Here is a 57,671-nt window from a genome sequence, read left to right on the forward strand (position 1 = left end):
CCGACGACAGGCACCAGCCACAGATAGCGGTTGGCCCCGATCTTCTTCGCCGGTGCCGAGCGCGACACCGCAACCTTGCCGGCCACACGCATCATATAGGCGATGATGACGACCGACACGCCGTTGAGCAAAAGGCCGGCACGCGAACCGGTCAGCGCGATCAGCAACGTCACCATGGCGATGCACCCGGTCAGCATCATCAGCCGCACCGGCGGCAGCGAGCCGCGCTGGCGCTCGCCATTGAACAGCAGGATGGCGGCGCTGACCAGCCCGGCAAAGGCCAGCAGAAACGCCTGATGGTTGCGATTGGCAAACACCCCGACCAGCGACGTGCCGTTGGTGATGCGATAGAAATAGAGCGGCCCACCGGCAGAGCCGAGCAGCTGCGCGACGCCGAGCACCGCCGAGAAGACGCACAGGCCTGCGATCAGCCACAGGCTGCGCTGGCGCGCACGAAAATCAAGCAGCCCGAACAGCAGCAGCGCCGCCATGGGCACGGACAGGGACATCAGCGCGTTGAGCGTCTTGGCGGGCGAAAGGCTCATCGGGTGCCAGGCATCGCCCAGCCCTGCTGCCAGAAGCGCCTGCGCATGCAGCTCGCGCCCCGGAAGGCTGGTCCAGACGCCGGGCGGCAACGGGATCAGTTGCAACGTCAGCACGGCGGCAATGGCGATCAGCAGCCAGGCAGGCACGGCGATCGCGCGCCACTGGTCGGCGGTGATGCGGGTCGCGGCATAGGCGCCCAGCAGCAGGGCCACCGGCCGCAGGACGATCAGCGACTGGATGTCATCGCGCGAACCGCCACCGGTCAGGAAGACAAGCACCAGAAGGGCCGCGAAACACCCGAAGGCAGCGGACATGCCGCTGCGCTGGATCGGGGCCAGCGACAGCCAACTGGATTTCTTGCGCTTGGGGCTGCTCCTCTTCAGGAGGCGGCCCGAGGGAGGATTGCTGAACTTTTTCAACGACTGCGACACGGGTCGCGAGGGTTGCTCCATAAGAAAATCCACACTCTGATCGGGCCGCGGACCATTGGCCCCCTGGGGCCAGACCTGGCTGTCGATGTCAAGAAGACCCAGAGGTCGTCCGTTTCGAGGGCGTTAGCACCGGCCCTTGGGGCTGGCAATGTCCTGAAAGCCGCGCTTGCGCTAAGCTGAAGCCTCGCCGCCGACCAGCAGCTGGCGCCAGCGGTCAATGGACCCATGCTGAGTGTAATTTTGCACAATCAAGGCCCGGCTGCCCTGCCCCATCGCCACCAGCGCGGCGGGATCATCGGCCCAGGCACGCAGCAATTGCGCCAGTGCAGCGCCCTCGCCAATCGCGACCGAGGCACCGCATTGCGCCGCGGCGATCATCCGCGCCAGCTGGCCATCGGGCGAGCCGACAAACACGATAGGGCGACCGCTGGCGGCGGCGCTGTAGAATTTGCTGGGCACGATCAGCCCCTCAAGCTCGGGCCGCAGCGACATCCAGTGCACATCGGGAACCGCCATGGAATGGGGCAGCAGTTCGCGCGGCTGATAGGGTTGGCGATGGATATTGGTGAGGCCGCGCTCGCCAATCACCTGGTCCAGGCTGGCGCGCAGATGGCCGCCGCCAATGAACAGGAAACGGATGCGGCTGTCGCCTTCGGCCTGCAGCAATGCCGCCGCCTCGACAAGGGTATCGAGATCATGCGCCCGGCCGAGATTGCCCGAATAGCCGACGACCAGATCATCCTCGGCAAAGCCCCAGCTGCGGCGCAGATCGGCACCAAGTCCTTCGCCGGGCGCGATCGATCGGTCGTCAGTCCAGTTGTGGATCACGGTGATGCGGCTGGAGGGGATGCCCTGACGCTCCAGCAATTCGGCCATGGTCTCGCCGATCACGACATTGGTGTGCGACCGGGCCAGCGATGCATTGCGCAAACGCGTAAGAATCTTGCCGATGGGCCCCTTGGCCAGCTTCACGCCAAGCAGCACGGCGAGTTCGGGATAGACATCCTGCAACCAGTTGACCTGGCGCGCACCGGTCAACCGGGCAGCGAGCCGCATCGGGATGGACAGCAGCGGCGGATCGGTCTTGATCACCAGCCAACCGCCCCTGGCCAGCCGGATCGCCGCCAGCACCGCCATGACATAGAAGCTGATATAGTCGATCGCCCGGCCCAGCAGCCGGTCGCGGCCGAACCCGCTGGTCCACACCCGATGGATGGTGACACCGCGATGCTCCGCCAGCGATGGCAGGCGATCGCCATCGCCTTCATAGGTCAGGCGGCTGGTGATGACATGGACATCAAGCCCATGATCGGCCAGCGCAAAGGCAAGGTCGCTCAGGATCTGCGAAGTGGCCGACAGATCCGGCCAGAAGAAGCGGTTGACGAACACGCACCGCACCGGCTGATTCTGGCTCATGCCCCCCCCCGCGTCTGGCCGGGCAGCGCGGTGGCCGCCACGCTGATTCCCAGCCGCTGCTGGATGGCAGCATCAAGCGAAAGACCGTTGTGGCGCATCGCCTGCTTCACGTCGGTGATCTTGGCATCCACCAGCGTCCGGTACCAGAAGCCCTGGAGGAAGTGGAAATAGAAGCCTTCCCGGCCATCGAGAAACCCGAGCAGCAGCACATAGCGCAGGAACACATAGGCCATGCTGCGCAGCGCCAGCGGCAGGCGGTTGTAGACATGGGTCTTGATCGCGCGCTTGACCGAAGGCACGAACGCAAGCCGCGCGCTGTCTTCGCCGGTCACCGCCTGCCCGGCCTCGGCCAGCAGCACCTGCACCGCCTCGCGGCTGGCATAGCCGTTATGTTTGGTGGTCCACCAGGTGACCGAGTTGAGATTTTCGTCGGTCATGTCGACCGTGGTCGCGGCGACCTTGCCATTGACCACGATATGCTCGTCCATCCAGCGCTGTTCGGAACGGCCAAGCCCGCCGCGCCACACGCGCAGCTGCGGATTGGGCTCGATCCCGCCCCAGCGGATCTTGCGGCCCAGAAAGCAGATATGCCGCCGCACGGTGAGGCCCGCACAGTCCGCCGGCGCATGGGCAATCGCAGCCAGCATCCGCTCGCCCGAGCCAGGCTCAAGATATTCATCCGCATCGATCCGCAGCCGCCAACCGGGACGGTCTGCCAGCATGTCGATCGCGGCATTGACCTGCGCGGCATGGGTGGTGAACGGGTGAACCACCGTCTCTGCGCCCATGTCCCGCGCAATCTCCAGCGTCCGGTCACGCGACCCGGAATCGATCACCAAGATACTGGTGCAATGGGCACGGATCGATTCGATGCAGCGGGCGATATGCTGCTCTTCGTCCAGCGTCAGGATGATGGCGTGCAGTTCCAAGGCGTTCTATCCCGGGTATCTGGTCATCGGGCCGCAGCGGCGGCGGGTGCAAGATCGGGCCGGGTGCCAATGCGCTCGGCCGGATTGCCGGCGACGATCGCATTGGGCTCGACCGACCGGCTGACGACGGCGCATGCCGCGACAACCGCGCCTGCGCCGATGGTGACGCCTGGCCCGATAAACGCGGCCGCTGCCACCCAGGCACCCTCGCCCACGCTGATCGGTGCTCCCGTCAGCGGAAAACCCGGATCGCGAATGTCATGGCTCGCCGTGCAGAGATAGGCCTTCTGGCTGACCACGCAGTTGCGCCCCAGCGTGACATGCGCGACATTGTAGCAGTCGCTCTGCGCCCCGAGACAGCTGCCGTCCTCCATGGTCAGGTTCCACGGTGCCCATATCCGCGCGCTGGGATAGGGGTGGACGCCCGATCCGATGCGCGCGCCCCAGAGCCTGAGAATGAAGCAACGCCATGCATGCAGCGGAACCGGGGATGCGCGGAAAAACAGCAGCCAGAACATCTGCCAGCTGATGCGCCGCAACCGGTCGGTCAGATCGGGAGGGGCAATTCGCTCAAGCGCCACCGTCCACACCCCTTGTCTTGCAGCAGGAATGGCGGTTTCGGCACGGCATGGCGACGCTCCCTATACAAAATCACAGCAATGGCAACAGCGGCGCGGGCGCAAGGAAATGTTGCTGTGGCACCCAGCCGATCGCAGCCTCCAGCCGTGCGACATCGGCCTCCAGCACATCCTGATCGTGCGGCGAGCGCTGGATCGATCCGAAGTTGAGCAGATCCTGCGGAGCGCCAAGTTCGCTGGCGATGCGTTCGACGGCAACGCGCAGCAGGACACCCTTGCCCGTGCCGATATTGATGACAGGGTCCCGGGGCGCATGGCCCCCGGCGAGGTCGAGCAGCGCGGCGGCCACATCATCGACATGCACGAAGTCGCGCAACTGCGTGCCGTCGCTCAAGGGCACGCTCTGGCTGCGGCCAAGGCAGGCAATGACCATCGGCATCAGGCGGCGCGGTGCCTCGCCAGGGCCATAAGCGCCGAAAATTCGCGCGTGGCACCCGGTGACGGCCCCGGTCCGAAGGCAATCGACGAGCAGGCGGCCAGCCTCGAACTTGGCGCGCGCATAGGCATTGTGCGGCGCGCACTCCATATCCTCGCGCAACCGGCCCGAGCGGCCATATTCCGCCATGCTGCCGCCGCCGATGATGCGGCACCCCGCGGGCGCTGCGGCAAGCAGGTTCTGCATCATCGCGCATTCCTGGTCGATCAGCACAGGATCATTGGGGTCCGGGGCAAATACCCCGGGCGATGCCAGATGGATGACAGCCCCAGGCTGCATCGCGCCCATGAAGCCCCGCACCGCCGCCGCATCGGTCCAGTCGAGCTCGCTGCGGCGCGGCGCCAGCACATTCGCGCCGCGCGCGTGCGCTAGGGCAACGACGCGGCGTCCGATGAAACCGGATGCCCCGGTTACGACCAGGGTGCCTGCCAATGGTCCCGACTTATTTTCCACGCACGTTCTTTTTCATCTGATGACCTGATGGCAATTTCAGCTGGCCTTGAGGAAATGCGACAGCCTGTCGGCATATGTCCTCTCGACCGCAACACAATCCTGAATACCTTGCTCGACCACATAGCCCGCCTGGCAGAGGCGCGCCGCGATCGTCCGCACCACATCCTGCGACAGGTTGATCGATTCAAACTTGATCACCTTGGGCCTGATATGCACGAGATCGACCATCTGCATGATCTCTCCGTCAAATCCCTCGGTGTCGCACATGAGGATATCGATCGACGCATTTTCGGGCACATGATGTGCAACGATGTCGGCCAGAGACAGGCACTCGACCTGCTCTTCGATGATATGCTCGGCCGGAACGCCGTTTTTCAGGATGTGCGCGCGCGAGAATGATCCGATGCCATGTTGCCAGCTGATCGAGACCTTGGCCGGGTCGACCCGGTAGAGAATGGCCGATGTTTCCACCGGGTGAATGGCGACATTCAGCGTCCTGATGTCGCGGTGCCGCTTGTAGACCTCTTCCAGCGTCTGGAAATAATAGGCGATGGGCTCGACCGCGATTCCCGGCAGCTCGTGCGCGCCCACGATGGCAAAAAAATCGTCGAAATCGATGCCGTTGTTCGCCCCGACCTGGAGAAAGAACGGCTTCCTGCCGCGTTCGGCCTCCAGCGCGACCAGCAAATCTATGGATCGCTTGAAAAGGCTGTACCGCGTCACCTCGACGCCGAACGATTTCAGAAGTTTCAGAACCACGCGGCGCATCGGCTAGACCTGGCCATCCGTGCAATGGCCAGCAACGCTGGGTAGTGCGTGCGCTAGGGACCATGACGACAGGTGGAACAAACGCGCTGCGGCGCGGATGTTTCGCACCGCCATCATTTTTGCGCCGCTTGCAGATACAGCGTTTCCAGACGCGCAGCTATCATCGCCCAGTCATAGCAATCCACGGCGACCTTGCGGCCGTTGCGCCCCATTAGCGCAAGCGCATCGTCGTCCAGGCCGATCACCTGCTCAAGGCCCTGGGCGATTCCCGGCGCGGTATCGGGCACGACCACCCCCGCCTGCCAGTCTGCGACCTCGGCCATATGGCACTTGTCGGTGATCAGCAGCGGCTTGCCCGCAGCCATGGCTTCGACGATCGCCATCGAAAAGCCTTCCTGGTGCGACGGGAGCGCAAAGACATCGGCCACGGCAAAGGCGATCTTGGCATCGGGACCGGTCAGATCGGTGGTGATGGCAATGTGCCCGGACAGATCGTTCTGCGCGATCGTGCGCTCGATCGCGGCGAGATAGTCGGCATCCTGCGGGATACCCACGACCAGCAGGCCAACACCGTCCAGCCGGTCCTTGTGCAGGGCAAAGGCATCGACCAGCAGGTCCAGGCCCTTTTTGGGATGGATTCGGCTGAAATACAGGATCGTGCGCCGCCACGTCGCGACGACGGGCAGCCGCGCCAGCAATGCCGATGGATCGAGGCTGTCGGTGATCCGGGCGATCGTCGCGCTGTCAATGCCGTTGGGCACGATGACGTGGCGCGCATTCGGGACGACCTTGCGCCCCTCGTTGCTCTCTTCCTCGGTGCCGAAGACCACGGCATCGGCCTTGGAAAGCATGGTTCCGGTGCCGCCCAAAGCCAGCACCAGCTGCTTCTTCCAGGCCGACTGGCGCATCGACCAGCTGTCGAGCATGCCATGGCTGGAGACGACAACCGGCTTGCCCGCCGCGCGCATCACCTGCGCCAGCTGGGCGAGGTGCCCTTCCCAGATGCCATGCGCATGCAGCACGTCGATAGAGCCGCACTGCGTCGCAAATGCCTGTTTCATCGCGCTGCTGCGGGCCAGCGCTGCGGGCGCATCGACCGGAAAGCGCAGCAGCTCGACCGAGAGCCCGTCAAACTGCTCGTCAAACGCCCTGGAAACCGATGGCGTTTCGCGGGTGAACACCGACACCCGGTGCCCGCGCCGCGCCAGCGCGGCGGCACTGCCCGCGACAACCTGCGGCGGCCCGCCGGTATGCGGGTCCATGTCGCCAATGGTCATCGCGATGTGCATGGGTCGGCCTGCGGTCAGCCGGGCAGCGCCCAGGCTATCGCAGCCTGTCGTGCTGCGGATTCATAGGCGGCAATCTGGCCCAAAGTCAGCGCGCGGATATCGTCTGCGCCATCGGCCCATTGCCGGTACCAGGCGATGGTTTCACCCACCGAAGCCTCGAAATCCCAGGCCGGACGCCATTTGAGATGCTGGTGCGCCTTGTCGCAGTTGAGCGCCAGGGCAAAGGCCTCGTGCGGCTGGTCGGCATCCTTGGTCATCTGCCAGCTGCCGCCACCCCAGCACTTCAGCGCGAAATCGACCAGATCGCGCACCGGGCGGACGCCATCGATATAGGGGCCGAAGTTCCAGCCCTGGGCATAGGCCTGCGGATCCTCGCTGGTGGCAAGCCGCGCCGCCAGCCACAGATAACCGGACAACGGCTCGAGCACATGCTGCCAGGGGCGGGTCGCCAGCGGATTGCGGATCTCGATCGGCGCCTGACGGGTCAGCGCGGCGATGCAATCGGTGATCAGGCGATCCTTGGCCCAGTCACCTCCGCCGATGACATTGCCGGCGCGCACCGATGCCAGCCGGATCGGGCTGTCGGAGGCGGCGAAATAGCTGTTGCGCCAGCTGTCCACCACCAGTTCGGCTGCACCCTTGGACATGCTGTAGGGATCGTGACCGCCCATCGGGTCGATCTCGCGATAGCCCCAGATCTGGCCGTTATTGGCATAGCATTTGTCAGAGGTGATCACGATGACGCTGCACGGCTTGCCGCGGCGACGGACCGCCTCGAGCACCTGCGCGGTGCCGATGACATTGACGCTCAGCGTATCGACCGGCTCTTCATAGGACAGGCGGACGAGCGGCTGGGCGGCGAGGTGAAACACGATTTCGGCATCGCTGGCTTCCAGCGCGGCATCGACCGCTTGGGAATCGCGGATATCGCCCACCCGGTGCGCGACCAGGCTTTCGACGTCCGCCAGATCGAACAGCGCCGGAACCGTCGGCACGTCGATCGAAAGCCCGGTCACCTTGGCACCCAGCTTGTCGAGCCACAGGCTCAGCCAGCTTCCCTTGAACCCGGTATGCCCGGTAACCAGGACGCGCCGACCCTGAAAATAGTCCAGAAACATGCAGCCTTAGCCTTCTGCCCAGGGGGCGTTGCCGCTTTCCCACAATTCGTTCAGCAATGCCCAGTCGCGCGCGGTGTCCATGCATTGCCAGAATCCGCCATGGCGGAACAGCATCAGCTCGCCTGCCGTGGTCGCCTCTGCCAGCGGCTCACGCTCCAGCATCACGTCATCGTCCTTGTCGACGACGAACCGGTCGATGAACTCGCGCTGCATCACCATGAAGCCGCCATTGATATAGCGGTCGGTCACGGTGGGCTTTTCCGCCCAGTCGGTGACGGTGTCGCCGTCCAGCACCAGCTCGCCAAAGCGTCCCGGCGGCACGACGCCCGTCATCGTCACCAGCTTGCCATGCGCCTGGTGAAACGCCTCGAGCCCCGCAAGATCGACGTCGCTCACGCCATCGCCATAGGTGAGCATGAAGGATTCGCCCGGCTCGATATATTTGGCAACCTTGCGCAAACGGCCGGCCGTTCCGCTGTCGGGGCCGGTTTCCGCAATCGTCACCTTCCAGTCGTCGAGCTCGTGCGCGTCATGAAAGGTCACATCGCCACGCTTGCCGGTATGGATCGTCACATCGGCCTGGCGGGCATGATAATCGAGGAAATAGCTCTTGATCGCCCAGCTGAGATGGCCTGCGCACAGGATGAACTCGCGGTGCCCGCGGCGCGCATAGCTGCGCATGATGTGCACCAGGATCGGTTCGTTGCCGACCATCGCCATCGGCTTGGGTATCAGGTTGCCGGTGACTTCGCCCAGCCGGGTGCCTTTGCCACCGCACAAGATAACCACCTTCATCGATCAATCCTTCTACGCAATCTGTGGAACGTTACGCGCCAGGGGCCTGGGCGACGATGATCATGGACTTGGCCAGCGGCTTGATGCGGCCGACGCGGTCGAACGACATCACCCGGAAACCCTGTTCTTCCAGCAACGTGGTCAGGGATTCGCGCGACCAGAACTTGATATGGCCGTGATCCCGAAGCGCGGTGTAATGCTGGTCCATCTTGCCGGTGACGGCCAGCGCCAGGTTCTTGATATAGCTGTGATAGGGCGCACTGATGATCAGCGTGCCGCCGGGCTGCACCAGATGCCGGATCTGCTCCATGTACACGCGCGGTGCATAGAGATGCTCGACCACTTCCAGGCTGACGACCAGCGGGAAGGTGCCAAGCTTTTCCGCCAGCGGCTCATAGACCGAGCCATGGTGGAAGGCGATGCCGGGATAGCCCTTGGTGGCGTGCGCAATGCCCTGATCCGACGCGTCGATGCCGACGACGTCATAGCCCTTCTTGCTGATCCAGTTGGTGACGAACCCATTGCCGCACCCCAGATCGAGGATGCGCGTGCCCTTGGGCGCATGCTGCAGCAGCAGCTGGTCGAGCGCGGGCAGCAGGCATTCATGCGCAAGCGTGCCTTGCGCATCCTTGTAAACGTATCCGCCTTCAAGGGCCTTCAGTTGTGTCACGCTGATACGCCTCTTCTCGTCAACGTCGGACGCGCTAGCATCGCCGCGCGATCATGCCAACCGACTTATCGCCATTTTGAGGCACTGCCGGTCGATCAGATTGGGCCGCACCTGCGGCTGACGCATCGCATAGGCTGCTGCATCGCGCATCCCGGTGCCGAAACGATCGGGGCCCCAGTCGGCCACGTGCCGGGCTGCCTGGCCCGCCAGCCGCTCGCGCACATCCGGATCGGCCATGCGGGCAAGTGCATCGGTAATGCCGGCACCGTCATAGGGATCGATCAACAGGCCGTTCACATCATCGGCGATCAGCACCTCGGCACAGCCGCAGCGCCGCGAGACGATGGCCGGAAGCCCGCTCGCCAGCGCCTCGTTGATCACCAGCCCCCATTGCTCGGTGGTGCTGACATGCACGAACGCCCCTGCCGTCGCATAATAAGTCGGCAATTCGTCGATCTGGCGGAAGCCGGGATAATGGACATGCGCGCCGAGCCCCAGCTCGGCGGTCAGGGCTTCAAGCTCTGCGCGCATCTCGCCATCGCCCAGCATGACCAGCGGCCAGTCCGCCGGATCGGCGGCGCGCCCCTGGCGAAAGGCCGCATAGCTGCGCAACAGGGTCGGCAGGTTCTTCTTCTCGATAAAGCGGTTGGATGCCAGGAAATAGCGGTTACGCCATTCCTGAGGCATGGCCGTGCCGCCCAGCGACGGCATGGCGCCGCTGGCGCGCACCGCCTCGGCCGCAGAGGCGAAAAAGGCGTTGTCCACGGCATTATAGCCCCGGAAGATCGCCCCGGGCGCCAGGCCAAGTTCGTGCATGTACTGCGCCTGGGAATCGCTGGTCACCAGCGCGGCGGCATAATGGCTGACCACGCCCTTTTTGGCGAACTCGGTCGGCCAGGAACGCTCGAAATCCCAGCCATTGGTTTCAGACATGCAGATCACGGGAATGCCGCGTTCGGCGCACCAGCGGGTGAGGGCCAGCGCTGCGAGCGACGACCAGCCCGGCACCGCGATGCAGTCCAGCCCCAGCGGCACGAGCTTCTCGTTGAAGATCTGGACGAACTGCGCGGCATCGCAGCCATTGGCCGTGCCGTTGGAAAAGGTGATGTGGGTCAGGTTTTCCGGGAGGTCAGGATTGACCCAGGCATATTCCGAATTGCTCGGCGACACCTCGATAGCCACGACGTCACAATATTTCGCCGCGCCAGCCATGCGCGCCACGTGATACGGGCCAAAATTGTCAAAGACGATCCCGATTTTCATTGGCTTTCACATTCCTTGCATTTCTAAGCCCGCGCTGCGGATGACCTGGCGGATCCTAGCGGACGACGCCGGCCGCTTGCGGCTGCAACCGTTCGAAGAATCGACCGGCAGAGGCCAATACATGCCAGCGCTCTGCCGCACGATTGCGCAAATCGCGAACATCGTCATCCGACAAATCATGGTGCCATTGCGATGCCTTGCCGATCGCCGCAACCCATTCTGCAGGATCGAGCGTTTCGCAGACAAAGACCTGCTCGACATCCTCGAAAATCGAGGAGGTGCGGCCCCGGGAGACCACGATCGGGGTGCCGCAGCCCAGGGCCTCCAGCGTCGTCGTCTGGCCAGCAGCATGCACGTCGCGCGACAGCGGGTTCACCACACAGCGCGCGTGCTGGTACAGGGTCCTCAGCTGTTCGAAGCTGGGGAAGGAGACGATCTCGAGATTGTCGTGAAGAGGGGCATATTTCTCCTTCGCCCCATCCTGGTTGTTCAGCCAGACCACCTTGTGTCCAGCAGCGCACAGGCCAAGCAGCACGGTGGGATCGCGGTCATTGGACCCCGGGCAGAAGATATAATCCTCGCGGGGGGCGTCGGAGATAACGAAAAACTCGGCATCAAAGCCATAATCGACGATCTCGGCGTCGCGACCTGCGAGCAGCTGGACGTCGCGCCCAGCCGCCGGATCGTTGACGAAAACGATCCGTGACCGCTTGAGAATCATGCTGGTCAGCAGCCGCTTCAGGCCCGTCCTCGGGCCGCTGCCCCAGTAGAGATAGGCCATGCGCTGGCCCAGAAGCGCCTTCGCGATACACACATTGGTCGGATGGACTGCCACATAATAGGTGTCAGCGCCGCCCGTGCGAACATGCGCAAGGCGATAGGACCAGCCCGACACCATCGCGAGAGCACCGAACCAGGTCAGCGGGCGATCGACGGGCGCACCCTCGGCCAGGGCACGCATCCGTTCGTGCGCCCGTGTCACTTCATCAAACAGGGTCTGGTCAAATTCGAGCAGCATTCGACGGACCCTTGTTGCCGATTGCCGGACGATCAGTACGCATGATCTTCCCGATCCAAAGTATGAGCAGCGTCGCCGCCACGGGGGCGTAGATCAGCAGTGAGAGATTCTGCACCGATCTGAACAGCGAATAGACCCACAGGGCCCAGAACAGATAGCCCACCAACCCGAACGGACGGCCGAGCAAGGGCGCAAACGAAAGCCATAATCGGTAGACCAGAATGCAATACAGAAAGCCCGCAAACGTCCCGCCGACCACCCCGAACATCGCGACGAATTCTCCGAGGAACAGGATCGTCACATAGTCAAGTTTAAAGGGACCAAAATAGGCCTGCGACAGGAACGGCTTGTCCGGCCAGATTGCACGCGGCACGGGCGTGGCCGCGACCGTGAAGGCAAAATATCCCGGGTCCCATCGATAGTCGGTCTTGCTGGCCCGGTCATAGGCGTACCAGGCACGATAGATGGAATCGTCCTGGTGATAGGTCACGCCATAGTCGCGGCGCGATTGCAGCAGCTCCGAATAGCCTTCGGAGCGGAAAAGGATCATGACCGATGTCGCGATCACGATCAGCCCAACCCCCAGGCCTGCAATCGCCACCCGCGCACCGATCGACTGAAATTTCAACAGCGCAAAGATCGTTAGGCTGGCAATGGCCAGAACGATCGGCGTGCGTGTCCCGTCGGTCAGAAGTATAAATACGGCGAACAAATAGACTATGAACGACACAACCCTGACGGCGGTGCTCGAATAGATCATACTGAATGCCGTGATAATTGCGGCAATTGGAAATAGAGCGGAGATCAACTGGAAAAACGGATTGCTGACGATCTGTTCGGATTCAAGGTCTCGGGCCAGCAGCGATGGCACCCATTGGCGCTCGTTGCGCGGGCCGAGCATCTGTTCAAACACCCAGGACGGTGACCAGTCGCTGAGATAGAGACGCTTCAGCATTTCGATGAGAATGAAAAGAACAGCAATAAGCAGGGCGTAACCACCGGCACCGCGCCCGATCTGCCCGAAATCCCTGACCGAATTGAGGGAGGCAGTCATGTCCTTGTGCTGCCACAAGCCCGTGATGAAAATGGGCAAGGCAAAGCAGGCGAGCGTCAGCATCTGATAGACAATGAGGTTCGCCGGATCGATCAGTTCCAAACTGAGGTCATCATATCCGCGGACGAAAAAGTCCGAATAGTGCACGAACATAACAACAGAAAAAATGAAATGCGGGTGCAGCACGTGCCGGAAGCGCAGCCAGCTGAATGCGACCGCTGCCGTCATCACCCCGATCTGAACGAAATAGAAAAATATCATCTCAGCCTCGCGGTTGCTTCTCGGGGGCGCGCCTGCCCCGGAGTGCGATGGTGCGGATCGCCACGAACAGCATGCGGATGTCCTCGGGCTTGCATAGGAAAAAATGATGGATGCCCAGCCCGCTCATGCGCCGCAGGGCAACCGCATAAGCACATAGGCCAACCATATAAGACATCAAAACAAACCAGCAGAACTGGGCAAGGTTGCTGCTGTCGCCCAGCACGCCGAAGATGACAGCCAGGAAAATGACCGGAAGGAGCGAGAGATTCAGCGTCAGCACCGTGCCGCCCAGCCCCTTGATCAGCTCCTCGCAATTCCGGTTGAGGCTGAACGCCAGGGCCGCGGGCACCAGCGCGATCATCAGCCATGCCCCTGCGCGATAGCTTTCGCCATAGACCAGCGGCAGGATCATGGCGAGCACGGCAATCGAGGGCAGCGCAATGCTGATATAGACCAATGTCGTCAGCCTGAGCCGCTCGGCAATGCTCTGCCAATCCTGGCCCGTGCCTGCCTGGCTGCCGACCGCGCGGATATACATGGACTGAGTGAAGGCATCACCGGCGATGTGAATGACCTGCGCGAGCCCGGCGGCCACGAAATAGATGCCGACATGGAAGGGAGAGAAGAACAGCCCGACCAGGATCTTGTCGGCATTTTGAAGCAAACTCGACGAGACGACGGCCAGCCCGTATTTGCCGGAGTGGCGCAACGTCTCCCAGGCACGCAGCGGCTCAGGCGGCGCCTCGCCGACGGGCGCACCATGGCGGATAAGCGCCGCGCCGAGCGCGCAGCTGGTGAACACCGCGACGCAGAAGATGCCCAGCACCAATTGCGGGGAAGCACGGTCGAGCAGGAAGATCGCGGCCAGCAGCACGATCTGGACCACCGAGGTGATCAGGCGCAGCATGCCAAAGCCGGTTATATTGGCACGGCCAAGCTCGATCTGCGTCTGATAGGCGTTGGTGACCGACAAGGGCACGATCAGCGCAGCGATGATGGTCAGCGATGCGCTGGATTGCAGCGATCCCCATATCTGGAAGGCCGACACGGCGAGCCACGCAGCACCAAAGCCGATCAAGGCAATCACCGCGATATAGCGATAAACGAACGCGTAGATGACCTTCGCCGGATAGGTCGGCGTCGCTGCGAGCCGGGACAGATAGATATGCGTTCCCCAGGGAACGACATTGGCCGTGAAAAGCGCGATCGTCTGGCACAGCGCGACGGTTCCCCGGTCGCTGGGCGGCAGAGCGCGGGCAGTGAGGATGCCGACGATGAAACTGAGCGCAACCAGCAGTATGTTCTGCCCGAGCAGGCGTACCAACTGCCGCATAATCCGAAAGGCCTTCCACTGTTTGCACGCCCGAAAGCCGCTCGCCGCCGCTCGAGAATCAGCTTGATGTTACGCAGATTCGAGGCCATTAGGCGGCCAAATCAGGCGCCCGCTGTCGCCAAAAAGGTTAGGGATTGCAATGGGGTTTTTTAGGTCACTGGGATACCTTGCGGTGGAATGCGGGATCGATCCGCGGCGCTTCGGAAACCTCCTGTATCTGCCGAAACTCTGGAAGGACGCCAACACCTTCCGCGCGCAAGGCGGCAGCATTGACAATTACTGGCCCTTTCTTGACGATTACAAGCAGTCGGCGGGCAGCGACCGGGGCCATTATTTCCATCAGGACCTGCTGGTGGCCTCTTTGATCCACGAAAACAACCCCAAAAGGCATGTCGACATCGGTTCGCGCGTCGACGGCTTCATCGCGCATGTCGCATCGTACCGCACCATCGAGATGCTCGATATCCGTCCGATGCCGCCCTCGGTTCACAAGAACATCGTCTACGTCCAGGCCGATCTCATGGAACCGGGCGTCGTGAACGCGGTGCGCGCGGACTCCGTCTCGTGCCTGCACGCCATCGAGCATTTCGGCCTGGGTCGCTATGGGGACGTGATCGACCCCAAGGGCCATATCACCGGCTTCCGCAACATCTGGTCGATGGTGGAGCCCGGCGGCCGGCTGTACATTGCCTTCCCGATCGGCATCGAAACCATCGTCCGTTTCAATGCGCAGCGGACCTTTGGCCGGAGTGAGGTCTTCAACTGGTTCGACAAGAAGGATTACGAACTGGAGCGTTTCGACTTTGTCGACGATGCCGGCGACCTTCACACCCAGAAGGACGTTGACGCGGCCATCTCGGTCCAGAACGGCTGCGGGATCTATACCTTCCGCAAGCTGGAAGGCTGAGCAGGCAGCGGGCGCAGCAGTTCCCGTTGCCCCGCGCTGCCTGCCGCGTGACGTAACGCTACCCCCGATATGTGTCCGCTTGGTCGGGCACCGCTCGGCCTGTTGAGCAGCGGCCCCGAATTCCTGCCATGCGCGCAAATGGCTCAGGTGCCCTGATGGTGCCATTGGCGAACCGTCGAGCTTGAACGGGCCGGGCTGCAGATGCCCTAGGCCTCAGATATCAGGCTGCCCGATCAGGCTCCAGGTTTCTGGACGAAGACAAAGACATTGCCGAACAGGGCATTGGGCAGCACGTGCGAGGCGATTTCGGAAATCCGGAAGACCGCCTTGCTGCCAAAATAATAGGCCGGGTCGCATTTGAAGACGAAGGACTGGTTCCTGTAGCCGGCAAATGCCCTTCCGATATCGCCCAGGGTATTCATCTTGTAGGTCGTCGGAAAGACATCCCGCTCCTGCCGGTCAGGCTGGACGAATTTCAGCGCCGCGCTGTGCTTCCTGTTCGGGACCATCTGCGCGACCAGACTGGCCATATGGAACTTGTGCGGCGTCCGGGCACACATCCAGCCACCGGGCTTGAGCACGCGGTTGATTTCCCGGACAAAGGAGTCAGGGTTCGCCACATGCTCCAGAACATAATCCGAAATGATCAGGTCAACCGAGCTGTCCTCGACCGGAATGCGCTCCATGGTCATGATAAGGCACTCGTCAGCTGCCTTGTTTTCCATCACCGCAGGATCGACATCGGCGGCGATGACCTTGGCAACCTTGCCCTTCATCAACCGCAGGTCGCGGCGGAATGCCAGTGGATCGTCCTCGAACCAGCCTGCGCGTCCAGCCCCGAGGTCCAGCACGGTCATGTCTGGACGGATCAGGCTGTTGACCCGAGCATAGAAATCGATCGTGCTGTCACTGGCACTGAAACCACCAGGCAAATCGATATGCGGATCAAATACCACTAGGGCCTCCTGCCGGATGAAATCGGGATCAAGGTCTCTCCATTACCCCACTTGGCCGACCGACTGGGGTATAATCAACCTGCCATCCCCTTGCCCCGGCTCATGGCGGAGGCGCGGGGGCGAGCCAGGTCACGTCGATCAGTCAAAGAACCTGCGGAAATAGGCGATGGTCTCCAGCAGTCCTTCGCGCAGCTGCACCTTCGGTTCCCAACCCAGCAATTCGCGCGCCTTGGTAATGTCAGGCTTGCGCTGCGTCGGATCGTCCTGCGGCAGCGGCTTGAACAGCAGCTTGGACTTGGCCCCGGTCAGTTCCAGAACCAGCTCTGCCAGTTCGCGGATGGTGAATTCGACCGGGTTACCGATGTTGATCGGGCCCGTCACTTCGGGCGGCGAATCCATCAGCTTGAGGAAACCGTCGATCAGGTCCGAATAGAAGCAGAACGAGCGCGACTGCGAGCCGTCACCGTACATGGTGATATCCTCGCCGGCGAGCGCCTGCATGATGAAGTTGGACACGACCCGGCCATCGGCAGGATGCATCCGCGGGCCATAGGTGTTGAAGATGCGCACCACCTTGATCTCGAGATCGTGCTGGCGATGATAATCGAAGAACAGCGTTTCAGCGCAGCGCTTGCCTTCGTCATAACAGGACCGGATGCCGATCGGGTTCACGTTGCCCCAATATTCTTCCGGCTGGGGGTGCACCGACGGGTCGCCATAGACCTCGCTGGTGGAGGCCTGGAAGATCCGGCAGTTCAAGCGCTTGGCAAGGCCGAGCATGTTGATGGCACCATGCACGCTGGTCTTGGTGGTCTGCACCGGGTCGTGCTGATAATGAACGGGCGATGCCGGACAGGCCAGATTGAAGATCTGATCCACCTCGACATAGAGGGGGAAGCAGATGTCATGCCGCATGAATTCGAAACGCGGATGCCCGCTCAGGTGATCGATATTGCTCTTGTCGCCGGTGAAAAGGTTGTCGACACACAGGACCTCGTCGCCACGATCAAGCAGACGATCGATCAAGTGCGACCCCAGAAAACCCGCACCGCCGGTAACAAGAATCCGCTTACGTCCAAAATACTGGCGGGTCATGCGCCATTTCCTTTATTGATGCTCATAAAACGTAATGAAGAACCTGGATCGACATGGTCCAGACACTCCCATGGGCTCATCAGGCTGTCGCGCCGCTTTGCACGCGGTTCTGGAGGAACCACTCGTAAGTGCTGGCAATACCATCCGCGAGCTCGATCCGCGGTGCCCAGCCCATGCCGCGCAGCTTGTCGGCGCTCATCAGCTTGCGCGGCGTGCCGTCGGGCTTGGTTTCATCCTTCACGATCGGCCCGGCAAAGCCCACCGTGTCGCACACCATGCGCGCCAGGTCATAGATCGTGATATCCTCGCCCGACCCGACATTGACGTGCACCGCGTCCGAATAGTTCTGCAGCAGATACACGCACGCACTGGCGCAATCATCGGCGTGGAGGAATTCGCGGCGCGGGGTGCCGGTGCCCCAGATGGTGATATCCTCGGCGCCGGAGAGCTTGGCTTCATGCGCCTTGCGGATGAGCGCAGGCAGCACATGGCTGCTGTTGAGATCGAAATTGTCGCCGGGGCCGTACAGGTTGGTCGGCATGGCCGAGATATAGTCGCGGCCATGCTGGCGGCGATAGGCCTGGCACAGCTTGATGCCCGCGATCTTGGCGACCGCATACCATTCGTTGGTCGGCTCCAGCGGCCCGGTCAGCAGCGCCTCTTCGACGATCGGCTGATCGGCCAGCTTGGGATAGATGCAGCTCGAGCCCAGGAACAGCAGGCGGTTCACATCGGCCCGGTGCGCTGCTTCGATAACGTTCGACGCAATCGCCAGATTGTCGAACAGGAAATCAGCAGGATAGGTGTCATTGGCCAGGATGCCGCCGACCTTGGCCGCTGCCACCACGATCGCATCGGGGCGTTGCTGCGCGATCCACTGCCGGGTTGCGGCCTGGTCGATCAGGTCCAGTTCGGCGCGCGATGCCGTCAGGACTTCGCAGTCGATCTGCTCAAGCTGGCGCACGATGGCGCCGCCGACCATCCCGCGATGGCCGGCAACGAATACGCGCTTTCCCGACAGGTCGAAATGCATCAAGCGCCCTTCATCACCGGGGCTTCTGCCATGACCTTGAGATCGGCCTGCACCATCTCGCGCGCCAGATCACGCACCGAGGTATCGTGCTTCCAGCCGAGCTTGGCATGGGCCTTGGCCGGGTCGCCGATCAGCAGCTCGACTTCGGTCGGGCGGAAATAGCGCGGGTCGACTTCGACCAGGCATTCGCCGGTTTCCTTGCAATAGCCCTTTTCGTCGACACCGGTTCCGCGCCATTCCAGATTGATGCCGACATCCTCGAACGCCCATTCGACGAACTTGCGCACTTCGGTGGTCTCGCCGGTCGCCAGCACATAATCGTCGGGCGTTTCCTGCTGCAGCATCAGCCACATGCCGCGCACATATTCGCGCGCATGGCCCCAGTCGCGCTTGGCGTCCAGATTGCCGAGATACAGCTTCTTCTGCTTGCCCAGCTTGATCGCGGCCGCGGCCCGCGTGATCTTGCGCGTGACGAAGGTTTCGCCGCGCAGCGGGCTTTCATGGTTGAACAGGATGCCGTTGGAAGCGTGCATGCCATAAGCTTCGCGATAGTTCACCACGATCCAGTAGGAATAGAGCTTGGCAGCCGCATAAGGCGAGCGCGGATAGAACGGGGTCGTTTCGCGCTGCGGCACTTCCTGCACCAGGCCATAAAGCTCGGACGTCGATGCCTGATAGAAGCGGCAAGTTTTTTCCATGCCCAGGATGCGGATTGCCTCAAGGATGCGGAGCGTGCCGATGCCATCGGCATTGGCGGTATATTCCGGCGTTTCGAAGCTCACCTGCACATGGCTCTGTGCGGCGAGGTTGTAGATTTCGTCGGGCCGGGTTTCCTGGACGATGCGGATCAGGTTGGTGCTGTCCGTCATGTCGCCATAATGCAGGTGGAAACGCGAATTCTCGAGATGGGGATCCTCGTAGATATCCTCGATGCGACCCGTGTTGAACGAGGACGACCGGCGCTTCAGACCGTGGACGATATAGCCTTTTTCGAGAAGCAGCTGAGCGAGATAGGCGCCATCCTGGCCGGTAACGCCGGTAATAAGAGCTGTTTTTGTCATTGATATCCCACGATTGGCCTGAAGGTTGGCCAAGCCCCAATTTTTTCGGCACGAGCGACCGCGGCAAAGCCCTTAGCGGCTGGCATTCCCGGTTTCAAGCACTTGTGCTGTACCGACAGCAGCCCCCCGCCCATTGCGTTTGCCCCGTCAAACCGGACGACCGCCGACCCCCTTATTTTGCACCAAACCCATTGAGCATGACCATGATGGTCCGAAACACGATGAGCACATCAAGCCAGTACGAGAAGTTCTTGATATAATAAAAGTCGAACTGAAGCTTGGCGCTGATGTCGTCAAGATTGGTCACATGGCCCTGATTGACCTGTGCCCAGCCGGTAATGCCCGGGCGGACGATATGCCGGTAGGAATAGAAAGGCAGCTCGCCTTCATACCATTCCGACAGCGCAATCGCCTCGGGCCGCGGACCGATCCAGCTCATTTCGCCCCGCAGGACGTTGAACAGCTGCGGCAGCTCGTCGATGCGCGTACGACGCAGGAAGCGGCCGAGCCGGGTAATGCGGTCATCGTCCTTCTTGGTCATCGCCGCATCGCGGGCATCGGCCTTCTTGGCAGGGTCCTCGCAGCGCATCGTACGGAACTTGATCACCTTGAAGGGCGTGCCGCGATAGCCCATGCGCGATTGCAGGAACAGCGCCGGGCCGGGCGATTCGAGCCGGATGGCAATCGCCACCAGCGCCATCGGCAGCGCCAGGAACGGCAGCAGCAGCAAGGTCACGATCACATCGACCGCGCGCTTGGTCCGCGCATAGTTCAGGCTGGGCAGCAGCGAGCCGAACATGTTCTCCGACATGTGCTCGATTCGCACCTTGCCGGTCAGGCTCTCCAGAACCTGCTTGTAGTGATAGACCGGAATGCCGCGCAGCGTCGCCTCGGCAATGGCCCGCTCCCAATCGTCGCAATGGTCATGATGCAGGTCGGCCACCAGAATGGCACGCTTGGCGCGCGGGACCGAGGGTGCGCTGAGCAGCGCGGTATCCAGCCCGTCGACGCCATTGAGCTGCGCGACGCGTCCGCCCGGCACGACGAAAAGTTCAAAGCCGATCTGCCGCTCGGCGAGCACCGAAACCAGAATCTGCACGCCGGTGGTGGCGGCAAAATTGATCAGCAGGATGGTCGCGCTATACGGAAAACGGCCCATCAGGATGACAGCCGCCACCGCGCCATAGCTGATGGCATAGGTGGGCAGGATGTAGCTGAGCTGGCTGGTACCGGGAAAAGCGGTCACCCGATGCGCCATGAAATAGGCGGCAAAGGTCGCGATGCTCGCCCCGACCAGCGTGTTGAAGCCGGTATGGCTTCGCATGATCAGCAGCGGGTTTTCGTTGAAATAGATCAGGACCGGCAAAAAGACGGCCAGAGCCAGCGCGATGATTGTCTGCAACCGCAGCGAACGGACAGCCGCAAAGCCGACGGTGGAGCGCTGAGCCTGCCTGGTGGCCATCAACATGTCCCGAGCTCTCGATGCATTGGGTTAACCTCCGGCGGATGGCCGGAAGCGTTGCGATGCGATGCGACCCGCGTGCAAAACGAAGGTCGCCGTTTGCCACTTAATTTGGTGCAATGCAACAAACCAGTGCAACAATTTTGGCGCAGGTCAGACCGTATCGCCTGCCATCACCGTATTTGCGCCGCTATCAGCGTCCGACGCTGGCATATTCGAAGCCGGCGGCCTTCATCTGCTCGGGCTTGTAGATGTTGCGCAGGTCGACCAGCGTGTTGCCGCGCATGGTCTTGAGGACGCGGGGCAGGTCGAGCGCGCGGAACACGTCCCATTCGGTGACGATCACCGCGCAATCGGCGTCCTGCAACGCTTCATAGCTGCCTTGCGCCATCTCGACATCGGGCATCAGCGCGGCGGCGGCCTCCATGCCCTCGGGGTCGAACGCGGTCACGTGCGCCCCTGCATCGACCAGCCCCTGCGCGATCACGATCGCGGGCGCATCGCGCATGTCATCGGTATTGGGCTTGAACGTCAGGCCCAGCAGCGCGATGCGCTTGCCCTCGACGCTGCCGCCCATCGCCGCGATCACCTTGCGCGCCATTGCGCGCTTGCGCAGGTCGTTGACCCGCACCACGGCTTCCACGATCTGCAGCGGCGCCTCATGGTCCTGCGCGGTCTTCATCAGCGCCAGCGTGTCCTTGGGGAAGCAGCTGCCGCCATAGCCCGGCCCTGCGTGCAGGAACTTCGACCCGATCCGGCCATCGAGCCCGATCCCGCGCGAGACGTCCTGGACGTTGGCCCCCACCTTCTCGCACAGATCGGCCATCTCGTTGATGAAGGTGATCTTGGTCGCCAGGAACGCGTTGGCGGCATATTTGATCACTTCCGACGTGCGGCGCGAGACGAACAGGATCGGCGATTCGTTGAGGAACAGCGGCTGGTAGATCTCGCGCATGTAATCGCGCGCCCATTCGGTCTCGGTGCCCACGACGATGCGGTCGGGCCGCTTGAAATCGCCGATCGCGGCACCCTCGCGCAGGAATTCGGGGTTCGAGACGACCTCGAAATCGGCATCCGGCGCGGCCTGGCGGATGATCTTCTCGACCTCGTCGCCGGTGCCCACCGGCACGGTCGACTTGGTGACGACGACGCAGCGTTTGCGGATCGACAAGCCGATCTCGCGCGCGGCATCGCGCACATAGCTCAGGTCCGCAAAGCCATCGCCCCGGCGCGAAGGCGTGCCCACCGCGATGAACACCGCATCGGCATCAGCGACGCTCGTCGGCAGATCGGTCGAAAACGACAGCCGCCCAGCCTTCACATTGGCCGCCACCAGATTGTCCAGCCCCGGCTCGTAAATCGGCATCACGCCCGCCAGCAGCGACGCGATCTTCGCCGGATCCTTGTCCACGCACACCACGTCATGCCCGAAATCCGCAAAACAGGCGCCAGACACCAGGCCTACATAGCCCGAACCAATCATCGCAATCTTCATGTCAGGATAAGCTCCACACCCTGCTCTCGAGTGGCAAGCGCCCTAAGCGAGTAGGCCTGCAACGTCAAATTGCGAATATCGGGCGCGGCGCGGGCGCGATGGCCCTCGGTTCGCCGCCGGACGCAGCGCCCGGATCAGAGTCGCGAGGCCACAAGAAGCAAGTTGTTAACCATATTTAAGCCTTCGTGCACTTAGATGGCGGCGATCAGCAGGCCTGCGCGAAGCTTGGCGCGGCATGGGGGTAATGATGAGCATCGCCAACTGGAATCCTGCCAAGCTGACGCTCGTGGTGGATCTCGACGATACGCTGATCCGCACCGATACCCTGCTCGAGAATTTCTGGGCCGCCTGGTCAGTGCAATGGCACACGCCGCTGGAGGCGTTGCGTACGCTTTTCAGGGGGCGGGTCGCGCTCAAGCAGAAGCTGGGCGAGATCAGCCGGATCGATCCTGCACGCCTGCCCTATAACCCCGAAGTGCTCGAGATGATCGAGCAATGGCGCGAACGCGGCGGCCGGGTGGCGCTGGTGACGGGGGCGACACAGGCCATGGCCGATGCGGTGGCCGGACATCTGGGCCTGTTCGACTGCGCTTATGGTTCGTCCGACGGCATCAACCTCACTGGCAGCCGGAAGGCGGCCTTGCTCGAGGAGAAATTCGGGCCGGCGGGATATAGCTATATCGGCGATGCTCCGGCCGACTTTGCGGTATGGCAGGGTGCAGCCGCTGCCGTGACCATCAACCCCAGCAAGGCCTTTCAGGCGAAGGTCGAGGCGCTGGTTGCCGATGCGACGCACCTGCCTGCGCGCCGCGCGCACTTGCGCGATTATCTTGAAGCCATGCGGCCGCATCAGTGGCTGAAGAACGTGCTCGTCTTCCTGCCGATGCTCGCCGCGCACGCGCTGGACCTGGTGACGGCGCTGCAGGCGGTGCTCGCCTTTGTCGCGTTCAGCCTGGTCGCGTCTGCCACCTATATTCTCAACGACCTGCTCGACCTGTCAGCCGATCGCGCGCATCCGCGCAAGTGCCAGCGGCCCTTTGCCTCGGGTCGCGTGCGGCTGATCCACGGGACGTGGATGGTGCCCGCTCTGGGCGCGGCTGGCGCGCTCACGGCGCTTGCGGGCGGATTGCAGCTGTTCGGCGTGCTGCTGGTCTATGCCGTTGTCACGGTGCTCTATTCGGTGAAGCTCAAGCGCCTGGCGATGGTCGATATCTGCACGCTGGCGGTGCTGTACACCCTGCGCGTCCTGGCAGGCAGCGCTGCCACCGCGATCCCCTCATCGCTCTGGCTGCTCGCCTTTTCGACCTTCTTCTTCTTTTCGCTCGCCGCGGTGAAGCGCTATGCCGAGCTGGTCGATGGCGCCGCATCGGGCAAGGTGATGGCCGCAGGGCGCGGCTATCATGTCGACGACCGCGCCATTGTCGGCAATATCATGGTATCGTCGGGGCTGGTATCGGTGCTCGTGCTGGCGCTCTATGCCAATTCGGAGCCGGTGCAGATGCTGTACCGCCATCCCGAATTCCTCTGGGGGGTGTGCCTGGTGCTGCTGTTCTGGACCAACCGCGTCGCGCTGCTCACCCATCGCGGGCAGATGCATGACGATCCGGTCGTCTTCGCTATGCGCGACCGGATCAGCCTGGCCTGCGGCGCGGTGGTGGGGCTGCTCGCACTAGCCGGAGCGGTGGCATGACCGGGATCATGCTGATCCTGTCCTATGCCGGATTTGCAATCCTCGCGACGCTCGCCAACCTGGCGACGCAGCGGGTTGTCCTCGCCGCGCTGCCCACGGGATTGCTGGTGGCGCTGGCGGCGGGCACGCTGGTCGGGCTGCTGGTCAAATATGCGCTCGACAAGACCTGGATTTTTGCCGGAGCCAGGCACGACCGCGCCGGAGAGGCGGGCACGTTCGGCCTTTATGCCGCCACCGGCATCGTCACCACGCTGATCTTCTGGGGGTTCGAGAGCGCCGCCTGGCTGATCTGGCACAGCCATTTCGCGCGCGAAGCCGGTGCAGTCACGGGGCTCGCCATCGGCTATCTGGTCAAATACCGGCTCGACCGCCGCTTCGTCTTCACCCAGGCAAGGCACAGCTGATGCCGTATAGCCTGCCGCTCGCGGGCTGGGGGCGCTATCCGGTGCGCGAATGCACGGTGTGGCAGCCTGCAACGCCCGAGGCGCTGCACGAAGCGCTGGCACCGCTGCCGCAGACGATCGCGCGCGGCAATGGCCGCTCCTATGGCGATGCCAGCCTGAACCCCGATGCCACCATCGACATGCGCCGCCTCGACCGGCTGATCGCGTTCGATGAGGACACAGGCATGCTGGTCTGCGAGGCCGGCGTGATGCTTTCCGACCTCGTCGCATCGTTCGTGCCGCGCGGATGGTTCGCGCCGGTGACGCCAGGCACGCGGCTGGTGACGCTGGGCGGCATGATCGCCAGCGACGTGCACGGCAAGAACCACCATGGCGCAGGCTCGTTCTGCGATCACCTGCTCTGGCTGGACCTTGACCCTGGCGATGGCCGGGTGCTGCGCTGCTCCGGGACCGAAAATGCCGATCTGTTCGCCGCGACCTGCGGTGGCATGGGGCTGACCGGCGTGATCGTGCGCGCGGCGTTCAGCATGCTGAAGATCGAGAGCGCCTGGATGCGCCAGCGCACGCTCCGCGCAGGCGATCTGGATGCAGCGCTGGCGCTGTTCGAACAGTCGCAAGGCTGGACCTATTCGGTCGCCTGGATCGACTGCATGGCGCGCGGGCGCGATCTGGGCCGATCGGCGATATTGCTCGCCGAACATGCGCGCGCGGGCGAACTCGGATCGGAGCGCCGTGCCGCGCCGCTGGCCCGGCCAATGCGCAAGCCCAGAACGGTGCCGATCAACTTTCCCGGCTTTGCGCTCAGCGGCTTCAACGTGCGCGCATTCAACCAGCTCTATTACGCGATGCAGCGCCCCGGCGAGGCGCTTGTCGCGCTCGACCCGTATTTCTATCCGCTCGATGCGCTGGCCGACTGGAACCGCATCTATGGGCGGCGCGGCTTTGTGCAATATCAGTGCGTGCTGCCGCTGGCATCGAGCGCTATGGGCCTGCGCCGCCTGCTCGAGGCGATTTCGGCCGCCGGCGCCGGGTCGTTCCTCGCGGTGCTCAAGCGCATGGGGCCGCAATCGTTCGGGATGCTGAGCTTCCCGATGCCGGGCTATACGCTGGCGCTCGATTTCCCCGCGACTCCTGAAAATCTCGCGCTGCTGGAGCGGCTCGACGCGATCACCGCCGAACATGGCGGGCGCGTGTACCTCACCAAGGATGCCCGGATGTCGCCCGCCATGCTGGAACAGGGCTATCCACGGCTGCAGGAATTCCGGGACCTGCGTGCGCGCCATGGTCTCGACCAGCGCTTTTCCTCGCTTCTCTCGCAACGATTGGGCCTTTGACGATGATTGCTTCCCCCGTCCTCATCCTGGGTGCGCGTTCGGATATCGGGCGTGCGCTGGCGCGTGGCTATGCCGCCAAGGGCTGCGAGGTCATCCTGGCCGCGCGCGGCGATATCAGCGCCGATGCGACCGACCTGGCGCTGCGCACCGGGGCCAAGGTCCGCGCGGTGAGCTTCGATGTCACCGATGGCGCAGCGGACAGCTTTTTCGATAGCCTCGGCGTGGTGCCAGGCACGGTGGTGATGGTGGCCGGGCTGCTGGGCGATCAGGCGCAATCGGCGGCGGACGATGCGGCGGCACAAGCCGTGATGGACAGCAACTATAACGGCCCCGCGCGCTATCTGCTCGCTGCTGCCCGGCGCATGGCGGGCGTGCCCGGCAGGTGCATCATCGGCATCAGCTCGGTCGCGGGCGAACGCGGGCGTGCATCGAATTTCGTCTATGGCTCGGCCAAGGCCGGGTTCACCGCGCTTCTTTCAGGCCTGCGCAATGCCCATGCCAAAACCGGGCTGCACGTGATGACGGTCAAGCCCGGCTTTGTCCGCACGCAGATGACAGCGGGCATGAAGCTGCCGCCGGTGATGACGGCCGAGCCCGAGCAGGTGGCGGGCGCGATCATCCAGGCGCACGGGAAAAAGCGCGACGTGATCTACACGCTGGGCCGCTGGCGGCTGGTCATGGCGATCATCCGGACAATCCCTGAGCCGGTGTTCAAGAAGCTGTCGCTCTGAACGCTGGCTGCGTTATCCGCACGAAATCGTCGCTGATCGACGCCGTGCGAGCCGGGTAGGTGCCGCTGGAATCTAGCGATCACTATTTTGAATCCAGAATGGCCGTATTATTTCTAGATTGAACAGGCACTTGCTGGCATCCTACCGGCGTTGGGCACCGGGTGGTAGCGATCTCCCCCTTGGCCGCAACCCATAAAGATTGACGGAGACGACAGGATGCCGCCGTATAGTGGCCAATCGGTTGAGCTTGATCCGAAGCTTACCCCCTCGCAGGACCGTGCCCGCGCGACGTATGAACTGATCATCCAGGCAACGGGAGAATTGCTGCCCGAAGTGGGTATAGAGCGGCTGTCCACCAACATGATTGCCGAACGTGCAGGCCTGACACCGCCTGCGCTTTATCGTTATTTTCCCAATAAATACGCCATACTCAGCGAGATGGGCCGCCGCCTGATTGCTGCGGAAAACGCGCTCGTGATTGCCTGGCTGCAGAGCGAGGAATTTGCGATCGGCAGCAATCTCGAATTCGAGAGGCGGACCTTTTCCGAGTTGCTCGACAAGCTGCGCGACGTCGTCCTGTCGCATCCGGGCGGTGCCTGGGTTTACCGGGCGATGAGCGCGGTGCCGGTGCTGCAGGAGCTGCGCAGGCGCGCCTCGCGCGAGATTATCGACGTCATCTATGACGAGGTGGCAAAGGATTTTCCGAAGATCGACCGCGAACGGGTGCAAGGGGCCGCGCTTCTGACCTCGATCGTCAACAATGCGGTGACCGAAATCATGGCGGACGATTCCCCCACTGCAGACCTGCTGCGGCGCGAGGCTGCCACGATGATGTGCCTCTATTATCGAGATGTTGTGCTCTCGCGCGCGCCGGATGCGTAGAAAATAGCGTATCACAGCTGTGATTTGCGCAGTGCAGCATTGACAGTATACGATTCTTGATTTTAATAGTCCTCGCTAACTTGAGCGGGGCGCAAATGATCCATTCCTACCGGGGCCGACGTGCAGACGGGCACGAGCAGCCCCTATCGATGCGGACGCGCAGAGCGTATCCGCCGCGTTACCCACAACCGGAAACGCAGGTCATCGATATCATCCCTGGCAACGGGCCAAGCTGATGGGCCGAATCACCAGTTCGGAGCGCCGCTCAGCGCTGCGCGGGCGCGGACGCTCGGGTACGCACGCCCTTGCAGAGAGCAAATCCCGCGCTGCAAGCAAGGCCAAGCCGATGGCCGCACCGGCCCCCGAGGCACCTGCAAGCCCACCGCCGGTCCGGCGCAAATGGGTGAAGGCCGCGCGCGCTGTGCTGCGGGCTCGGCGGCAACGCAGCGGCTTCGGCAAGGCCTTGCGCGCTGAAATCCGCGTGGCAAACCGCGCATCGGTCCAGCGCGCGAAAAAGCGGTTGCTGGGGCGACGCCGTCTGCCTGCGGCACGCTGAACAAGACTGAGGCCCGGACCCTCGATCGCTGCGCCCGATCGGGCATGAAGTTGCACCCGGCGGCCCAGGGCTGCTAAACTGCAGCCATGCCTGATGTCGACCTGATCCCGCGCAAGCAGCCGCAACAGACCCGCAGCCGCGAAACGATGCAGCGGGTGCTGGAGGAAGCCGAGCTGCTGCTCGTCGAGCAGGGCGTGGACGGCTTCAACACCAATGTTCTGGCCGAGCGCGCAGGTGTCGGCGTTCGCGCTATCTATCGCTATTTTCCCAACAAATGGGCGATCCTGGTCGAGCTGATCGACCGGTCGAACGCGCGCGAGCGCGACTGGGTCGGCAATCTGCGCCTGCTCAAGGCGGGGGACGACTGGCGCTGCGCGATCGACCGGATGATCGACGGCTTTTACCGGGGCGCCAGCGACAGCCCCAGCTACAGCGTGCTGCGCGCCGCCTGCCAGGTGTCGCCGCAACTGCGTGAGGTGGACGACCGCAATGTCGCATTGTTCGAGAGCGACGTGGCCGAAGCGCTGGCCGCCTTGGGCCTGGCGGTAGACCCGCATCGGCTGGGCATCATCGCCCAGATCGTGATCGAAATATCGGGACGTCTGATCGACCTCGCGCTCAAGGCGGACCATCCGGCCAGCGCCGAACTGCTGATCGGCGAGCTCAAGCGGATGCTGCACGATCTGCTGGCACCGCACCTGCCCGGTTGAACCCGGCGCTGCCGGCGCAGGGGAGCAAGGCTCAGGCCGCTGCCGCAACCGGCTTGGCCGGGCCGCCGATGCGATAGGGGTCGATCCCCGCAGCGCGCAGCCGGGCATGGGCCTGGCGATAGACCAGTGGTTCGCCCAGCCCCATGCGCGCCCGCGCCCGGTCCAACGGCTCGGCCAGCAGCGCGCGGATATCCTGGCGGAAGATCGCCTGCGCCGCCCGGCCACGCCGACGCGCCTCGGCCACCGCGCCGACAAACGGCGCATCGCACCGCAGCCGCAGCGCGAATTCACCAGCTCCTGCCCAGGCGATGATGGTCTCGGTCCAGTCGCGATACTGGCCGCTGGTAAAGCCCAGCACGCACTGCTCGCCCAGCGGGTCGCGGCCATAGCCGGTCAGCACATGCGCCAGATCATGCGTGTCGCGCAGGCGATCGTTGAACCAGTCGAGCTGGTCGGCATGGATCACCTGATCCTGCAGCCTGCTCGCCTCGACCAGCCCGACCGCCGACAGACCTTCGGAGCGCATGAAGCTGACATAGGCATGAGCGACGCTGTGCTGGCCATGGCGAAGCAGCGTGTCATGATCGTCGAGTATGTCCGCAAGCCTCGGCTCGGAGTGCATCCGTGCCCGTCCCTCGGCGCTCAGGCAGAAGCGCTCTGCAATCTGCCGCATGCTGCGGTTGGGCAGGCATTCGGCCATGTGGAAGACCTGTGCTGTATCCTCGGCATCGCGCATCAGCGCGCGGAAGTGGCGCAGGGCGGATAGCGGCTGCATCCGGCGCTGCGGGCGGGAAGGCGCGAGGAAAGGCAGGTCCTGGATCATGGCGGAAGCATCCGATGCAAGCGGGAGTGGTAATAAGGAAAGTAATTGCTTCCATATTGCACGTCAAGGCCCGCAGCCTACGCGGCGTCCAGCACCATCGGGGCGCAGCAGATCGGGCCAGGACCCAGGCCCAGCTTGGCAGAAACGGATAACCGAATTTTTCGCGCTCACGCGGGCCACGCCCGCGCGGCCGATCAGCGCTTGCGGTAGCGGAAGTACCAGACCTCATGACCCTGCGCGCGGGCCTTGGCCTCGTAGCGCGTTTCGGGCCAGCCGCCGGGGCGGGTGAGGAAATCCTTCGGGCGCTCGCACAGCCAGTCGAAGGCGGGGTGGCCATCCATCACCATCATCGCGTGCGCGACATAGATCGGGTGGTCGGTGCCGAAGCGGAATTCGCCGCCGGGCTTCAGCTTGGCGGCGATCAGGTCGACCGGGCCGGAGTTCATCATCCGGCGCTTGGCGTGGCGCGCCTTGGGCCAGGGATCGGGGTGGAGCAGATAGACGAAGCTCAGCGCGCCGTCGGGCACGCGCTCCAGCACGTCGATGGCATTGCCCATATGCAGCCGGACGTTGGGCAGGTGCTGTTCGCGCACATGCTGCAGCGCGCCGACCACGCCGTTGAGAAACGGTTCTGCCCCGATAAAGCCGTGATCGGGCAGCATGTCGGCGCGATAGGCCATATGCTCGCCCGCGCCGAAGCCGATCTCGAAATGCAGCGGGCGATCATCGCCGAACAGGCGGCGCGCGCTGATCTCACCGTCTTCGGGCACGCTGATCTGCGGCAACAGCTTTTCCACCAGCTCCGCCTGGCCCAGGCGCAGCTTGTGATTCTGCTGACGGCCATAAAGCCGCCGCACCGATACGGGGTCTCCGGGTTTGTACGCGGTCATGCGGCAAGCGCCTAGCAAAGCCGCGCCGCGATGCAAGGGCGATGCTGGCGATTGACCCAATCTATCGAGCGCTATCGACGGGTTGAATGGCAAGCATCTTGTCTGGCGCGCATGGCTTATTTACAGTGATGTCAATGACAGACGCTGCCGCCTCCGCTTCGCCCCTTGCTTCCGCCGCTGCCGATGAGGCCGCGCCGATCTGGAAGACGCATTACAACCACCCCTGCGCCTGGGATCAGAAGTTCCCGCCGCTGGCGTTGCCGGAGATGTTCTTCGCCTCCGCCAAGCGCAAGGGGACAGCGCCGCTGCTCGATTTCATGGGCCGCAAATATGGCTATGACGAGGTCGCCAGGGGCGTGGCCCGCGTCGCCAAGGGGCTGCAGGCGATGGGGCTGGGCAAGGGCGACCGGATCGGCCTTTTCCTGCCCAATGTGCCGCATTATGTCGCGGCTTATTATGGCGCGATGGCGGCGGGGGCGACCGTGGTCAATTTCTCGCCGCTCTATACCGTCGATGAACTGGCGCATCAGGTCGAGGACAGCGGAACGACCATATTGTTCACGCTGTCCGCCGCCGCGCTGCTGCCCACCGCGCTCAAGGTGCTCGACAAGTCGAAGCTGGAGCGGCTGGTGGTCGGATCGGTCGCAGGAGGGCTCCCGCCCGTCAAGTCGCTGCTCTTCCGCCTGTTCAAGGGCCAGGAAACAGCAACCGTCCCCAATGACCCGCGCATCACGCGTTTCTCGAAGCTGATCGCCAATGACGGCCAATATGCGCCGGTGCCGATCGATGCGGAGCGCGACATTGCGCTGTTCCAATATACCGGCGGCACCACCGGCACGCCCAAGGGCGCGATGCTGAGCCACCAGAACCTGTCGGCCAATGCGCGCCAAGTCAACGCCATCGACCCGCGCAACAGCAGCGAGCATGACCGTATTCTGGGCGTGCTGCCCTTTTTCCACGTCTTCGCCAATACCTGCGTGCTCAACCGCACCGTGCTGAATGGCGGCGAGATCGTGATGCTGCCGCGCTTCGAGGCGGCGGCGGCGCTGAAGGCGATCACCCGCACCAAGGTGACCGCGCTGCCCGGTGTGCCGACCATGTACCAGGCGCTGCTCGACAATCCGGAAATCGCCAATACCGATTTCGCGTCCTTGCGCGCCTGCATCTCGGGCGGGGCGCCGCTTGCCGCAGAGGTCAAGGCGCGGTTCGAGCATGTTACCGGCGCGAACGTCGTCGAAGGCTATGGCCTGACCGAAAGCAGCGGCGTCGTCTCGACCAACCCCTATGAGGCGCTGAACAAGCCCGGCACGATCGGCCAGCCGCTGCCCGGCACGCTGGTACGGCTGGTCGACAAGGAGGATCCGACCAAGGATGTCGCCCCAGGCGAACCAGGCGAGATCATCTTCGCCGGGCCGCAGGTGATGCGCGGTTACTGGAACCGGCCCGATGCCGATGCCGAGGTGTTCATCGGCGAGTTTCTGCGCACCGGCGATGTCGGCCAGATCGACGAGGATGGCTATATCCGCATCGTCGACCGCATCAAGGACATGATCGCGGTGGGCGGCTTCAAGGTCTTTCCCAGCCAGATCGAGGAAGTGCTGTACCGCCACCCGGCAGTGAAGGAGGCTTTGGTGATCGGCGTGCCCGACAGCTATCGCGGCGAAAGCCCCAAGGCATTCGTGGCATTGCAGGATGATGCACAGGTCGATGGGCCGGCGCTGATGGCCTGGCTCAACCCCCAGATCGGCAAGCACGAACGCGTCATCGCGGTCGATATCCGCGAATCGCTGCCCAAGACGCTGATCGGCAAGCTTGATCGCAAGGCCCTCCGCAAGGCGGAAGGCATCACGGCTTGAGGGGGTGAATCAGGGCGTAGGCGTCGCAGTTAACGCCCCTTGCCAAGCTGTCATGTCAGTGACACACTCCCCCCAAATGCAGGGGTGGGGCCTGCATTGGCAAGGCAGGGGAACGCATATGCCCAATGCACTCGAGAAGCGGTTCGAGGCCGCTCGCTACAACACCACGATCGTCCGGCCGGTGACGCCCGAAAGCGTCTGGGAAAGGCGGATCAGCAACCATGTAGCCTATGCGCTGCTGGTCTATACCGGTCTGCAGATCTTCGTGGTGATGGAGGCGATCCGGGGCGAGGGTGCGTCGATTCTGCCCTATCTGGGCCTGATCGCGCTGGTCGGCATCGTCATTCCGCTTTGCCGCCGCGTCGAACGGCGCTGGCAGGGGCTGGCGCGCAGCGGCGCTTCCGAAGAGACGCTGGCGGCGCGCTTTCGCGGCGACCGGTTGGGCATCTGGCTGTTCGCGATCGGCTTTCCCTTCGGCTTCGTTGCTCTGGTCAAGGGCATTGCCGCGCTCGCCTGACGCTGCTGCCTGAAACTGTCGGCTGAATTGACCATGGCCTGTCAGCGGCCTAAACGCGGCTGATGCAGACCCCCGACCAAGCCAGAGACCTGGCGCACGATCTTGTCGCCCGCGCGATGGCAGCAGGCGCAAGCGCCGCCGACGCCGTCTTTGCCTGCGATGCCTCGACCGATGTGCAGATGCGGCTGGGCGCGCTGGAGGATGTGCAGCGTTCCGAAAGCGCGGCGATCGGCCTGCGCGTGTTCCACGGGAAACAGTCGGCCAGCGTCTCGGGCGCGGATGTCAGCCCCCAGGGTCTGGCCACGCTTGCCGAGCGCGCGGTGGCCATGGCGCGCCTCGCCCCCGAAGATGCCTATGCAGGCCTGGCCCCCGAAGAGCGGCTGATGCGCGGGCTGCTGCCCGATCTCGAACTCGACGATGGCGGTGATCCCGATCCGGCGCGCTTGCGCGAACTGGCGCTCGCCTGCGAAGATGCCGCGCGCGCGGTGGCCGGGGTCACCAACAGCGAGGGCGGATCGGCCAGCGCGGTGCGTTCGGTGATGGCGCTTGCGACCAGCCACGGCTTTTCCGGCAGCTATGGCGGCAGCCGCTATGGCATCGCCGCGAGCGTGCTGGCTGCGCGCGACGGACAGATGGAGCGCGATTCGGCCTCGCACAGCACGCGCTTTCTGGTCGATCTCGAATCGACCGAGGATGTCGGCCGCCGCGCCGGTGAGCGCGCGGTGGAACGGCTGGGCCAGGGCAGGATCGCCAGCGGGCCGATGCCGGTCATTTATGACAAGCGCGCCGGCGGATCGCTGATCGGATCGCTGCTTGGCGCGATCTCTGGCGGGGCGATTGCCCGCAAGACCAGCTTCCTGCTCGACCGGCGCGGCAAGCCGGTGTTCGATTCGATGGTCAGCATCATCGATGATCCGCTGCGCCCGCGCGGCCAGCGCTCGCGCGCCTTTGATGGCGAGGGCCTGCCCACCGCGCCGTGGCGGCTGATCGACCAGGGCGTGCTCACCGGCTGGATGATGGACAGCGCCTCTGCCCGGCAGCTGGGCGAAGCGCCGACCGGCCATGCCGCGCGCGGCATCAGCGGGGCGCCCTCGACCGGGTCGAGCAACGTGCACATGGCAGCGGGAACGCAAAGCCCGCAAGCCCTGATGGCCGATATCCAGACCGGCATCTATGTCACCCAGCTGATCGGCATGGGCGTCAATGGCGTGACCGGCGATTACAGCCGCGGCGCGAGCGGTTTCATCATCCGCGACGGGCAGCTGGCCGAGCCGATCAGCGAAATCACGATTGCCGGCAATCTCAAGGACATGTTTGCTGCGCTCATCCCGGCGGATGACCTGGAATTTCGCTATGGCGTGAATGTGCCGACGCTGCGCATCGACGGCATGGTCGTGGCGAGCAGCTGAGCGATGCGATCTCGCGCCCTGGCTGCTGTCGCGCTGCTGCTGGCGGGCCTGCTCACCGGCTGCGGCGGCTGGCGCGATGAAGGCCGTCCGCCGCGCACCGATGATGCGATCACCATCCCGCCCCAGGCCTCGATCGTTTCGGTGCCGGTGGAGGCGGACCTGGGCAATCTGGCCCGCGCGATGGAGCGGCAAGTGCCGCGCCGCTTGTGGAGCATCGACCAGAAGGACCAGATCTGCGTCGCCAGCGAGAAGCTCGATCTGGGCATTGCCAAGGTCAAGACACCCAAGATCAAGTGCCGAATCGTCGGCGAGGTGACGCGTGGACGGATCGCGGTGGCCGGGTCCGGCCAGCGCATCCGCCTGTCCATCCCGATCACCGCCGTGGTCCGCGCCGAGGATATTGCGGGGCTGCTCAAGCGCGAGACCGCGACCGCGCGGGCGATGGTGCATGCCGATATCCGGCTCGACATCGCGCGCGACTGGACCCCGCGCGGTACGCTCGACCTCAGCTATGCATGGACCACCGAACCGCATATCGAGTTTCTGGGCCAGAAGATCCGCTTTACCCAGGCCGCCGAGCGCGAGCTGGCGCCGGTAGTGGCGAAGCTGGAGCGCGAGCTGCCGGGCCAGCTGGGCCGGCTGGAACTGCGCCGCCAGATCGAAAAGGCCTGGGGCTCGGCCTTCACCTCGGTGGTGCTGAACGAACGCAATCCGGAAGTGTGGATGCGCATCACCCCGCGCGCGCTGCAATATGGCGGGTACGAGATTGCACAGGGGCGGTTGCGGCTGAAGCTGGGGATGCGGGCGCTCACCGAAACCTATGTCGGCCACCGCCCACGCCCGCGCAAGCCGACCAGGCTTCCGCCGATGCAGCCGCTTGAGGCACAGACCGGCGCGCTCAGCTTCTTCCTGCCCGTTTTTGGTGACTATCGTGCGCTGGAGCCGGTGCTGATCGAGGCGCTGCGCAAGCGATCGCGCCGTCCGTTCGTGGTGCCGGGGCTCAACCCGGTCGACGCGACATTCAAGGCGGCCACCATCTATGGCACCACCGGCGGCAGGATCGCGGTCGGCCTGACCTTCAGCGCGCACGAACGCGGCAGCAAGACGCCGACATCGGGCACGGTGTGGATGACAGCCAAGCCGGTCAATGCCGAGGATTCGCGCCGGGTCGGCTTCGACCAGTTGGAGGTCACCGGCACCACCGACATGACCGGCGGCGACCTGATCCTTGAGCTGATCAACGCCCCCGGCGTCGCGCCGATGGTCGCCGATCTGCTGGCGCAGAATTTCGAGCGCGATTATGCCGAACTGCTGGGCAAGATCGACCGCGCGATCGAGACCAAGCGCACCGGCGACCTGATCATCCGGGCCGAGCTCAAGCGCGCTAAGACCGGCCAGCTCCAGGCGGCAGGCGCAGGGCTGTATCTGCCGGTCTGGGCGAGCGGTACCGCAAGCGTCACCATACAGCCCTGATTGGCCAGCGCCGGACCGATACTCAATCCTTCAGCCGCGCGGCATGCCAGCGCAGGTGATCCTCCATGAAGGTGGAGATGAAATAATAGCTGTGGTCATAGCCCGGCTGCAGGCGCAGCGTGAGATCGATGCCCGCCTGTGCACATGCCGCCTCCAGCAGCTGCGGCCTCAGCTGTTCGTCCAGGAAGCTGTCGGCATCGCCCTGATCGACCAGCAGCGCCGGAACGCGCGCGCCATCCTCGATCAGCGCGACGGCATCGTGCTTGCGCCAGGCTGCGCGATCCTCGCCCAGATAACCGGTCAGCGCCTTGACGCCCCAGGGCACCTGCGAAGGCGCGACGATCGGCGCGAAGGCCGAAACCGCGCGGAAACGCTCGGCATGGGTCAGGCCGATCGTCAGCGCACCATGGCCGCCCATCGAATGCCCCATGATCGACTGGCGCGCCATGTCCGCCGGGAAGCAGTCGCCGATGATCTCCGGCAGTTCCTCGGTGATATAGCTCCACATCTTGTAATGCTGCGCGAACGGCTGCTCGGTCGCATCGACATAGAAGCCCGCGCCGAGACCGAAATCATAGGCACCTTCCGGGTCATCCGCCACGCCCTCGCCCCTGGGGCTGGTATCGGGCGCGACCAGGATCAGGCCAAGCTCGGCACAGGCGCGCCTGAAATCGCCCTTTTCGGTGACATTGGCGTGCGTGCAGGTCAGGCCCGACAGGTACCACACCACCGGCAGTTTCGCGCCTTCGGCATGATCGGGCACGAAGACCGAGAAGGTCATGTCGGTGCCGGTCACCTCGGACGCGTGGCGCAGCACCGCCTGTTCGCCGCCAAAGCTCTTGACCGACGAGATCGTTTCCACCGCGACCGGCATCAGAATACCACCACGGAGCGGATCGACTTGCCTGCGTGCATCAGGTCGAACGCGGTATTGATCTCTTCCAGACCCATGACATGCGTGATCATCGGGTCGATCTCGATCTTGCCCTGCATATACATGTCGACGATCTTGGGCACATCGGTGCGGCCCTTGGCCCCGCCGAACGCGGTGCCGCGCCAGTTGCGCCCGGTGACGAGCTGGAACGGACGAGTCGCGATTTCCTTGCCCGCTTCGGCCACGCCGATGATGATCGAGGTGCCCCAGCCGCGATGGCAGGCCTCGAGCGCGGTGCGCATCACGTCCGTGTTGCCGGTCGCGTCAAAGGTATAGTCGGCGCCGCCATCGGTCATTTCGACGATCCTGGCGACCGTGTCCTCGCGGCTCATGCCCCTGGAGTTGAGGAAGTCGGTCATGCCGAACTTGCGGCCCCATTCCTCGCGATCGGGATTGATGTCGACGCCGATGATCTTGTCCGCACCCGCCAGCCGCGCGCCCTGGATGACGTTGAGGCCGATGCCGCCCAGGCCGAAGACCACGACATTGTCGCCGACCTGCACCTTGGCCGTGTTGATCACCGCACCGACGCCGGTGGTGACGCCGCAGCCGATATAGCAGCTCGACTGGAACGGGGCGTCCTCGCGGATCTTTGCCACGGCGATCTCGGGCAGCACGGTGAAGTTCGAAAAGGTCGAGCAGCCCATGTAATGGTAGATCGGCTGGCCCTTGTAGCTGAACCGCGTGGTGCCATCGGGCATCAGGCCCTTGCCCTGCGTGGCGCGGATCGCGGTGCACAGGTTGGTCTTGCCCGAAAGGCAGCTTTTGCACTGGCGGCATTCGGGGGTGTAGAGCGGGATGACATGATCGCCCGGCTTGACCGAGGTCACGCCCGCGCCAACCTCGCGCACGATTCCGGCGCCCTCATGCCCCAGCACGCTGGGGAAAATCCCCTCGCTGTCGAGCCCGTCAAGCGTATAGGCATCGGTATGGCAGATGCCCGTCGCCATGATCTCGACCAGAACCTCGCCTGGCCGGGGACCTTCCAGGTCGAGTTCGACAATCTCCAGCGGTTTCTTGGCTTCAAAGGCAACGGCGGCACGGGTCTTCATGGGTCGCAGACTTTCTCGTTGATGGGGTTGCGCAGCCTCTAGCACCCCAGGCGGCAGCCGTTAAGGCGCAACTTCCATCAGAACCAGGTGCGCATGCCGACCACGAAACTGAGGCTGGTCGGGTCCTCGCCATCGGCGCGCGCGAAATCGGCGCTGTCGCCCAGCTTCGCGCTGTACGACAGGCCGATATAGGGCGCGAACTCGCGGACGATTTCATAGCGCAGGCGCAGGTCGAACTCGGCGTCCGAGAGCCCCGAACCGATTCCGCTGGCGCGCACATCCTGCGCGGCAAAATTAAGCTCGGCGCGCGGCTGCAGGATCAGCCGCTGGGTGATGCGCTGGTCATAGCTGGCGGCGATCCGGGCGAGCAGATCGCCCTTGTCCGAGACAAAGCCATGCGCTTCCAGCTCGAACCAATAGGGGGCAAGCCCTTCCACGCCGAACGCGGCATAGGTACGCGCCCTGGGTTCGATATCCTGGCGCAGACCGGCCTGCAGGTTGAAATAGGGCCCGATCGCGCGGCTGTAGAGCGCCTGGATTTCGGCATCCTCCACCGCGTCGCCAAAGCCGCCTTCGCCCTCGGTCTTGATCACCAGCCGGTTGATATCGCCGCCGAACCAGCCTTCGCCTTCCCACCGATAGCCCTCGCGGCCCTGGCGCACCTGGAGCTCGGCAATATCGACCATGATCTGGCTGAAGCTCGCGCCGCCATGTTCCTTGCGCAAGGCTTCGCGCACCGGCGCCATGGCCTCTGCCCCCCAGATGCGGTCGGCATAATCGGCGCGTGGCGCAGGCGGCGGCGGGGCATTGCCTGCGGGCAGGGCAGTACCCACCGCCTGCGGGTCGGCGGGCGGCGCGGCAGACGGTGTGCAATGCCCCATCGCGGCATGTTCAGGCGGGCAATCGGGGTCGGATGCCGGTACGGGCGCAGGCTCTGGCAGAGGCTCAGGCTCTGACTCCGGCTGGGCCGGCATTTCGCAATGGCCCATCGCCGCATGCTCGGGCGCGCATGCCATTGCCGGTGCGTCCGGCGGCGCCTGATGATGCGCATGCTTGGCGAGCGCCGGTGCGGGCCCCGCGATCAGCAGCGCCAGGGCCGCGCATGACAGCCGGATCACGCCTGTTCCTCGCGCGGACGCACGGTCACCGTCTGCATCATCCCGGCATGCATGTGATAGAGCATATGGCAGTGGAACGCCCAGTCGCCCACGGCATCGGCGGTAAAGTCGAAGGTCGCGGTTCCGCCGGGCTGGACATTGACCGTATGCTTGCGCGGAGCATGGTCGCCATGACCTGTGACCAGTTCGAAAAAATGGCCGTGCAGGTGGATGGGATGGCCCATCATCGTATCGTTGACCAGCTTCACCCGCACCCGCTCGCCCTCGGTGAACGCGATCGGCTCCTTCACCTCCGAGAATTTCTCGCCATCGAACGCCCACATATAGCGTTCCATGTTTCCGGTGAGGTGCAGCTCCAGCACGCGCTCCGGGGCGCGCACATCGGGGTTGCGGGTTTGCGCGACCAGATCGGCATAGACCAGCACGCGGTGCCCGGCATCGGCCAGCCCCTGGCCCGGCTCGCCGGTGCGGTCGACCGGCATCGGCGAGATGGTCTGAACCGTGGGCGTCTTCTTCACGCTGTCGGGGGCGAGCGAGAAATCGCGCATGCTGTGGTCCATGCCGCCCCCATGATCCATCGCTCCATGGTTCATCGCCGCATGGTCCATCGCGCCATGATCGCTGGCAGCATCCGGCGTGCAATGACCCATCGCGGCATGTTCGGGGGCACAGGCCTGGCCAGGCGCGCCATGGTCCATTCCGGCCATCGCGCCACCGCCCATGGCGCCCATGCCCATGTCCTTCATGTCGGCGAGCGGGCGCTTGCGCAACGCCGGGCGCTCGGCGAGCATGCCGATTGCAGGCGCGAGCGTCGCCGCCGCCATGCCCGACCGGTCGACGCTTTCGGCCACCAGCGCATAGGCGCGCGCCTCCTGGGGCACGATCACGACCTCATAGGTTTCGGCCACCGCGATCTGCATCTCGTCGATCTCGACCGGACGCACCGGCAGCCCGTCGGCCTGCACGACGGTCATCGGCAGGCCTGGAATGCGCAGGTTGAAGGTCGTCATCGCCGACGCATTGATGATCCGCAGCCGCACCCGCTCGCCCGGCGCGAACAACGCGGTCCAGTTGTCATCGGGGCCATGGCCGTTGACCAGATAGGTATAGGTGGAGCCGGTGACATCGGCAATATCGGTCGGGTCCATCCGCATCGCGCCCCATGAGGCGCGCTCCTTGCCGCGCTGATTCTCGCCGCGCAGCTGATCGGCGAGCGTCTGCTTCTGGAAGTTGAAATAGCCCCCCATCTGCTTGAGCTTCCTGAAGATCACATGCGGGTGCAGCGGGCTGTAGTCGGACAGCACGATGACATGTTCGCGGTCCGCCTGGACCGGGTCCTCGCCCGCAGGATCGATCACGATCGGGCCATAATGTCCCATCTGTTCCTGCAGCCCCGAATGGCTGTGATACCAATAGGTCCCCGCCTGGCGGATCGGGAATTCATAGGTGAAGGTGCTGCGCGGCCTGATGCCGGGAAAGCTGATGCCGGGCACGCCATCCATGTGAAAGGGCAGGATCAGCCCGTGCCAGTGGATCGAGCTGTCCTCGTCCAGCGCATTTTCGACATGCAGCCGGACATTCTGGCCTTCCTTGAGCCGGATCAGCGGGCCGGGCACGGTGCCGTTGATGCCGATGGCATGGTGGTTGCGGCCATGGATCCGGATCATCTGATGCGCGATCTTCAGGCGGATATCCTCGCCCGACACCTGCGGCAGTGGCTCGGCGAGGCCTGTCGTGCCCGACCGGGCCCAGGCGGGAAAGGCACCGGCCAGCGCAGCCCCGGCCCCGCCGAGACCGGCAGCGCGCAGCAAGGTGCGGCGATCAAGCGACAGATTCATGTGGCGTCCTAGATATTTGCCCCCCGCATTTAGGGGGTTGGACGGTCAAATGCCACTGTCCCCCACAACAAAAGCACCCCTGCCGCTGGCGCTAGGCGATCATCCGCCTATATTGGCGCGAAACAATGGCGCGTGCCGCCATGCAAGCGGACGGGTCGATGCTGCTTAACCTCAGCCATGCCAGTTTCCGGAACGACGATGATGCCGCGCGGCTCAATGCCTTGCGCGCCTATCAGCTGTCGTCCGAAGACAGCGACAATGGTCTTTATACCGGCCTGGTGTCGATCGCGCGCGCGCTGGGCGGCACCGAGACTGCCTTTATCTCGATCATCGAGGAGCAGCGCCAGTGGTTCAAGGCGTCCGAAGGCCTGGCGCTGACCGAAACCCCGCGCTCCATCGCCTTTTGCGACCATGCCATCCGGTCGGACGCGGTGATGGTCGTGCTCGACGCGCTGGCCGATCCGCGCTTTGCCGACAATCCGCTGGTCACCGGCCCGCCGCATATCCGCTTTTATGCCGGAGCGCCGATCATCAATGCCGATGGCTTCGCGCTGGGCACGATCTGCCTGTCGGACAGCACGCCGCGCGCAAGCTTTGATGGTGCGCCGCTGCTTGCCGCACTCGCGAGCCAGGTGGCGGCGCTGCTCGAACTGCGCAAGCAGCTGATTCATCAACAGCTTGCGGCCGATCTGGCCGCCGACCAGCGCGACCGGTTGTGGGATTCGTCGCTCGACATGATGCTGATCACCACGACCGACGGCATATTGGTGGCGGGCAACCCGGCCTGGGAAAAGGCGTTCGGCCCGGTTCCCGCCGACGGCAAGGGCCATATTCGCGACTTTTTCGCGCAGGCACATGAAGCCGAAGTCGTCCAGCTTGCCAGCGGGCAGAGCGATGTGCAGGTCGAGCGCGAAATGCGCGGCCGCGACGGCCAGGCGATCTACGCAAGCTGGAGCCTGGCGCGCGAGGGCGAGCTGGTCTTCGGCATCGCGCGCGACATCACTCGCGCCCGCGCCGCCGAGGCCCAGCTGGCCCAGGTGCAGCGGATGGAATCGATCGGCCAGCTCACCGGCGGCATCGCGCATGATTTCAACAACCTGCTGACCATCATTTCGGGCAATCTGGACATCGCGCAAAAGCGCATCGCCACTGGCCAGGTCGACCGGGCGGAGGCAGCGATCGTCAATGCCCGCGACGGGGCAAGCCGTGCGGCCAACCTGACGCAGCGCCTGCTGGCTTATGCCCGCCGCCAGTCGCTGACCCCGACGCTGATCAAGCCGACCGAGCTGATCCGCGATCTGGGCCCCCTCGCGGCGCAGGCGCTGGACGAACGGCATGCGCTGGCGGTCGAGTGTCCCGACAGCCTGTGGCCGATCACGGTCGACGCCAGCCAGCTGGAGAACGCGCTGCTCAACCTGGTGGTCAATGCGCGCGATGCGATGGAGCAGCCGGGCACGATCACCATCCATGCCGCCAATGCTCTGCGCACCGAAGAGGATATGGGCGACGGCCATGATGCGCCGCCGGGCCGCTATGTCCGCTTCTGCGTCAACGACACCGGTTCGGGCATCCCCGCCGATATTGCCGCGCATATTTTCGAGCCGTTCTTCACCACCAAGGAAATCGGCAAGGGTACCGGGCTGGGGCTGAGCCAGGTCCAGGGCTTTGTCGCGCAATCGGGCGGCTTCGTGACGCTGAAGACCGCGCCGGGCGACGGCACGACGCTGAGCCTGTGGCTGCCGGTGACCGGCGATGTCTATGACGACCTGCCGGGCGGCCGTGCTGCGGGGGATGGCGAAGCCCAGTGCCGGGCGGACTGCACCATCCTGCTGGCCGAGGACAATGCCGCGCTGCGCACGCATGTCAGCGATGTGCTGCAGGAAGCAGGTTTCCGCGTGATCGAGGCCGAGGACGGCCAGTCGGCGCTCGACATGATGCGCGCTGCCGAGCAGCGGCCCGACCTGCTGCTGAGCGACATCACCATGCCCCGGCTCGACGGCAAGGCGCTCGCCGCCGAAGTCCATCAGGCCTGGCCCGAAATCCCGATCGTGCTGATGACCGGCTATGCCGGCGGCGCGCTGGAAAGCTGCCCGCACAATGTGCTGATCACCAAGCCTTTTGCGCCCGATGATCTGGTGGCGCTGGTGCGGCGGACGCTCGCCGCCGCACCCCCATCCTGATCAATCGTTCCTGATCAGCCGACCACGCCGGACGAGGCGAGCAGCGCCAGCGTCAGCAGGTCGCCTGCGGTCGAGGACATCGCGGCGATCTGCACGGGCTTTTCCATGCCGATCAGCATCGGACCGATCATAGCATCGCCGCCCAGTTCGCGCAGCAGCTTGGCCGAAAGATTGGCCGATTGCAGGCCGGGCATGATCAGCACATTGGCCGGGGCCGACAGGCGGCAGAACGGATAATTGGCCATCAGCCGCGGGTTGAGCGCAACGTCGGGCGACATCTCGCCTTCATATTCGAAGGCGACCCCGCGCTGGTCGAGAATGCTCACCGCGTCGCGAATATTGTCCAGCCAGCGCCCCGAGGGGTTGCCGAAATTGGAATAGGACAGGAACGCCACGCGCGGTTCATGCCCCAGACGCCGCGCCACATGCGCGGTATTTTCCGCAATGCACGCCAGCTCCTCGGCATCGGGGCGTTCGTTGACCGTGGTATCGGCCAGGAACACGGTGTGGCTCTTGCCGACCATGACATGGATGCCGAACGGGGTTTCGCCCGGCTTGGGATCGAGCACGCGGCGGATTTCGCGCATCGACTGGCCGAAGGTGCGGGTGATGCCGGTCAGCATCGCATCGGCCTCGCCCAGATGGAGCAGCGCGGAGCCGAAGATGTTGCGGTCCTGGTTGACCATGCGCTTGACGTCGCGCTTGAGGTAACCGCGGCGCTGCAGCCGTTCGTACAGCACGTCGACCATATGCGGCACCAGCGGCGAGTTGGTGCTGTTGTGCACCTCGAACGCCATCGGATCGTCGACCGCCAGTTCCTTCAGCTTGTCGCGCACCCGCTGTTCGCGGCCGACCAGCACCGGCGTGCCATAGCCGCCATCGCGGAACTGGATCGCGGCGCGCAGCACCACCTCTTCCTCGGCCTCGGCAAACACCACGCGCTTGGGATTGGCACGGGCATCGGTATAGACCTGGGTCAGCACCGCCGTGGTCGGGTTGAGCCGGCTCTTGAGCGAATGGCGATAGGCCGCCATGTCCTCGATCGGCTTTTGCGCGACGCCGGTGTCCATCGCCGCCTGCGCCACCGCGCCCGAGACGACCTCCATCAGCCGCGGATCGAACGGCGCGGGGATGATGTAATCGACGCCGAATTTCTGCGTCGCGCCGCCATAGGCCGCCGCCACCTCTTCGGGCACCTGCTCGCGCGCCAGCTCGGCAATGGCCTTGGCCGCCGCGATCTTCATCTCCTCGTTGATCGCCGTCGCGCGCACATCGAGCGCACCGCGGAAGATGAAGGGGAAGCCCAGCACATTGTTGACCTGGTTGGGATAATCCGACCGGCCGGTGGCGATGATCGCATCGGGCCGCGCCGCCTTGGCATCGGGCGGGGTGATTTCGGGGTCCGGGTTGGCCATGGCGAAGATGATCGGCGAAGGCGCCATCTTCATCACCATTTCGGGCTTGAGCGCGCCGGCTGCCGACAGGCCGAGGAAGATATCCGCGCCGTCGAGCGCTTCTTCCAGCGTCCGCCGGTCGGTCTTGGCGGCATGCGCCGACTTCCACTGGTCCAGATCCTCGCGGCCCTGATAGATCACGCCCGAACGATCGCACATCAAGACATTGTCGTGCGGCACGCCCATCGCCTTGATCAGCTCGGTACAGGCGATCGCCGCCGCGCCCGCGCCGTTGACCACCATCTTGACGTCCTTGAGCTCGCGCCCGGTCAGATAGCAGGCGTTGAGCAGACCCGCTGCGGAGATGATCGCGGTGCCATGCTGGTCATCGTGCATGACCGGAATGTTCATCCGCTCCTTCAGCGCCTGTTCGATGATGAAACAGGCAGGGGCACCGATATCTTCCAGGTTGATGCCGCCAAAGCTGGGTTCGAGCAGCTCGACGCATTCGATGAAGCGGTCGACATCCTCGGTATTCACCTCGATATCGATCGAATCCACATCGGCGAAGCGCTTGAACAGCACCGCCTTGCCTTCCATCACCGGCTTGGAGGCAAGTGCCCCCAGATTGCCGAGGCCCAGGATCGCGGTACCGTTGGAGATCACCGCGACCAGATTGCCCTTGGCGGTATAGTCATAAGCGGTGGAAGGATCTTCGGCGATGGCGCGCACCGGCACGGCAACGCCCGGCGAATAGGCCAGGCTCAGGTCGCGCTGGGTCGCCATCGGCTTGGATGCGATGATCTCGATCTTGCCGGGACGACCGGCGGAATGGAAATGCAGCGCCTCGCGCTCGGTGAACTGGACGTTGCTTTTCTCGCTCATCGACAGGCCCTTGTCTGGCGGGCGCAAGCCTGCGTCCGCTGGTTGATCCGATTATGTGCTGCCGCTTGATCCGGCCTGATGGTTTGATGACGCCCCGCTGGGTCTTGCATAGCCGTGACGGTACGGATTGGGCAAGTCCAGTCACCAGGAAATGTTGCGCAGCATGCCGCGTCAGCTGCCCCCATCGCCGCGCAATGCCGCTGCAACAAGGTCAGTTCGCTGGAACAGCAGCATCCGTCCGGTGCCGGGCACGATCTCGGCTTTCGCGCCCGGCCAGAGCGATTGCCAATAGGGCAGCGAATCCGACGCGGAATACATGCTGTCCTCCGCGCCGCACAGGATGGTGATGGCGCTGCCATCGGCGAGCGGCTGCACGGTATCATGCGGTTCCGACCGGGCGATGGCCAGGAAACCCGCGCCGCCCTGCATCGCGCTCTGCTGGGTGGAACGGACATAGGCCGCCAGGATTTCCGGGTCCGCCAGCGTCGCCCGATCCGCTGCCGATCCCCCCACCACCTGCAGCACCAGCCGCTCGACCGTGCGCGCAGAGGCGCGGCGCGACAGATGGGTTGCGAGCGGCGCGACCAGCCCGGGCCGCGAATAGACCAGCCGTTTGACATGGCCGTGCAGGCCGGTGAGCCGCCCGTCGCGCACCGGGGGCGGTTCGGGATTGAGCACCACCGCACGATCGAAGCGATCGGGATATTGCACGGCGAAATGCGCCAGCACCATCGTGCCGCCACGCGCCAGGATGCAGGTGCGCGCAATCCCCAGCGCGTCGAGAATCTCGAGAATGTCGAGCATGTTGTGCGCAAGATAATCGCCCTCGACCATCGAGGTCAGCCCGAAGCCGGGCCGGTCGAGCGTGATCGGCCGGATGCCGCCTGCCTGCAGCGCCGCGATCGCCGTGGCCGGCAGGTGCCGCCCGGTGGTTGCGGTGTGGAGGCAGATCAGCGGAATGCCCTCGCGCGGACCATGATCGGCGAAGGCGATGCGCCCCGGCCGGTCGCGGCGGGGCAACAGGCGCAGCGGCTCTGCCCCGCGCGTCGCCACCGACAGGTCGATATCGGTCGCCTCGGCCAGCGCCGCGACCGCCTGGATATGCCCGACCAGCGTGGTCAGCTGGACCACCGATTGCAGTTCGCATTGCGCGAAGATCGCCTTGAGCTCTGCCTTGACGATATTGACCGACAGGCCCAGCCGCTGCGCGCATTCCTCGCGCGTCAGCCCGCGCGCGATCGTGTCGGCGATGCGCGCCTGGCGTTCGCTCAGGCCGAATATGTCGCATAGCACCGGTTCGATGGCGAGATCGCCGGGCTGCTCGCCGCTTTCGATCTGCAGGCACAAGGCGACGAACTCGCCCTGGCGATGGCACCCCGCCTTGGCCATGGCGGACTTGATCGCATCGCGCCCGGTTTCATAGCCGATGCCCTCCATCCGCGCCGCCTCGCGGACATCGCCGCCGCGCACCAGCGCTTCGGCCATGCTGACTTCGCGCGCCGAGAAGCCGAACAGCCGCGCCGCCGTTGCCAGCCCGCGCGGCTGCAGCGTCGGCGGCAGATGCGCGACCAGCGCATAGTCCGCCACCCCCCGTTCGAGCGCGCGCCGCACCTCTGCTGCCAGCGGCCAGTGGCGCGCCGCGGCCAGCGGGGCGGCGGCGACCGCGATGAACTTGCCCTTGTCCTCGAGCAGGTACGAGACGCTCGCGCGCCCGGCCCTGAGCGCGCCCAGCTCCGCCCGCCCCCGGTTGAGCGGCGCGGCCCAGGCGGCAAAGGCAGGATCGGCGATCAATATGGTGCCATCGGCATCGCAGGCGGCAGAGGCATAGGCGCGCGGATTGACGAAGGCAGGACCTGCAGGGGCACGGCCCGCATCCTGCGTCAGCGCCTCGGCCAGCGCCTCGGGCGCTTCGGCCAGCAATGCGCCAAAGCCTTCGGCATCCTCGTGCAGCATGTCGAGCGGGTTCTGCTCGCCGACTGTCGACCGGAACCGTTCCAGAAAGCGCTGTGCGCGGGACACGGCGGTGCTCCCCTGCCTGAAGCGCGACCCATCGGCACCCGCACTGTGTAGCAAGGCCCGCGCCGAGGCAAGCCCCGGCGCAGCGAGGGGAATCTCAGCTCGGTACGGTCGGCGCAGCGATCGGCTTGGGCGGCGCGACGGTAAGGTCGATCTGCTCGAACCGCTTGGTGCCGCCGCGACGGCGGATCAGCGAATTGATCGGCGTCACGAACGGCGCGGTCAGGGTGAAGCGTTCGACGCGGTAGCGACCCGCCAGATCGTCAATATCCGCCGCAGGGGTATAGCGCCGCTGGGAAATCGCCTTGACCAGCGGCTTGGCCCAGTGGGTCGTTCGGGATCCGCGCAGCACATCGGCGGATTCGACCCGGCCATCGGGCCCGATCGCAAAGCCGATATCCACCCAGTAATAGGGATAGTAATCCGATGACCGGCCGGTATCGACCCCCGTTCGGTCGACCATCGGCATGCCGCCCGGCCCATAAGGTGTCGGCATCGGCGGTGCCCAGACCAGCATCGGCCCCTGCCGCTTCTGTTCCTGGGTCAGCCTGGCAATCAGCGTCTCGACCGCCTCGACATCGCCTTCGCTGGCGGCAAGCCGCATCGCAAGAATCTGCGCTGCGGTGCGCATCGTCGTGGCCTGGGGAAGGTCGCTCGCCTGGATGGCATCCAGCAGGTCCTTGGCTTCCGCACGCTTTTTGCTCCGGTACAGCATGGCCGCGCGGCCGAGATCGGCGCGCATGGCGATCAGCGGCTGATTGGCGTTCGCCGCGTCCTCTGACAGGTCCTTGAGCTGCTGGATGTTGAAGGCCGGACTGTCGAGCTGATACTGCGCCTGGACCAGCCGCATCCGCGCCATCAGCGCATTGCTCGATTGCGGCGCGTGCTGATCAAGCAGCCGGGTGGTTGCCCCGGTCGCGCGCAGCGCCTCGCGCTGGTCGCCATAATGCCAGGCGACGGTTGCCCGCGCCGTGTGCAGCTCGGCCACGGCAAAGGGATCGCTATCGGCCTGTTTCTTGGTGCGCGACACCGCCCGGCCCAGAGCGGCCCGGGCATCGTTGTAATTGCCTTCGCGGAACTCCGCCTCGGCATAGCGCACCGTTGCGATCACATCCTCGCGCACGGTGCATCCGCCCGCCGCGCAGCGTTCGACCGCTGCCTTGAGTTCATCCAGCCTGGCGCCGATGACGACGATCTCGTCCCGCTTGAGCGGTCCGGGGGTTTGCGCTAGCCCGGCAGCAGAGAGCATCAGCAGCGTGGTCGCGGCAAGCAGGCGATGAGCCATTGGTTTACTCCGTCGCAAGAAAGAACCCCCGTGGCGAAGAGTATCATGCGCCTTGCCCACCCGATAGCCGAATAATAGCGCAAGCCGTCACAGAACGGCGGAGAATCAAAGTCAAAATGGAGAGACAAATGCCCCTCGTCCTTACTGATATCGCCGATGGCGTCGCCGTTGTGACGCTAAACCGTCCCGAGGCGATGAATGCGCTGTCGTCCGCGCTGCGCGCTGAACTGGCCGAGGCGATGCTGGCCGTTGCCCGCGACGATGCGGTGCGCGCGGTGGTGCTGACCGGGGCGGGCACACGCGCCTTCACGGCGGGGCTGGACCTCAAGGAACTGGGCGCCAGCACCGACGGTCTGGGCGCGGCCAATGCCACCGATCCGCAGCGCAATCCGGTCAAGGCCGTCGAGCAATGCGCCAAGCCGGTCATCGGCGCGATCAATGGCGTTGCGATCACCGGCGGGTTCGAACTGGCGCTCGCCTGCGACGTGCTGATCGCATCGACCCATGCCCGCTTTGCCGATACCCATGCCCGGGTAGGGATCATGCCCGGCTGGGGCCTGTCGCAGAAGCTGTCGCGGATGATCGGCATTTCGCGCGCCAAGGAGCTGTCGCTGACCGGCAATTTCCTCGACGCCGCCACCGCCGAACGCTGGGGGCTGGTCAACCGCGTGGTGGAACCCGATGCGCTGCTGCCTGCCGCCACCGCACTGGCCCGCGACATGGCGAATATCGACCCTGCCATGGTCGCGGGCTATAAGGCGCTGATCGATCAGGGCTATGCGCTGCCATTCGGTGAGGGACTGGCGCTGGAGGCGGAACGGTCCGCCGCTGCCAATGGTCAGGTCGCGCCGGAAGCGGTCGAACAGGCGCGGCTGGCGGTGATGGCGCGCGGCCGCAGCCAGAGCTGAACCGTCTTAACCGCGCAATTAAATTGCGATTGACGTTTACGTCAACGGCGCGCTAGACCTTGCAACGCTGCCGCGCGGCATGAATCGTGCGGACGAAGATTCACCGGAGAGAAGCCATGTCGCTCGATGCCCTTGCCCGCACCGCCTATACGCCCGATCACGAGGCCTTCCGCCAGACCGTCCGCCGCTTCATGCAGGAAGAGGTCGCCCCGAATGCGGTGAAATGGGACGAGGAAAAGATTGTTCCACGTGAAATCTGGCCCAAGGCAGGTGAGCTTGGCATGCTGTGCCCCACCGTGCCGGAAGAATATGGCGGCCTGGGCCTCGACTTCGGCTACAACGCCATCGTCAATGAGGAAGCTGCCTATTTCGGCGGATCGCCGCTCGGCTTCTCGCTGCAGTCGGACATCGTGGTCAATTATCTGGTCCAGTACGGGTCGGAAGAGCAGAAGCAGAAGTGGCTGCCGCGCCTCGTTTCGGGCGAGACGATCACCGCGATCGCGATGACCGAGCCGGGCACGGGCTCTGACCTTCAGGGCATCCGCACCACCGCCAAGAAGGACGGCAATCACTACGTCATCAACGGATCGAAGACCTATATCACCAACGGCCAGAATGCCGACCTGATCCTGGTGTGCGCCAAGACCGATACCGAAGTGCAGCCCGCATGGAAGGGCGTGTCGATCATCCTCGTCGAAGCCGACCGCGAAGGTTTTGCGCGCGGCCGCAACCTCGACAAGATCGGCCAGGACGCTGCCGATACCTCGGAGCTGTTCTTCAACGATGTGCGCGTGCCGATGACCAACTGCCTTGGCGAAGAAGGCAAGGGCTTCATCTATCTGATGAGCGAGCTGCCGCAGGAGCGCCTGTCGATTGCGGTCTCGGCCCAGGCTTCGGCGCAAAAGGCCTATGACGATACCGTCGCCTTCGTGAAGGACCGCAAGGCCTTCGGCAAGACGGTGTTCGATTTCCAGAACACCCGCTTCGTGCTGGCCGACCTCAAGACCAAGCTGCAGGTAGGCTGGGCGCATCTCGACTGGGCGCTGAACCGCCACGCAACCAAGGAACTGACCGCCGTGGAAGGCGCAGCTGCCAAGCTGTGGCACACCGAACTGCAGTGGGAAATCATGGACAAGTGCCTGCAGCTGCACGGCGGCGCCGGTTACATGAACGAATATCCCATCGCCCGCGCCTGGCGCGGTGCGCGCGTGACGCGCATCTTCGGCGGCACCAATGAAATCATGAAGGAGCTGATCGGTCGCTCGCTCTGAGCGGCTGACAGGACCATTTGAATGCCCAGATCAGAATCCTGGCAGCGCGATCCGGAAAGCTATCCGTTCAGCACCGTAACCGAAACGCGCTTCCAGGATCTGGACCCGCTCGGCCATATCAACAATGTCGCGATGGCGGCGCTGTTCGAAAATGGCCGGGTCCGGTTCAACCGCAATCTGGGGCTGGAACGCCGCCAGCCCGGCGAACGCTGGCTGATTGCATCGGTGTCGATCGATTATGTGGCCGAAGCGCATTTCCCCGACCCGGTCGAGGTGATGAGCGGCATCGGACGGATCGGATCGTCGAGCTGGGACATCTATTCCGCTGCCTTCCAGCAGGGGGTATGCGTCGCCACCTGCGTCTCGACGCTGGTGCTCACCGACAAGAACGGCCCCAAGCCGATCCCGGAGCCGTTGCGCAAACGCTACGAAGAGCTGCTCGTGCGCAAGACTGCGGGTTGAAAAAAGGCCGGAGCATCGCTGCTCCGGCCTTTTTGCTGTTACCAATAGGGCTGGACCTGCCAGTAATTGTAGACGCTCGACTGATAGTCGCGGTCATAGGCGCGGTCACGGTCGCTTTCGGAAAAGCGCGGCGCATCCTTGAGCTGATCGGCGGTGACGTTCACCAGATAGCCACCGAGTTCGGTGTCATAGCTCAGCTTCGACCAGGGCAGGCTGTGCAGTTCGCTGCCGATGCCCAGAAATCCGCCGACCGAGACGATGACGTCGGTCACGCGGCCTTCGCGCTTGCTGATCAGCATGTTGGTCACGCTGCCGATCTTCTCGCGGTCGGCGCCATAGACGGCGGTTCCGTCCACGCGATCACTGGAAATGGTGTCCTGCCCGCGCTCGAGCGTTTTGTCCTGCATGTTCATCCTGGGTCTCCTGTTGCTGTCCGCCGGATTGCCGTTTTTCGTTGAGGGGGAAATCAGGCTGCTGACCGGACCAAGAGGCGGTTTGGGGGCGGCCCGGCCAGCACAGCATCAAGGGATGACCGGCCAAAGCGTTGCTCGAGTCGTCGCATTCCAGCCCTTGACTGCCGACACGCTTCTGTTTTTCAACCAGCTCGGCTAGGCTTGGCCAGTGCAGCCGACAGGGCTGAAGGGTTCAGCGGCGCGAGAGAGGATGGCTTGGTGACGGGGCAGGCGGATGACGGCGGTGCGGAAGGGACGCTGCGCGACTGGATGCAGTCCGGCCTGTTCGCGGGCGTCGACCAGGCCGCCATCGATGCGCTGAGCCAGCGCGCGCAGCGGCTGGAGTTGGCCGCAGGCAGCCTGTTGGTGCGCCAGGGCGACCCGGCGGATTCGCTCTATTTCCTCGAAACCGGACGCCTGCGCGTACTGATCGAAACGCCGACCGGCACCAAGGCGGTCGCGCAGATCGAGGCGGGCGAACCGGTCGGCGAACTTGCCTTTTTCGGCGGAGGAACCCGGACGGCGACGCTGCAGGCCAGCCGCGACAGCCTGGTCATGGTGCTCGACCGTGACAGCTATGATGCCGTTGTCGCCGCCTATCCGCAGCTGGTTCCTGCCATACTGACCGCCGTGACGCAGCGGCTTGCCGCCGTCACCGCCAAGACGCCGCCGATGGAAGCGCGGCTGCCGCGCGTGATTGCGGTGGTTCCCTGCGGCGCGAGCCGGGTCGATCCGATGCTGCTCCAGCGGCTGACCGACACGATCCGCGCTACCGTGCCCGATGACCGGCAGGTCATGCTGGTGCGCGAAAGCGATGTGCCGCCGGGCCCCGCCAGCGCCTATCAGGCCTGGCTGCGCGAGCATGAGGCACGGCGCGGCTATCTGCTGATCGATGCCTCGGGCGACCCCGAATGGGGATCGCTGGTCTGCCGCAATGCCGATGGCCTGCTGATGATCGCAGAGGCGGGCGCGAGTCCGGCGATGAACCCGCTGGAACTGGCGGGCTGCGCGGCGATCGAGCCGCCCAACCGCACGCTGCTGATGATCCGCGGGTCCGCCGAGCAACCGATCCGCGGGACCGCCGCCTGGCTGGCGGGGCGCGATCCGCATCTGCACCATCATGTCGCGCTCGACAGTGAGGCCGATCTGGCCCGCGTCGCGCGCTTTCTCACCGGACGCGCGGTCGGGCTGGTGCTGGCGGGTGGCGGCGCACTGGGCTGCGCTCATCTGGGCATCGTACGCGGATTGCAGCAGGCAGGCGTACCGATCGACCTGATCGGCGGCACCAGCGCCGGCGCGGCCATGGGCGCGGCGATCGCGCAGGGCCTGTCGGTGCCGCAGACGCTCGCCCAGATGGAAGCGATGTTCATCGGGGCCAAGGCGATGCGGCGCTTTACCGTGCCGATCCATTCGCTGCTCGACCCGGCGGTGTTCGATGCCGAGCTCGAGGCGCGCTATGGCAATGCCGATATTGCCGACCAGCCGATCAACTTCTTTGCCATTTCGACCAACCTGTCGACCAACGACCTGCACGTCCACCGCCGCGGCGCGCTCTGGCACGCGGTGCGCGCCTCGGGATCGCTGCCCACCATCCTGCCGCCGTTCATCGATGGTGATGGCAATATCCTGGTCGATGGCGGGGTGCTGGACAATGTGCCGGTGATGACGATGCGCGCGCTCAAGTCCGGGCCCAATATCGTCGTCACGCTGGGCGAGGCGGGGCAGGTATGGCGGATCAAGGCGGCCTATCAGTCGCTCAGGCGGCGCGGGCAGCTGATCCGCGACCTGTTGCTGCGGCGCAAGTCGGACAGCGACTTTCCCTCGATCGTCGAGATCATGCAGCGCTCGATGGTGGTCGCCAGCCGGATCGCATCGCGAACTATGCTGCGCGAGGGCGACATATTGCTGAGTCCGCCGATCGTGCCGGGCATGCAGATTCTCGACTGGCATCTTGGCCGCAAGCAGGCCGACCAGGCGGCGCGCTATGTCGAACAGCAGGTTGCGTCGCATCCCGACCTTCAGGCGCTGATCAACCAGCCAGGCTGATCATGGCGCGCCTGAATGGCCCTTCCCCACCGCTCAGGCGGTCGGGTCGAGCTTTTCGGCGACCTTTTCGGTATGGTGCCTGGGCAGCGCGATCATCCACAGGATGAACAGCGCAAAGCACAGGCAGATCGCGTTGGGGATGATCAGCGCCCATTCGCCCTTGAGCAGCCCGAAGCTGGTCCATGCGGCAAAGGCCAGCGTGGTCAGCGCGAACATGCCCAGCGAAAGCCCCTTGGTCGAACGGCTGTGGATGATCTTCCACGCCTGCGGGGTAAAGCTGGCCACCGAGGCACAGGCGCCGATCGTGCCGGCAATGGCGATCCAGTCTATGGTCATGCGATCTCCAACGGCTCAATCGCCAACCGGTTGCGGTTGAATGCCCCGCGCCCGCCCGGTCGGGTTCAGACATGATTCTAGAACAGCGGCTGATAGTTTACCTGATCGGCCAGCTCCGCCCGATCGGGGATCTCGAGGCGACCCTGGATCAGCCGGATCACGCCATCGGCCCGCATCTGCTGTAGCGTGCGGTTGACGTGCACCGACGAGATGCCGACCAGATCGGCCAGCAGCTCCTGGGTCAGCGGCATGTGATAGCCATCCGCATCACCCTGGCCCCGCATCGCCAGCCGCTCGCCCAGTTCGAGGAAAAGATGCGCCATGCGCTCGTATGCGTTGAGGCAGCCCAGGCGGAAGATGCTGTTCTCCAGCTGCCGCTCGATCAGCGCGCATTCCATTTCCACCACCTCGACCTCGGGCAGCGAGCTGAATTCGATCAGCGCCAGACGGCTGATCGACATCACCGCATGATAGAAGCTGGGCTGGCTGCTGCGCCACACACCGATGATCTCGCCGGGCAGATACAGGTTGGTCAGCTGGCGACGGCCATCAAAGGTGATGCGGTATCCGGCGGCCCAGCCTTCCAGCACCAGCCGCGGGCGGACCACGGTATCGCCCTGCTGGATGAAGTCGCAGCGCGGTTCGACCGAGCTGGAACATTGTCGGATGTGAGCCGGTGACGCGATCGGCACGCTCGCATAAAGATTCATGGTTGGCGACTTTCTGGTTATCCCTCCAGCGACAACCTTTCAGTCCGGGCGCATCGAGTCCTTATACTGGTTTATGTTGGTGCGGGATTCGCGACGGACCGAAAAGAACGGGCGGGGATCTTGCCCTCGCAACCGTTTGAAATTCAAATGCAATGAACTCGCGTGCCGTTGCGGCCCTGCCGGTCTTTCCAAAGTCCCAGGGCGAATCGGCGGGCGGCCCCGGAACGCCTTGTGCCGGGGCCGCCCTTGTTCAGATGACCGATGCGCTGGGGTGGTTCGTCGTCATATGGGCCGCGTTGCCGATGGGCTCCTCGCGACGCAGCTTGCGGGGAATGGTGTTGAGCCGGGGTGCGGGCATGGCCAGGCTGATCAGCGCACCTGCCAGCGGCGCACCCATGATCCACAGCGCCAACAGCGGAAAGCCTAGAAAATCGGTCATTGCTATTTCTCCAAAGGGCCGGGGCGGGGTGTCCCGGCGCAATGGTGCCAGGCTCGTCCAGTATGCGCCGCTGCCCAATAACATGGGTCAGCAACGGACCGATTTGCGCTCCCGCAGGCCAGATTGCGGTAGCTTCACCAGAATCAGACTGCTCCGGTGCGCGCTCAGTGCATCGACTCGCTTCATCAGCCAGACCCAAGACGCTCGGATAATTGGCGCGCGGCCTGCCGTTGGCGAACAACCGCAAAGGCCGTGCCATGACCGACCCGCACCGGACCGGTCATGGCGGATTCGATGTGTTCAGACCGCGAGCGCGACCAGTTCGGGACGCGGCAGGCCTTCGGCCTTGGCCTGTTTCTGCAGCTGCTTTTTCAGCTCGACCATCTGCGCACCGAGCGCGACCAGATCGATATCGGCCTTGCGCGCCTGCGCGAACATGCTGCCGCGCTGCCGCTCTTCCTCATAGACATGATGCTCGACCTGCTCTTTCAGCACGCTGACCTTGGCATCATAATAGGCGTCGGACGGCGATCCCTGCTGCAGCGAGATGATCAGCGTCTTGGCGCTGTCATGCTCGACCTGCGCCTCGTCCATCATGTCGTCTTCCACCGCCTCGCGCACGGCGGGATAGAAGATCTGTTCCTCGACCATCGCATGGATGATCAGCTCCTCGCAGATCTGCTGGACGATCTTGCGCTGCGCCGCCTCGCCCCGGGCATTGTCGTATGTCTCGAACAGTGCCTCGACGGTGCGGTGATCGTCCGCCAGCATCTGCAGCGCATCGCGGCTAACCTTGGCCTGGGCCATATGCATCTCTCCTGTGTGCGTGAAAGGGCGGCGGCTCAGGCGAGCATCAGCCCGGCCATGTTCATCTCGCGGCTGAGCTTCTTGTTTTCCTCGTCGCTCAGGCGTGCGCGCAGCGCGGGGAACAGCTCGTTCTCCTCCTGGCGCATATGGTCGTCGAGCGCGGTGCGCAGGCGGCCCAGCGTCTCGCCAAAGGCCGCGTCGCCCTTTTCCATATGGCCAAGCTCATAGAGCATCGCCTTGACCTCGCCATGGTCGCTGTTCAGCGCATCGGCAACCTGGCCATTCTCGCCGCGGCGCAGCACGGGATAGATGACATTTTCCTCCTGCATCGCGTGCTTGGCGATCATGTGCGTGAGGTTCATCAGCAGCATGGCGCGGCGATCCGTCTGCTCGGGCGAAAGCTGTTCGAGCTTGTCGATCACGGCGAGCGTCGCCTTGTGTTCCTTGATCAGCCCCTCGCACCAGTCGTGCGCCATGGCCGTGGGGGCCTGGACCGCCATCTTGCGGCCGAGATTGGCGATGGCGGCAACGCCTGCGGTGATCAGCAGGCCCTTGACCGAGCTGCCCAGAATGGAGCTGCCACCCTGGCCGTTATGGGTTCGCGAATGTGCCATATGTGTGCTTCCTCATGATGATGCCGCCGATTCGGGGAAGGACGGCCTGAACCTCCGTGTCGCCCATCCGCCGCGCGCGCGCACATGCCTATGTTAACGCCTGCGCCGGCTGATGGCGCCGAGCGTGCCGTGCGGGACGCGATCGCGCGCGGCACGGGCGACAAGGTGAGGTGAGCGGATGGAAGGCGGCGCTGCCCGCCTAGCGCGAACGGCGGCCCAGCCCGGCGATCAGCGCGGCCATGGCGGCAAAATCGGGGTGCGACAGCGGCTTTTCAAAGCGCGGCACATGGCGCAGGCCCTCGCTGATCGGGTCTTCGCCATAGCCGGTGCAGAAGACGTAGGGCACCCCGTCCGCCTCGAGCCGCTGGGCAAAGGGGAAGATCAGCGCGCCGCGCAGGTTGATGTCCAGCACCGCAGCATCGATATCGAGTGTGCGTTCGTAAAGCGCATGCGCGCCGTCGATCGTGGCTGCCGGCCCGATGACCTTGGCACCTAGCGACAGCAGGCGGCGTGAAAAGTCGTCGGCAATCAGAAAATCGTCTTCCACGACCATCACGCGGAACCCGCGCAGTAAGGCATCGTGGGCGGACGGATAATGCATTGATCACTCTGGATTTTTGGACCGGACGAACCGTCAGGTCAGGCTATGCAACATACCCGTGAGACGTGCGTAAGTTCCGCCAAGACCCCCTTTTGCCAGACCCGATGGAGGGCACTCGCCTTGACGCCCCACGTCACCTACAAGCTGCGCGGCTTCGGCCAGCTGAAAGGCTGTTCGGAACAGTGGCTGGCAGAGCTGGCGCGCAACGATGTCCGCCCGGTCCCGCCGCGGGTCGATCTGCTGCGACAGGGGGAATGCACCGGGCCGCTGCACCTGCTGCTCGAAGGCTGGGCGATCCGCTACAAGACGCTCGAGGATGGCAGGCGGCAGATCCTCTCGGTGCTGCTGCCCGGCGACATTTTCGACATTAACGGGCATCTCGCCAATTCGATGGACCACAGCATAGCGACGCTGACAGCGGTGCGGCTGTCGGTGCTTGGCGATGACTTTCTGGACGTTGCCCGCGCGCGCCACCCCGATCTGGAAAAGCTGTTGTGGTGCGACATGCACGTCTCTGCCGCGACCCAGCGCGAACGCTCGACCTCGCTCGGGCAGCGCACGGCGCGCGAGCGCATGGCGCATCTGCTGTGCGAGCTGTTCGTCCGGCAAAGATCGGTCCGG

Annotated in this window: 54 protein-coding genes (2 of these 54 cut by a window edge); 18 read left to right on the forward strand and 36 right to left on the reverse strand. The window is 64.3% G+C overall.

What is annotated here, in order from left to right; all coding sequences use genetic code 11:
• From OU999_13635 to OU999_13700, 14 genes are all read right to left on the reverse strand, one after another.
• Positions 1-860, reverse strand: the 5' portion of a protein-coding gene (locus OU999_13635; GenBank protein WAC22780.1) for an O-antigen ligase family protein. It extends 520 nt beyond the left edge of the window; only the first 860 of its 1,380 coding nucleotides appear in the window; its start codon is at positions 858-860; the stop codon falls past the left edge of the window.
• A 288-nt stretch (positions 861-1,148) separates the two neighbouring features.
• Positions 1,149-2,393, reverse strand: coding sequence for a glycosyltransferase family 4 protein (locus OU999_13640; GenBank protein ID WAC22781.1), 1,245 nt, complete (start codon positions 2,391-2,393; stop codon positions 1,149-1,151).
• A complete protein-coding gene (locus tag OU999_13645; GenBank protein ID WAC22782.1) occupies positions 2,390-3,322 on the reverse strand; it encodes a glycosyltransferase family 2 protein in 933 nt (310 codons plus the stop codon). Before OU999_13645 ends, OU999_13640 begins: the two co-directional genes overlap by 4 nt.
• A gap of 23 nt (positions 3,323-3,345) precedes the next feature.
• Positions 3,346-3,903, reverse strand: a complete 558-nt coding sequence (locus tag OU999_13650; protein WAC22783.1) for a putative colanic acid biosynthesis acetyltransferase — start codon at positions 3,901-3,903, stop codon at positions 3,346-3,348.
• Positions 3,904-3,973: 70 nt separating this feature from the next.
• The gene (locus tag OU999_13655; protein WAC22784.1) at positions 3,974-4,849 is read right to left on the reverse strand and encodes an NAD-dependent epimerase/dehydratase family protein; all 876 of its coding nucleotides are present in this window, start codon (positions 4,847-4,849) and stop codon (positions 3,974-3,976) included.
• Positions 4,850-4,885: 36 nt separating this feature from the next.
• Complete coding sequence (locus OU999_13660) at positions 4,886-5,608, reverse strand: FkbM family methyltransferase (GenBank protein ID WAC22785.1); 723 nt, start codon at positions 5,606-5,608, stop codon at positions 4,886-4,888.
• 122 nt (positions 5,609-5,730) lie between these two features.
• The gene (locus OU999_13665; protein ID WAC22786.1) at positions 5,731-6,894 is read right to left on the reverse strand and encodes a glycosyltransferase; all 1,164 of its coding nucleotides are present in this window, start codon (positions 6,892-6,894) and stop codon (positions 5,731-5,733) included.
• 26 nt (positions 6,895-6,920) lie between these two features.
• Complete coding sequence (gene rfbG, locus OU999_13670) at positions 6,921-8,024, reverse strand: CDP-glucose 4,6-dehydratase (protein WAC22787.1); 1,104 nt, start codon at positions 8,022-8,024, stop codon at positions 6,921-6,923.
• 6 nt (positions 8,025-8,030) lie between these two features.
• On the reverse strand, positions 8,031-8,819 hold the full coding sequence (locus OU999_13675) for a glucose-1-phosphate cytidylyltransferase (GenBank protein WAC22788.1): 789 nt from the start codon (positions 8,817-8,819) through the stop codon (positions 8,031-8,033).
• 31 nt (positions 8,820-8,850) lie between these two features.
• Entirely contained in the window at positions 8,851-9,489 is a 639-nt protein-coding gene (locus OU999_13680) for a class I SAM-dependent methyltransferase (protein ID WAC22789.1), read from the reverse strand.
• Between the two features lie 51 nt (positions 9,490-9,540).
• Positions 9,541-10,752, reverse strand: coding sequence for a glycosyltransferase family 4 protein (locus OU999_13685; protein WAC22790.1), 1,212 nt, complete (start codon positions 10,750-10,752; stop codon positions 9,541-9,543).
• 55 nt (positions 10,753-10,807) lie between these two features.
• A complete protein-coding gene (locus tag OU999_13690) occupies positions 10,808-11,770 on the reverse strand; it encodes a glycosyltransferase (GenBank protein WAC22791.1) in 963 nt (320 codons plus the stop codon).
• Positions 11,754-13,085 (reverse strand): hypothetical protein, encoded by a 1,332-nt coding sequence (locus OU999_13695; protein ID WAC22792.1) that lies wholly within the window; start codon positions 13,083-13,085, stop codon positions 11,754-11,756. The genes OU999_13690 and OU999_13695 overlap by 17 nt, the downstream gene beginning before the upstream one ends.
• A 1-nt stretch (position 13,086) precedes the next feature.
• On the reverse strand, positions 13,087-14,418 hold the full coding sequence (locus OU999_13700) for an oligosaccharide flippase family protein (GenBank protein ID WAC22793.1): 1,332 nt from the start codon (positions 14,416-14,418) through the stop codon (positions 13,087-13,089).
• Positions 14,419-14,590: 172 nt separating this feature from the next.
• Here OU999_13700 and OU999_13705 point away from each other — a divergent pair, with 172 nt between their 5' ends.
• On the forward strand, positions 14,591-15,325 hold the full coding sequence (locus OU999_13705) for a DUF268 domain-containing protein (GenBank protein ID WAC22794.1): 735 nt from the start codon (positions 14,591-14,593) through the stop codon (positions 15,323-15,325).
• 233 nt (positions 15,326-15,558) lie between these two features.
• Here the strand turns inward: OU999_13705 and OU999_13710 are convergent, their stop codons facing one another.
• The 6 genes from OU999_13710 to OU999_13735 all read right to left on the reverse strand — a co-directional run bounded on the left by OU999_13710 (position 15,559) and on the right by OU999_13735 (position 22,427).
• Positions 15,559-16,281: a class I SAM-dependent methyltransferase gene (locus OU999_13710; protein ID WAC22795.1), complete on the reverse strand. Its 723-nt coding sequence runs from the start codon at positions 16,279-16,281 to the stop codon at positions 15,559-15,561.
• 138 nt (positions 16,282-16,419) lie between these two features.
• A complete protein-coding gene (locus tag OU999_13715; GenBank protein ID WAC22796.1) occupies positions 16,420-17,376 on the reverse strand; it encodes an SDR family oxidoreductase in 957 nt (318 codons plus the stop codon).
• 79 nt (positions 17,377-17,455) lie between these two features.
• The gene (locus OU999_13720; GenBank protein ID WAC25430.1) at positions 17,456-18,397 is read right to left on the reverse strand and encodes a GDP-L-fucose synthase; all 942 of its coding nucleotides are present in this window, start codon (positions 18,395-18,397) and stop codon (positions 17,456-17,458) included.
• Between the two features lie 11 nt (positions 18,398-18,408).
• Positions 18,409-19,470, reverse strand: a complete 1,062-nt coding sequence (gene gmd / locus OU999_13725) for a GDP-mannose 4,6-dehydratase (GenBank protein WAC22797.1) — start codon at positions 19,468-19,470, stop codon at positions 18,409-18,411.
• A 172-nt stretch (positions 19,471-19,642) separates the two neighbouring features.
• A complete protein-coding gene (locus OU999_13730) occupies positions 19,643-20,932 on the reverse strand; it encodes an exopolysaccharide biosynthesis polyprenyl glycosylphosphotransferase (GenBank protein ID WAC22798.1) in 1,290 nt (429 codons plus the stop codon).
• Between the two features lie 193 nt (positions 20,933-21,125).
• Positions 21,126-22,427 carry a UDP-glucose/GDP-mannose dehydrogenase family protein gene (locus tag OU999_13735; GenBank protein WAC22799.1) on the reverse strand — a complete coding sequence of 434 codons (1,302 nt, stop codon included), beginning with the start codon at positions 22,425-22,427 and terminating at the stop codon, positions 21,126-21,128.
• Between the two features lie 244 nt (positions 22,428-22,671).
• On the opposite strand from OU999_13735, the gene OU999_13740 reads away from it, so the two are divergent.
• From OU999_13740 to OU999_13770, 7 genes are all read left to right on the forward strand, one after another.
• Positions 22,672-24,117 (forward strand): UbiA family prenyltransferase, encoded by a 1,446-nt coding sequence (locus tag OU999_13740; protein ID WAC22800.1) that lies wholly within the window; start codon positions 22,672-22,674, stop codon positions 24,115-24,117.
• A complete protein-coding gene (locus OU999_13745) occupies positions 24,114-24,521 on the forward strand; it encodes a GtrA family protein (protein WAC22801.1) in 408 nt (135 codons plus the stop codon). The genes OU999_13740 and OU999_13745 overlap by 4 nt, the downstream gene beginning before the upstream one ends.
• Positions 24,521-25,855 (forward strand): FAD-binding oxidoreductase, encoded by a 1,335-nt coding sequence (locus tag OU999_13750; GenBank protein WAC22802.1) that lies wholly within the window; start codon positions 24,521-24,523, stop codon positions 25,853-25,855. The genes OU999_13745 and OU999_13750 overlap by 1 nt, the downstream gene beginning before the upstream one ends.
• 2 nt (positions 25,856-25,857) lie before the next feature.
• Positions 25,858-26,586 (forward strand): SDR family oxidoreductase, encoded by a 729-nt coding sequence (locus OU999_13755; GenBank protein ID WAC22803.1) that lies wholly within the window; start codon positions 25,858-25,860, stop codon positions 26,584-26,586.
• Positions 26,587-26,802: 216 nt separating this feature from the next.
• A complete protein-coding gene (locus tag OU999_13760; GenBank protein ID WAC22804.1) occupies positions 26,803-27,468 on the forward strand; it encodes a TetR/AcrR family transcriptional regulator in 666 nt (221 codons plus the stop codon).
• A gap of 235 nt (positions 27,469-27,703) precedes the next feature.
• On the forward strand, positions 27,704-28,024 hold the full coding sequence (locus OU999_13765; GenBank protein ID WAC22805.1) for a hypothetical protein: 321 nt from the start codon (positions 27,704-27,706) through the stop codon (positions 28,022-28,024).
• Between the two features lie 86 nt (positions 28,025-28,110).
• On the forward strand, positions 28,111-28,734 hold the full coding sequence (locus OU999_13770; GenBank protein ID WAC22806.1) for a TetR/AcrR family transcriptional regulator: 624 nt from the start codon (positions 28,111-28,113) through the stop codon (positions 28,732-28,734).
• A 31-nt stretch (positions 28,735-28,765) separates the two neighbouring features.
• On the opposite strand, the gene OU999_13775 is transcribed toward OU999_13770, so the two are convergent.
• Positions 28,766-29,557: a Coq4 family protein gene (locus OU999_13775; protein ID WAC22807.1), complete on the reverse strand. Its 792-nt coding sequence runs from the start codon at positions 29,555-29,557 to the stop codon at positions 28,766-28,768.
• 194 nt (positions 29,558-29,751) lie between these two features.
• Positions 29,752-30,447, reverse strand: coding sequence for a tRNA (guanine(46)-N(7))-methyltransferase TrmB (locus tag OU999_13780; GenBank protein WAC22808.1), 696 nt, complete (start codon positions 30,445-30,447; stop codon positions 29,752-29,754).
• Positions 30,448-30,581: 134 nt separating this feature from the next.
• On the opposite strand from OU999_13780, the gene OU999_13785 reads away from it, so the two are divergent.
• The 4 genes from OU999_13785 to OU999_13800 all read left to right on the forward strand — a co-directional run bounded on the left by OU999_13785 (position 30,582) and on the right by OU999_13800 (position 35,702).
• Complete coding sequence (locus tag OU999_13785; GenBank protein ID WAC22809.1) at positions 30,582-32,303, forward strand: long-chain fatty acid--CoA ligase; 1,722 nt, start codon at positions 30,582-30,584, stop codon at positions 32,301-32,303.
• A gap of 118 nt (positions 32,304-32,421) precedes the next feature.
• Positions 32,422-32,820 (forward strand): hypothetical protein, encoded by a 399-nt coding sequence (locus OU999_13790; GenBank protein ID WAC22810.1) that lies wholly within the window; start codon positions 32,422-32,424, stop codon positions 32,818-32,820.
• 62 nt (positions 32,821-32,882) lie between these two features.
• Positions 32,883-34,229 carry a TldD/PmbA family protein gene (locus tag OU999_13795; protein WAC22811.1) on the forward strand — a complete coding sequence of 449 codons (1,347 nt, stop codon included), beginning with the start codon at positions 32,883-32,885 and terminating at the stop codon, positions 34,227-34,229.
• A gap of 3 nt (positions 34,230-34,232) precedes the next feature.
• Positions 34,233-35,702 (forward strand): DUF4403 family protein, encoded by a 1,470-nt coding sequence (locus OU999_13800; GenBank protein WAC22812.1) that lies wholly within the window; start codon positions 34,233-34,235, stop codon positions 35,700-35,702.
• A gap of 22 nt (positions 35,703-35,724) precedes the next feature.
• Here OU999_13800 and fghA read toward each other — a convergent pair whose 3' ends face one another.
• From fghA to OU999_13820, 4 genes are all read right to left on the reverse strand, one after another.
• Positions 35,725-36,564 carry an S-formylglutathione hydrolase gene (gene fghA, locus OU999_13805; protein ID WAC25431.1) on the reverse strand — a complete coding sequence of 280 codons (840 nt, stop codon included), beginning with the start codon at positions 36,562-36,564 and terminating at the stop codon, positions 35,725-35,727.
• Between the two features lie 11 nt (positions 36,565-36,575).
• Complete coding sequence (locus tag OU999_13810; protein WAC22813.1) at positions 36,576-37,688, reverse strand: S-(hydroxymethyl)glutathione dehydrogenase/class III alcohol dehydrogenase; 1,113 nt, start codon at positions 37,686-37,688, stop codon at positions 36,576-36,578.
• 77 nt (positions 37,689-37,765) lie between these two features.
• A complete protein-coding gene (locus OU999_13815; GenBank protein WAC22814.1) occupies positions 37,766-38,806 on the reverse strand; it encodes a copper resistance protein B in 1,041 nt (346 codons plus the stop codon).
• Complete coding sequence (locus OU999_13820) at positions 38,803-40,644, reverse strand: copper resistance system multicopper oxidase (protein WAC22815.1); 1,842 nt, start codon at positions 40,642-40,644, stop codon at positions 38,803-38,805. Before OU999_13820 ends, OU999_13815 begins: the two co-directional genes overlap by 4 nt.
• A 158-nt stretch (positions 40,645-40,802) precedes the next feature.
• Between OU999_13820 and OU999_13825 the strand changes: the two genes are divergently transcribed.
• Positions 40,803-42,824 carry a response regulator gene (locus OU999_13825; protein ID WAC22816.1) on the forward strand — a complete coding sequence of 674 codons (2,022 nt, stop codon included), beginning with the start codon at positions 40,803-40,805 and terminating at the stop codon, positions 42,822-42,824.
• 14 nt (positions 42,825-42,838) lie between these two features.
• Here OU999_13825 and OU999_13830 read toward each other — a convergent pair whose 3' ends face one another.
• From OU999_13830 to OU999_13840, 3 genes are all read right to left on the reverse strand, one after another.
• Complete coding sequence (locus tag OU999_13830; GenBank protein ID WAC22817.1) at positions 42,839-45,103, reverse strand: NADP-dependent malic enzyme; 2,265 nt, start codon at positions 45,101-45,103, stop codon at positions 42,839-42,841.
• Positions 45,104-45,274: 171 nt separating this feature from the next.
• Positions 45,275-47,122, reverse strand: a complete 1,848-nt coding sequence (locus tag OU999_13835) for an alpha/beta hydrolase (GenBank protein WAC22818.1) — start codon at positions 47,120-47,122, stop codon at positions 45,275-45,277.
• 94 nt (positions 47,123-47,216) lie between these two features.
• Positions 47,217-48,404 (reverse strand): hypothetical protein, encoded by a 1,188-nt coding sequence (locus tag OU999_13840; protein WAC22819.1) that lies wholly within the window; start codon positions 48,402-48,404, stop codon positions 47,217-47,219.
• A 128-nt stretch (positions 48,405-48,532) separates the two neighbouring features.
• Here OU999_13840 and OU999_13845 point away from each other — a divergent pair, with 128 nt between their 5' ends.
• The 3 genes from OU999_13845 to OU999_13855 all read left to right on the forward strand — a co-directional run bounded on the left by OU999_13845 (position 48,533) and on the right by OU999_13855 (position 51,045).
• Positions 48,533-49,312: an enoyl-CoA hydratase gene (locus tag OU999_13845; GenBank protein ID WAC22820.1), complete on the forward strand. Its 780-nt coding sequence runs from the start codon at positions 48,533-48,535 to the stop codon at positions 49,310-49,312.
• Positions 49,313-49,428: 116 nt separating this feature from the next.
• Positions 49,429-50,583, forward strand: a complete 1,155-nt coding sequence (locus OU999_13850; protein ID WAC22821.1) for an acyl-CoA dehydrogenase family protein — start codon at positions 49,429-49,431, stop codon at positions 50,581-50,583.
• 21 nt (positions 50,584-50,604) lie between these two features.
• Positions 50,605-51,045 (forward strand): thioesterase family protein, encoded by a 441-nt coding sequence (locus tag OU999_13855; protein ID WAC22822.1) that lies wholly within the window; start codon positions 50,605-50,607, stop codon positions 51,043-51,045.
• Positions 51,046-51,083: 38 nt separating this feature from the next.
• Here the strand turns inward: OU999_13855 and OU999_13860 are convergent, their stop codons facing one another.
• Complete coding sequence (locus tag OU999_13860) at positions 51,084-51,458, reverse strand: PRC-barrel domain-containing protein (GenBank protein WAC22823.1); 375 nt, start codon at positions 51,456-51,458, stop codon at positions 51,084-51,086.
• A 258-nt stretch (positions 51,459-51,716) separates the two neighbouring features.
• Between OU999_13860 and OU999_13865 the strand changes: the two genes are divergently transcribed.
• The gene (locus tag OU999_13865; protein ID WAC22824.1) at positions 51,717-53,543 is read left to right on the forward strand and encodes a cyclic nucleotide-binding and patatin-like phospholipase domain-containing protein; all 1,827 of its coding nucleotides are present in this window, start codon (positions 51,717-51,719) and stop codon (positions 53,541-53,543) included.
• 33 nt (positions 53,544-53,576) lie between these two features.
• Here the strand turns inward: OU999_13865 and OU999_13870 are convergent, their stop codons facing one another.
• From OU999_13870 to OU999_13895, 6 genes are all read right to left on the reverse strand, one after another.
• Positions 53,577-53,879: a SemiSWEET family transporter gene (locus OU999_13870; protein WAC22825.1), complete on the reverse strand. Its 303-nt coding sequence runs from the start codon at positions 53,877-53,879 to the stop codon at positions 53,577-53,579.
• Positions 53,880-53,956: 77 nt separating this feature from the next.
• Positions 53,957-54,589 (reverse strand): Crp/Fnr family transcriptional regulator, encoded by a 633-nt coding sequence (locus tag OU999_13875; protein ID WAC22826.1) that lies wholly within the window; start codon positions 54,587-54,589, stop codon positions 53,957-53,959.
• Between the two features lie 250 nt (positions 54,590-54,839).
• A complete protein-coding gene (locus OU999_13880) occupies positions 54,840-55,028 on the reverse strand; it encodes a hypothetical protein (GenBank protein WAC22827.1) in 189 nt (62 codons plus the stop codon).
• A gap of 300 nt (positions 55,029-55,328) precedes the next feature.
• Positions 55,329-55,835 carry a hemerythrin domain-containing protein gene (locus OU999_13885; protein ID WAC22828.1) on the reverse strand — a complete coding sequence of 169 codons (507 nt, stop codon included), beginning with the start codon at positions 55,833-55,835 and terminating at the stop codon, positions 55,329-55,331.
• 35 nt (positions 55,836-55,870) lie between these two features.
• Complete coding sequence (locus OU999_13890) at positions 55,871-56,449, reverse strand: hemerythrin domain-containing protein (GenBank protein ID WAC22829.1); 579 nt, start codon at positions 56,447-56,449, stop codon at positions 55,871-55,873.
• Positions 56,450-56,648: 199 nt separating this feature from the next.
• A complete protein-coding gene (locus OU999_13895) occupies positions 56,649-57,050 on the reverse strand; it encodes a response regulator (GenBank protein ID WAC22830.1) in 402 nt (133 codons plus the stop codon).
• A gap of 120 nt (positions 57,051-57,170) precedes the next feature.
• On the opposite strand from OU999_13895, the gene OU999_13900 reads away from it, so the two are divergent.
• A protein-coding gene (locus OU999_13900) for a Crp/Fnr family transcriptional regulator (protein WAC22831.1) crosses the window boundary here: on the forward strand, positions 57,171-57,671 show its 5' portion. It continues 258 nt past the right edge of the window; the window shows 501 of its 759 coding nt (coding positions 1-501); the start codon lies at positions 57,171-57,173; the stop codon falls past the right edge of the window.

The organism is Blastomonas sp. SL216 (genome assembly GCA_026625625.1).
Lineage (GTDB): Bacteria > Pseudomonadota > Alphaproteobacteria > Sphingomonadales > Sphingomonadaceae > Blastomonas.

What these genes read in the sequence shown, in the direction of transcription:
- OU999_13765 (WAC22805.1), top strand. Translation starts at nt 27,704, where the DNA reads ATGGGCCGAATCACCAGTTCGGAGCGCCGCTCAGCGCTGCGCGGGCGC.
- OU999_13795 (WAC22811.1), top strand. Translation starts at nt 32,883, where the DNA reads ATGCAGACCCCCGACCAAGCCAGAGACCTGGCGCACGATCTTGTCGCC.
- OU999_13745 (WAC22801.1), top strand. Translation starts at nt 24,114, where the DNA reads ATGACCGGGATCATGCTGATCCTGTCCTATGCCGGATTTGCAATCCTC.
- OU999_13820 (WAC22815.1), bottom strand. Translation starts at nt 40,644, where the DNA reads ATGAATCTGTCGCTTGATCGCCGCACCTTGCTGCGCGCTGCCGGTCTC.
- OU999_13855 (WAC22822.1), top strand. Translation starts at nt 50,605, where the DNA reads ATGCCCAGATCAGAATCCTGGCAGCGCGATCCGGAAAGCTATCCGTTC.
- OU999_13790 (WAC22810.1), top strand. Translation starts at nt 32,422, where the DNA reads ATGCCCAATGCACTCGAGAAGCGGTTCGAGGCCGCTCGCTACAACACC.
- OU999_13690 (WAC22791.1), bottom strand. Translation starts at nt 11,770, where the DNA reads ATGCTGCTCGAATTTGACCAGACCCTGTTTGATGAAGTGACACGGGCG.
- OU999_13890 (WAC22829.1), bottom strand. Translation starts at nt 56,449, where the DNA reads ATGGCACATTCGCGAACCCATAACGGCCAGGGTGGCAGCTCCATTCTG.
- OU999_13685 (WAC22790.1), bottom strand. Translation starts at nt 10,752, where the DNA reads ATGAAAATCGGGATCGTCTTTGACAATTTTGGCCCGTATCACGTGGCG.
- OU999_13750 (WAC22802.1), top strand. Translation starts at nt 24,521, where the DNA reads ATGCCGTATAGCCTGCCGCTCGCGGGCTGGGGGCGCTATCCGGTGCGC.
- OU999_13885 (WAC22828.1), bottom strand. Translation starts at nt 55,835, where the DNA reads ATGGCCCAGGCCAAGGTTAGCCGCGATGCGCTGCAGATGCTGGCGGAC.
- OU999_13810 (WAC22813.1), bottom strand. Translation starts at nt 37,688, where the DNA reads ATGAAGACCCGTGCCGCCGTTGCCTTTGAAGCCAAGAAACCGCTGGAG.
- OU999_13825 (WAC22816.1), top strand. Translation starts at nt 40,803, where the DNA reads ATGCTGCTTAACCTCAGCCATGCCAGTTTCCGGAACGACGATGATGCC.
- OU999_13875 (WAC22826.1), bottom strand. Translation starts at nt 54,589, where the DNA reads ATGAATCTTTATGCGAGCGTGCCGATCGCGTCACCGGCTCACATCCGA.
- OU999_13850 (WAC22821.1), top strand. Translation starts at nt 49,429, where the DNA reads ATGTCGCTCGATGCCCTTGCCCGCACCGCCTATACGCCCGATCACGAG.
- OU999_13675 (WAC22788.1), bottom strand. Translation starts at nt 8,819, where the DNA reads ATGAAGGTGGTTATCTTGTGCGGTGGCAAAGGCACCCGGCTGGGCGAA.
- OU999_13700 (WAC22793.1), bottom strand. Translation starts at nt 14,418, where the DNA reads ATGCGGCAGTTGGTACGCCTGCTCGGGCAGAACATACTGCTGGTTGCG.
- OU999_13730 (WAC22798.1), bottom strand. Translation starts at nt 20,932, where the DNA reads ATGGCCACCAGGCAGGCTCAGCGCTCCACCGTCGGCTTTGCGGCTGTC.
- gmd (WAC22797.1), bottom strand. Translation starts at nt 19,470, where the DNA reads ATGACAAAAACAGCTCTTATTACCGGCGTTACCGGCCAGGATGGCGCC.
- OU999_13740 (WAC22800.1), top strand. Translation starts at nt 22,672, where the DNA reads ATGATGAGCATCGCCAACTGGAATCCTGCCAAGCTGACGCTCGTGGTG.
- OU999_13715 (WAC22796.1), bottom strand. Translation starts at nt 17,376, where the DNA reads ATGACCCGCCAGTATTTTGGACGTAAGCGGATTCTTGTTACCGGCGGT.
- OU999_13870 (WAC22825.1), bottom strand. Translation starts at nt 53,879, where the DNA reads ATGACCATAGACTGGATCGCCATTGCCGGCACGATCGGCGCCTGTGCC.
- OU999_13775 (WAC22807.1), bottom strand. Translation starts at nt 29,557, where the DNA reads ATGATCCAGGACCTGCCTTTCCTCGCGCCTTCCCGCCCGCAGCGCCGG.
- rfbG (WAC22787.1), bottom strand. Translation starts at nt 8,024, where the DNA reads ATGTTTCTGGACTATTTTCAGGGTCGGCGCGTCCTGGTTACCGGGCAT.
- OU999_13845 (WAC22820.1), top strand. Translation starts at nt 48,533, where the DNA reads ATGCCCCTCGTCCTTACTGATATCGCCGATGGCGTCGCCGTTGTGACG.
- OU999_13770 (WAC22806.1), top strand. Translation starts at nt 28,111, where the DNA reads ATGCCTGATGTCGACCTGATCCCGCGCAAGCAGCCGCAACAGACCCGC.
- OU999_13640 (WAC22781.1), bottom strand. Translation starts at nt 2,393, where the DNA reads ATGAGCCAGAATCAGCCGGTGCGGTGCGTGTTCGTCAACCGCTTCTTC.
- OU999_13840 (WAC22819.1), bottom strand. Translation starts at nt 48,404, where the DNA reads ATGGCTCATCGCCTGCTTGCCGCGACCACGCTGCTGATGCTCTCTGCT.
- OU999_13895 (WAC22830.1), bottom strand. Translation starts at nt 57,050, where the DNA reads ATGCATTATCCGTCCGCCCACGATGCCTTACTGCGCGGGTTCCGCGTG.
- OU999_13860 (WAC22823.1), bottom strand. Translation starts at nt 51,458, where the DNA reads ATGAACATGCAGGACAAAACGCTCGAGCGCGGGCAGGACACCATTTCC.
- OU999_13735 (WAC22799.1), bottom strand. Translation starts at nt 22,427, where the DNA reads ATGAAGATTGCGATGATTGGTTCGGGCTATGTAGGCCTGGTGTCTGGC.
- OU999_13880 (WAC22827.1), bottom strand. Translation starts at nt 55,028, where the DNA reads ATGACCGATTTTCTAGGCTTTCCGCTGTTGGCGCTGTGGATCATGGGT.
- OU999_13785 (WAC22809.1), top strand. Translation starts at nt 30,582, where the DNA reads ATGACAGACGCTGCCGCCTCCGCTTCGCCCCTTGCTTCCGCCGCTGCC.
- OU999_13800 (WAC22812.1), top strand. Translation starts at nt 34,233, where the DNA reads ATGCGATCTCGCGCCCTGGCTGCTGTCGCGCTGCTGCTGGCGGGCCTG.
- OU999_13780 (WAC22808.1), bottom strand. Translation starts at nt 30,447, where the DNA reads ATGACCGCGTACAAACCCGGAGACCCCGTATCGGTGCGGCGGCTTTAT.
- OU999_13755 (WAC22803.1), top strand. Translation starts at nt 25,858, where the DNA reads ATGATTGCTTCCCCCGTCCTCATCCTGGGTGCGCGTTCGGATATCGGG.
- OU999_13695 (WAC22792.1), bottom strand. Translation starts at nt 13,085, where the DNA reads ATGATATTTTTCTATTTCGTTCAGATCGGGGTGATGACGGCAGCGGTC.
- OU999_13665 (WAC22786.1), bottom strand. Translation starts at nt 6,894, where the DNA reads ATGACCATTGGCGACATGGACCCGCATACCGGCGGGCCGCCGCAGGTT.
- OU999_13760 (WAC22804.1), top strand. Translation starts at nt 26,803, where the DNA reads ATGCCGCCGTATAGTGGCCAATCGGTTGAGCTTGATCCGAAGCTTACC.
- OU999_13830 (WAC22817.1), bottom strand. Translation starts at nt 45,103, where the DNA reads ATGAGCGAGAAAAGCAACGTCCAGTTCACCGAGCGCGAGGCGCTGCAT.